Source organism: Corynebacterium sp. NPDC104732, assembly GCF_055583565.1.
In genome coordinates this window covers 1-56,209 of the sequence record NZ_JBVJNS010000003.1, presented here as the reverse complement: position 1 = coordinate 56,209, position 56,209 = coordinate 1, and the positions used below count along the sequence as shown (strand labels likewise).

51 protein-coding genes, 3 tRNA genes and 1 pseudogene (1 of these 55 cut by a window edge) are annotated in these 56,209 nt (G+C 57.7%); 31 read left to right on the top strand and 24 right to left on the bottom strand.

Going from position 1 to position 56,209, the window contains the following annotated elements; translation table 11 throughout:
• On the bottom strand, nucleotides 1-52 hold the 5' end (the start) of the coding sequence (locus ACZ6ZO_RS03315) for a hypothetical protein (protein ID WP_465290535.1). It extends 209 nt beyond the left edge of the window; 52 of the gene's 261 nt are visible here — the first part of the coding sequence; it begins with the start codon at nucleotides 50-52; its stop codon lies off the left edge, out of view.
• Nucleotides 53-407: 355 nt separating this feature from the next.
• Between ACZ6ZO_RS03315 and ACZ6ZO_RS03310 the strand changes: the two genes are divergently transcribed.
• Entirely contained in the window at nucleotides 408-632 is a 225-nt protein-coding gene (locus tag ACZ6ZO_RS03310) for a hypothetical protein (protein WP_417924986.1), read from the top strand.
• Between the two features lie 43 nt (nucleotides 633-675).
• Here ACZ6ZO_RS03310 and ACZ6ZO_RS03305 read toward each other — a convergent pair whose 3' ends face one another.
• Nucleotides 676-879 (bottom strand): CopG family transcriptional regulator, encoded by a 204-nt coding sequence (locus tag ACZ6ZO_RS03305; RefSeq protein WP_407926219.1) that lies wholly within the window; start codon nucleotides 877-879, stop codon nucleotides 676-678.
• Nucleotides 880-1,020: 141 nt separating this feature from the next.
• On the opposite strand from ACZ6ZO_RS03305, the gene gyrA reads away from it, so the two are divergent.
• The 5 genes from gyrA to ACZ6ZO_RS03280 all read left to right on the top strand — a co-directional run bounded on the left by gyrA (nucleotide 1,021) and on the right by ACZ6ZO_RS03280 (nucleotide 5,430).
• Entirely contained in the window at nucleotides 1,021-3,561 is a 2,541-nt protein-coding gene (gene gyrA, locus ACZ6ZO_RS03300; RefSeq protein ID WP_465290746.1) for a DNA gyrase subunit A, read from the top strand.
• Between the two features lie 3 nt (nucleotides 3,562-3,564).
• The gene (locus ACZ6ZO_RS03295) at nucleotides 3,565-3,903 is read left to right on the top strand and encodes a DUF3566 domain-containing protein (RefSeq protein WP_208768343.1); all 339 of its coding nucleotides are present in this window, start codon (nucleotides 3,565-3,567) and stop codon (nucleotides 3,901-3,903) included.
• 79 nt (nucleotides 3,904-3,982) lie between these two features.
• Nucleotides 3,983-4,056, top strand: a tRNA-Ile gene (locus tag ACZ6ZO_RS03290).
• A gap of 11 nt (nucleotides 4,057-4,067) precedes the next feature.
• Nucleotides 4,068-4,140 (top strand) — tRNA-Ala (locus tag ACZ6ZO_RS03285).
• 567 nt (nucleotides 4,141-4,707) lie between these two features.
• Nucleotides 4,708-5,430 (top strand): ankyrin repeat domain-containing protein, encoded by a 723-nt coding sequence (locus ACZ6ZO_RS03280; protein WP_465290532.1) that lies wholly within the window; start codon nucleotides 4,708-4,710, stop codon nucleotides 5,428-5,430.
• On the opposite strand, the gene ACZ6ZO_RS03275 is transcribed toward ACZ6ZO_RS03280, so the two are convergent.
• On the bottom strand, nucleotides 5,421-6,338 hold the full coding sequence (locus ACZ6ZO_RS03275; RefSeq protein ID WP_465290530.1) for a cation diffusion facilitator family transporter: 918 nt from the start codon (nucleotides 6,336-6,338) through the stop codon (nucleotides 5,421-5,423). The genes ACZ6ZO_RS03280 and ACZ6ZO_RS03275 overlap by 10 nt on opposite strands.
• A 380-nt stretch (nucleotides 6,339-6,718) precedes the next feature.
• Between ACZ6ZO_RS03275 and ACZ6ZO_RS03270 the strand changes: the two genes are divergently transcribed.
• Nucleotides 6,719-7,177 (top strand): CAP domain-containing protein, encoded by a 459-nt coding sequence (locus ACZ6ZO_RS03270; RefSeq protein WP_465290528.1) that lies wholly within the window; start codon nucleotides 6,719-6,721, stop codon nucleotides 7,175-7,177.
• A gap of 44 nt (nucleotides 7,178-7,221) precedes the next feature.
• Here the strand turns inward: ACZ6ZO_RS03270 and ACZ6ZO_RS03265 are convergent, their stop codons facing one another.
• Entirely contained in the window at nucleotides 7,222-8,235 is a 1,014-nt protein-coding gene (locus ACZ6ZO_RS03265) for an ABC transporter substrate-binding protein (protein WP_465290526.1), read from the bottom strand.
• Between the two features lie 47 nt (nucleotides 8,236-8,282).
• Between ACZ6ZO_RS03265 and ACZ6ZO_RS03260 the strand changes: the two genes are divergently transcribed.
• From ACZ6ZO_RS03260 to ACZ6ZO_RS03250, 3 genes are read left to right on the top strand one after another with little or no spacing between them, the layout of a single operon-like run.
• Nucleotides 8,283-9,287 carry an iron chelate uptake ABC transporter family permease subunit gene (locus ACZ6ZO_RS03260; RefSeq protein ID WP_465290524.1) on the top strand — a complete coding sequence of 335 codons (1,005 nt, stop codon included), beginning with the start codon at nucleotides 8,283-8,285 and terminating at the stop codon, nucleotides 9,285-9,287.
• Complete coding sequence (locus ACZ6ZO_RS03255; RefSeq protein ID WP_465290522.1) at nucleotides 9,287-10,258, top strand: FecCD family ABC transporter permease; 972 nt, start codon at nucleotides 9,287-9,289, stop codon at nucleotides 10,256-10,258. Before ACZ6ZO_RS03260 ends, ACZ6ZO_RS03255 begins: the two co-directional genes overlap by 1 nt.
• Complete coding sequence (locus ACZ6ZO_RS03250; protein ID WP_465290520.1) at nucleotides 10,255-11,061, top strand: ABC transporter ATP-binding protein; 807 nt, start codon at nucleotides 10,255-10,257, stop codon at nucleotides 11,059-11,061. The genes ACZ6ZO_RS03255 and ACZ6ZO_RS03250 overlap by 4 nt, the downstream gene beginning before the upstream one ends.
• On the opposite strand, the gene ACZ6ZO_RS03245 is transcribed toward ACZ6ZO_RS03250, so the two are convergent.
• Complete coding sequence (locus ACZ6ZO_RS03245; RefSeq protein ID WP_465290518.1) at nucleotides 11,058-11,750, bottom strand: hypothetical protein; 693 nt, start codon at nucleotides 11,748-11,750, stop codon at nucleotides 11,058-11,060. The genes ACZ6ZO_RS03250 and ACZ6ZO_RS03245 overlap by 4 nt on opposite strands.
• A gap of 95 nt (nucleotides 11,751-11,845) precedes the next feature.
• Between ACZ6ZO_RS03245 and ACZ6ZO_RS03240 the strand changes: the two genes are divergently transcribed.
• Entirely contained in the window at nucleotides 11,846-12,367 is a 522-nt protein-coding gene (locus tag ACZ6ZO_RS03240) for a peptidylprolyl isomerase (protein ID WP_465290516.1), read from the top strand.
• 77 nt (nucleotides 12,368-12,444) lie between these two features.
• A complete protein-coding gene (locus ACZ6ZO_RS03235; protein WP_465290514.1) occupies nucleotides 12,445-13,119 on the top strand; it encodes a rhomboid family intramembrane serine protease in 675 nt (224 codons plus the stop codon).
• Between the two features lie 413 nt (nucleotides 13,120-13,532).
• On the opposite strand, the gene crgA is transcribed toward ACZ6ZO_RS03235, so the two are convergent.
• From crgA to ACZ6ZO_RS03195, 8 genes are all read right to left on the bottom strand, one after another.
• A complete protein-coding gene (crgA, locus tag ACZ6ZO_RS03230; protein ID WP_465290512.1) occupies nucleotides 13,533-13,799 on the bottom strand; it encodes a cell division protein CrgA in 267 nt (88 codons plus the stop codon).
• A gap of 78 nt (nucleotides 13,800-13,877) precedes the next feature.
• The gene (pknB, locus tag ACZ6ZO_RS03225; RefSeq protein WP_465290510.1) at nucleotides 13,878-15,863 is read right to left on the bottom strand and encodes a Stk1 family PASTA domain-containing Ser/Thr kinase; all 1,986 of its coding nucleotides are present in this window, start codon (nucleotides 15,861-15,863) and stop codon (nucleotides 13,878-13,880) included.
• Between the two features lie 34 nt (nucleotides 15,864-15,897).
• Nucleotides 15,898-17,301, bottom strand: a complete 1,404-nt coding sequence (locus tag ACZ6ZO_RS03220) for a serine/threonine-protein kinase (RefSeq protein WP_417926249.1) — start codon at nucleotides 17,299-17,301, stop codon at nucleotides 15,898-15,900.
• Between the two features lie 15 nt (nucleotides 17,302-17,316).
• Nucleotides 17,317-18,747, bottom strand: a complete 1,431-nt coding sequence (locus ACZ6ZO_RS03215) for a penicillin-binding transpeptidase domain-containing protein (protein ID WP_208768334.1) — start codon at nucleotides 18,745-18,747, stop codon at nucleotides 17,317-17,319.
• A complete protein-coding gene (locus ACZ6ZO_RS03210; protein ID WP_182385127.1) occupies nucleotides 18,748-20,112 on the bottom strand; it encodes an FtsW/RodA/SpoVE family cell cycle protein in 1,365 nt (454 codons plus the stop codon).
• A complete protein-coding gene (locus tag ACZ6ZO_RS03205; protein ID WP_465290506.1) occupies nucleotides 20,113-21,462 on the bottom strand; it encodes a PP2C family protein-serine/threonine phosphatase in 1,350 nt (449 codons plus the stop codon). It lies immediately after the preceding gene.
• Nucleotides 21,463-21,918: an FHA domain-containing protein FhaB/FipA gene (locus tag ACZ6ZO_RS03200; protein WP_465290504.1), complete on the bottom strand. Its 456-nt coding sequence runs from the start codon at nucleotides 21,916-21,918 to the stop codon at nucleotides 21,463-21,465.
• Between the two features lie 2 nt (nucleotides 21,919-21,920).
• A complete protein-coding gene (locus ACZ6ZO_RS03195) occupies nucleotides 21,921-22,622 on the bottom strand; it encodes a DUF3662 and FHA domain-containing protein (protein WP_465290744.1) in 702 nt (233 codons plus the stop codon).
• Between the two features lie 164 nt (nucleotides 22,623-22,786).
• Between ACZ6ZO_RS03195 and ACZ6ZO_RS03190 the strand changes: the two genes are divergently transcribed.
• From ACZ6ZO_RS03190 to ACZ6ZO_RS03135, 12 genes are all read left to right on the top strand, one after another.
• Nucleotides 22,787-22,869, top strand: a tRNA-Leu gene (locus ACZ6ZO_RS03190).
• Nucleotides 22,870-23,712: 843 nt separating this feature from the next.
• A complete protein-coding gene (locus ACZ6ZO_RS03185; RefSeq protein WP_465290502.1) occupies nucleotides 23,713-24,312 on the top strand; it encodes an MptD family putative ECF transporter S component in 600 nt (199 codons plus the stop codon).
• Nucleotides 24,309-25,010, top strand: coding sequence for an energy-coupling factor transporter transmembrane component T family protein (locus tag ACZ6ZO_RS03180; RefSeq protein ID WP_417926215.1), 702 nt, complete (start codon nucleotides 24,309-24,311; stop codon nucleotides 25,008-25,010). The genes ACZ6ZO_RS03185 and ACZ6ZO_RS03180 overlap by 4 nt, the downstream gene beginning before the upstream one ends.
• Nucleotides 25,007-26,455 (top strand): ABC transporter ATP-binding protein, encoded by a 1,449-nt coding sequence (locus ACZ6ZO_RS03175; RefSeq protein WP_465290500.1) that lies wholly within the window; start codon nucleotides 25,007-25,009, stop codon nucleotides 26,453-26,455. The genes ACZ6ZO_RS03180 and ACZ6ZO_RS03175 overlap by 4 nt, the downstream gene beginning before the upstream one ends.
• Nucleotides 26,448-28,139, top strand: coding sequence for an ABC transporter ATP-binding protein (locus ACZ6ZO_RS03170; protein WP_465290498.1), 1,692 nt, complete (start codon nucleotides 26,448-26,450; stop codon nucleotides 28,137-28,139). The genes ACZ6ZO_RS03175 and ACZ6ZO_RS03170 overlap by 8 nt, the downstream gene beginning before the upstream one ends.
• On the top strand, nucleotides 28,132-29,880 hold the full coding sequence (locus ACZ6ZO_RS03165; RefSeq protein WP_465290496.1) for an ABC transporter ATP-binding protein: 1,749 nt from the start codon (nucleotides 28,132-28,134) through the stop codon (nucleotides 29,878-29,880). Before ACZ6ZO_RS03170 ends, ACZ6ZO_RS03165 begins: the two co-directional genes overlap by 8 nt.
• Nucleotides 29,843-30,505, top strand: coding sequence for a TetR/AcrR family transcriptional regulator (locus ACZ6ZO_RS03160; RefSeq protein WP_465290494.1), 663 nt, complete (start codon nucleotides 29,843-29,845; stop codon nucleotides 30,503-30,505). Before ACZ6ZO_RS03165 ends, ACZ6ZO_RS03160 begins: the two co-directional genes overlap by 38 nt.
• Nucleotides 30,506-30,729: 224 nt before the next feature.
• Complete coding sequence (locus tag ACZ6ZO_RS03155; protein ID WP_465290492.1) at nucleotides 30,730-31,518, top strand: YhfC family intramembrane metalloprotease; 789 nt, start codon at nucleotides 30,730-30,732, stop codon at nucleotides 31,516-31,518.
• A gap of 75 nt (nucleotides 31,519-31,593) precedes the next feature.
• Complete coding sequence (locus ACZ6ZO_RS03150; RefSeq protein ID WP_465290490.1) at nucleotides 31,594-33,066, top strand: DUF3375 domain-containing protein; 1,473 nt, start codon at nucleotides 31,594-31,596, stop codon at nucleotides 33,064-33,066.
• A complete protein-coding gene (locus ACZ6ZO_RS03145; RefSeq protein ID WP_465290488.1) occupies nucleotides 33,067-33,654 on the top strand; it encodes a DUF4194 domain-containing protein in 588 nt (195 codons plus the stop codon).
• Complete coding sequence (locus tag ACZ6ZO_RS03140; RefSeq protein WP_465290486.1) at nucleotides 33,651-36,995, top strand: ATP-binding protein; 3,345 nt, start codon at nucleotides 33,651-33,653, stop codon at nucleotides 36,993-36,995. Before ACZ6ZO_RS03145 ends, ACZ6ZO_RS03140 begins: the two co-directional genes overlap by 4 nt.
• Nucleotides 36,982-38,073 carry a Wadjet anti-phage system protein JetD domain-containing protein gene (locus tag ACZ6ZO_RS03135; RefSeq protein WP_465290484.1) on the top strand — a complete coding sequence of 364 codons (1,092 nt, stop codon included), beginning with the start codon at nucleotides 36,982-36,984 and terminating at the stop codon, nucleotides 38,071-38,073. The genes ACZ6ZO_RS03140 and ACZ6ZO_RS03135 overlap by 14 nt, the downstream gene beginning before the upstream one ends.
• A 4-nt stretch (nucleotides 38,074-38,077) precedes the next feature.
• On the opposite strand, the gene ACZ6ZO_RS03130 is transcribed toward ACZ6ZO_RS03135, so the two are convergent.
• From ACZ6ZO_RS03130 to ACZ6ZO_RS03115, 4 genes are all read right to left on the bottom strand, one after another.
• Nucleotides 38,078-38,476 (bottom strand): hypothetical protein, encoded by a 399-nt coding sequence (locus ACZ6ZO_RS03130; RefSeq protein WP_465290482.1) that lies wholly within the window; start codon nucleotides 38,474-38,476, stop codon nucleotides 38,078-38,080.
• A gap of 67 nt (nucleotides 38,477-38,543) precedes the next feature.
• Nucleotides 38,544-39,143 (bottom strand): anti-sigma factor, encoded by a 600-nt coding sequence (locus tag ACZ6ZO_RS03125; protein WP_182385142.1) that lies wholly within the window; start codon nucleotides 39,141-39,143, stop codon nucleotides 38,544-38,546.
• Nucleotides 39,140-39,697, bottom strand: coding sequence for a sigma-70 family RNA polymerase sigma factor (locus ACZ6ZO_RS03120; protein WP_465290480.1), 558 nt, complete (start codon nucleotides 39,695-39,697; stop codon nucleotides 39,140-39,142). The genes ACZ6ZO_RS03125 and ACZ6ZO_RS03120 overlap by 4 nt, the downstream gene beginning before the upstream one ends.
• Nucleotides 39,698-39,731: 34 nt before the next feature.
• Nucleotides 39,732-39,992: a hypothetical protein gene (locus ACZ6ZO_RS03115; protein ID WP_465290478.1), complete on the bottom strand. Its 261-nt coding sequence runs from the start codon at nucleotides 39,990-39,992 to the stop codon at nucleotides 39,732-39,734.
• Between the two features lie 176 nt (nucleotides 39,993-40,168).
• Between ACZ6ZO_RS03115 and ACZ6ZO_RS03110 the strand changes: the two genes are divergently transcribed.
• A complete protein-coding gene (locus ACZ6ZO_RS03110; RefSeq protein WP_465290476.1) occupies nucleotides 40,169-41,797 on the top strand; it encodes a cytochrome c biogenesis protein CcdA in 1,629 nt (542 codons plus the stop codon).
• A 2-nt stretch (nucleotides 41,798-41,799) separates the two neighbouring features.
• Here the strand turns inward: ACZ6ZO_RS03110 and ACZ6ZO_RS03105 are convergent, their stop codons facing one another.
• The gene (locus tag ACZ6ZO_RS03105; protein WP_465290474.1) at nucleotides 41,800-43,446 is read right to left on the bottom strand and encodes an FAD-binding dehydrogenase; all 1,647 of its coding nucleotides are present in this window, start codon (nucleotides 43,444-43,446) and stop codon (nucleotides 41,800-41,802) included.
• A gap of 70 nt (nucleotides 43,447-43,516) precedes the next feature.
• Between ACZ6ZO_RS03105 and ACZ6ZO_RS03100 the strand changes: the two genes are divergently transcribed.
• Nucleotides 43,517-43,813 (top strand): hypothetical protein, encoded by a 297-nt coding sequence (locus ACZ6ZO_RS03100; RefSeq protein WP_465290472.1) that lies wholly within the window; start codon nucleotides 43,517-43,519, stop codon nucleotides 43,811-43,813.
• Nucleotides 43,814-43,816: 3 nt separating this feature from the next.
• Here the strand turns inward: ACZ6ZO_RS03100 and ACZ6ZO_RS03095 are convergent, their stop codons facing one another.
• The 3 genes from ACZ6ZO_RS03095 to ACZ6ZO_RS03085 are packed head-to-tail and all read right to left on the bottom strand — an operon-like array spanning nucleotide 43,817 to nucleotide 47,004.
• Nucleotides 43,817-44,812, bottom strand: coding sequence for an App1 family protein (locus ACZ6ZO_RS03095; protein WP_465290470.1), 996 nt, complete (start codon nucleotides 44,810-44,812; stop codon nucleotides 43,817-43,819).
• A 17-nt stretch (nucleotides 44,813-44,829) separates the two neighbouring features.
• Complete coding sequence (locus tag ACZ6ZO_RS03090) at nucleotides 44,830-46,182, bottom strand: L-aspartate oxidase (RefSeq protein ID WP_465290468.1); 1,353 nt, start codon at nucleotides 46,180-46,182, stop codon at nucleotides 44,830-44,832.
• A gap of 42 nt (nucleotides 46,183-46,224) precedes the next feature.
• Entirely contained in the window at nucleotides 46,225-47,004 is a 780-nt protein-coding gene (locus ACZ6ZO_RS03085) for a CoA transferase (protein WP_465290466.1), read from the bottom strand.
• Nucleotides 47,005-47,051: 47 nt separating this feature from the next.
• Between ACZ6ZO_RS03085 and ACZ6ZO_RS03080 the strand changes: the two genes are divergently transcribed.
• The 3 genes from ACZ6ZO_RS03080 to ACZ6ZO_RS03070 all read left to right on the top strand — a co-directional run bounded on the left by ACZ6ZO_RS03080 (nucleotide 47,052) and on the right by ACZ6ZO_RS03070 (nucleotide 48,947).
• Nucleotides 47,052-47,651: a flavin reductase family protein gene (locus tag ACZ6ZO_RS03080; protein ID WP_182385151.1), complete on the top strand. Its 600-nt coding sequence runs from the start codon at nucleotides 47,052-47,054 to the stop codon at nucleotides 47,649-47,651.
• A gap of 59 nt (nucleotides 47,652-47,710) precedes the next feature.
• On the top strand, nucleotides 47,711-48,415 hold the full coding sequence (locus ACZ6ZO_RS03075) for a hypothetical protein (RefSeq protein WP_182385152.1): 705 nt from the start codon (nucleotides 47,711-47,713) through the stop codon (nucleotides 48,413-48,415).
• A gap of 82 nt (nucleotides 48,416-48,497) precedes the next feature.
• A complete protein-coding gene (locus ACZ6ZO_RS03070) occupies nucleotides 48,498-48,947 on the top strand; it encodes a MauE/DoxX family redox-associated membrane protein (RefSeq protein ID WP_182385153.1) in 450 nt (149 codons plus the stop codon).
• Nucleotides 48,948-49,042: 95 nt separating this feature from the next.
• On the opposite strand, the gene ACZ6ZO_RS03065 is transcribed toward ACZ6ZO_RS03070, so the two are convergent.
• The 3 genes from ACZ6ZO_RS03065 to ACZ6ZO_RS03055 all read right to left on the bottom strand — a co-directional run bounded on the left by ACZ6ZO_RS03065 (nucleotide 49,043) and on the right by ACZ6ZO_RS03055 (nucleotide 52,146).
• The gene (locus ACZ6ZO_RS03065; RefSeq protein ID WP_465290742.1) at nucleotides 49,043-49,321 is read right to left on the bottom strand and encodes a DUF559 domain-containing protein; all 279 of its coding nucleotides are present in this window, start codon (nucleotides 49,319-49,321) and stop codon (nucleotides 49,043-49,045) included.
• A gap of 785 nt (nucleotides 49,322-50,106) precedes the next feature.
• Nucleotides 50,107-50,985, bottom strand: coding sequence for a hypothetical protein (locus ACZ6ZO_RS03060; RefSeq protein ID WP_465290463.1), 879 nt, complete (start codon nucleotides 50,983-50,985; stop codon nucleotides 50,107-50,109).
• Between the two features lie 129 nt (nucleotides 50,986-51,114).
• Nucleotides 51,115-52,146 (bottom strand): alpha/beta hydrolase, encoded by a 1,032-nt coding sequence (locus tag ACZ6ZO_RS03055; RefSeq protein ID WP_465290461.1) that lies wholly within the window; start codon nucleotides 52,144-52,146, stop codon nucleotides 51,115-51,117.
• Between the two features lie 481 nt (nucleotides 52,147-52,627).
• Here ACZ6ZO_RS03055 and ACZ6ZO_RS03050 point away from each other — a divergent pair, with 481 nt between their 5' ends.
• Nucleotides 52,628-55,435 carry a DUF5979 domain-containing protein gene (locus tag ACZ6ZO_RS03050; RefSeq protein WP_465290459.1) on the top strand — a complete coding sequence of 936 codons (2,808 nt, stop codon included), beginning with the start codon at nucleotides 52,628-52,630 and terminating at the stop codon, nucleotides 55,433-55,435.
• Between the two features lie 112 nt (nucleotides 55,436-55,547).
• Nucleotides 55,548-56,209 (top strand): annotated as a pseudogene (locus ACZ6ZO_RS03045) (AMP nucleosidase); the annotation flags it as partial.

Genomic DNA, 56,209 nt, shown 5'->3' with positions numbered 1-56,209 from the left:
CGCACACGGCGTCGGCAAGTAGCAGCGTTTCCTCAGCGTCCACGGTTTCCATCAGCCTCTCTATTTAATCCGAATGAGATAAGTACCCTTGAGTGTTGGATGGGGCACGCAAGTCCCGACACCGCTGAATGATAATGCGAGACGGGCTGCCTCTTTCATGCAGGAGTAATAGCTGCCGATGAAGGATACAACGTGCTCTCCTACATTCTGTGTTTCTACGAAATCGGAAGTGATGACTGGACTGTGGGGCTCCGCTTGGACCGGGGTAGCAACAGCCGGTGTTGAACCTGTGATGATGGTGCAGGTCAATGCAGTTAACAACTTCTTCTTTGAAAGTGAAAAGATTCACATAACTGGTAAGTTAACTGATTAAAGTAAACATATATATACGTCTGGACGAATAACGAATGGCAAGACAGCAAAAATTATCAGACGAACTGAAAACACTTTCCATGCTCGTAGGGCACGAGGAATGTAGCGATACAGCGGCTTGGCTGGAGCTGTTTCATGTAAACGCACTCAACTCCGAAGACGAAAACGGTGAACTTTGCCAAGCTGACCTTGTTGCGACACTAGTTTCAATCATTGCTCAGTTAGAAAAACGGATCTTTGAATTAGAGAAACAACGGTGAACCAGTTTCGGCGCACAGGACGTCGGCAAGCAGCAGCGTTTCCTCAGCGTCCACGACGCACCCGCCCGTGCAAGGCCGCATACGACGCGACTTCGCGCCGGGCAAGTTCCTGCAGCTCAGCGGATCGAACCGTGCGCGCCGCCTTTTCCACGATCGCCCGAGCGGCGGCCTCTTGCTTAGACACCCCGAGGGAATTTGCCAGCAGAGTGAGCGCGGCGTCTTGTTCTGCTGTGAGTCTTAACGTCATTGCCATGGTATCGGAATGATACCAGAGGCAGCGGTGCAACGGCTTAAAACGTAAACTAGAGGGGTCCCAACGAAGAAAAGGTGAAAAGTGAGCGACGAGAATCTCTTTGATCGCGTGCAACCGATCGACATCAACGAGGAGATGCAGTCGAGCTACATCGACTACGCCATGTCCGTTATTGTCGGCCGTGCACTCCCGGAGGTCCGCGACGGTCTGAAGCCCGTCCACCGCCGTATCCTCTACGCAATGTTCGACAATGGCTTCCGCCATGACCGCTCCTACGTGAAGTCCGCGAAGCCAGTCGCCGAAACCATGGGTAACTACCACCCACACGGCGACGTCGCCATTTACGACACCCTGGTGCGCCTCGCCCAGCCGTGGAACATGCGCTACCCGCTTGTCGACGGCCAAGGTAACTTCGGCTCCCGCGGTAACGACGGCCCGGCAGCCATGCGCTACACCGAATCCCGCATGACGCCACTGGCCCTGGAAATGGTCCGTGACATCCGCGAAAACACCGTGGACTTCGTGCCAAACTACGACGGCAAAACCACCGAACCCACCATCCTGCCGTCGCGCGTGCCGAACCTCCTGATGAACGGCTCCGGCGGTATTGCCGTTGGTATGGCCACCAACATCCCGCCGCACAACCTGAACGAGGTTGCCGAGGCCATCTACTGGATGCTGGACAACCCAGAGGCCACCGAAGCGCAGCAGCTCGAGGCCTGCATGGAGCGCATCAAGGGACCTGACTTCCCGACCGCCGGCCTGATCGTCGGCACCGACGGCATCAAGGACGCCTACACCACCGGCCGCGGCTCCATCCGCATGCGCGGCGTGACCTCCATCGAGGAAGAAGGCTCCCGCCAGATCATCGTCATCACGGAACTGCCGTACCAGGTCAACCCGGATAACCTCATCTCCAACATTGCGGAGCAGGTATCGGCCGGAAAGTTGGCGGGCATTTCGCGTATCGACGACGAATCCTCCGATCGTGTCGGCATGCGCATCGTGGTCACCCTCAAGCGCGACGCCGTGCCACGCGTGGTGCTGAACAACCTGTACAAGCACTCCCAGCTGCAGACCAACTTCGGCGCCAACATGCTGTCCATCGTCGATGGCGTGCCACGCACCCTGCGTATCGACCAGATGGTGCGCCTGTACACCGATCACCAGATCGAAGTCATCATTAGGCGTACCCAGTTCCGTCTGGACAAGGCCGAAGAACGCGCCCACATCCTGCGCGGCCTGGTCAAAGCCCTGGACATGCTGGACGAGGTCATCGCCCTCATCCGCCGGTCCCCAACGGTGGACGAGGCCCGCACCGGCCTCATGGCCCTGCTGGACATCGACGAAGATCAGGCAGACGCCATCCTCGCGATGCAGCTGCGTCGCCTGGCAGCCCTGGAACGCCAGAAGATCGTCGATGAGCTGGCAGAGATCGAGCTGGAAATCGCCGATCTGAAGGATATCCTGGCTAAGCCAGAGCGCCAGCGCGCCATCGTCAAGGAAGAGTTGGAGGGGATCGTCGAAAAGTACGGCGATGAGCGCCGCACCCAAATCGTGGCCGCAACCGGCGACGTCACTGAGGAAGACCTCATCGCACGTGAAAACGTCGTGGTCACCATCACCTCCACCGGCTACGCCAAGCGCACCAAGGTCGACGCCTACAAGTCCCAGCGACGTGGCGGCAAGGGCGTGCGTGGCGCCGAGCTCAAGCAGGACGACGTCGTCCGCCACTTCTTCGTCTGCTCCACGCACGACTGGATCCTGTTCTTCACCAACTACGGCCGCGTCTACCGCCTCAAGGCCTACGAGCTGCCGGAAGCATCCCGCACCGCACGTGGCCAGCACGTGGCAAACCTCATGGAGTTCCAGCCGGGTGAAAAGATCGCCCAGGTCATTCAGCTCCAGACCTACGAAGACGCACCGTACCTGGTGCTGGCAACCCAGCAGGGACGCGTGAAGAAGTCCCGCCTGCTCGATTACGAAACTGCACGCTCGGGTGGCCTCATCGCCATCAACCTCAACGAAGGCGACAAGCTTATCGGCGCAGCTCTGTGCTCCGGCGACGACGAGCTGCTCCTGGTCTCCGAGGAAGGCCAATCGATCCGCTTCAAAGCCGACGACGAGACGCTGCGCCCAATGGGCCGCGCCACCGCCGGTGTGAAGGGCATGCGCTTCCGTGGCGACGACCAGCTGCTTTCCATGTGCGTCGTCCGCGATGGCGACTTCCTCATGGTTGCCACCTCCGGTGGCTACGGAAAGCGCACCGACATGAACGAATACTCCGTCCAGGGTCGCGGTGGCGTCGGCGTGGTCACGTTCAAGTACAACGCCAAGCGTGGCAAGCTCATCTCCGCACTGGCCGTTGACGATGACGACGAGATCTTCGCCATCACCTCCGGTGGCGGCGTGATCCGCACCGAAGTCAACCAGATCCGACCAACCTCCCGTGCCACCATGGGCGTTCGTCTCGTGGACCTGCCGGATGGGGTGGAGCTGCTGGCTATTGACAAGAATGTCGAAGCGGAAGGCGAGGAAGAAGCCGAAGCTGTAGCAACCGGAAAGGTGCCGGCACCAGCAGCACCGGAGACAGCACCACTGGAAACCCTCGAAACCGTAGTCGAGGCCAGTGACCAGCCACGTGACGCCTCCGGCGTGCCACAAGAAGAGGACTAACACATGGCAGAACGTAAGGTAACCGTCCAACGAATTAACCCGCTGGCAGCATTCCGTACCGCGATGGTGCTGTCGCTGTCAGCGCTCGTGGCATGGATGATCTGCGTCAGCCTGCTGTACGTCGGCATGGGTGCGGCAGGAGTATGGGACAACCTCAACTCCGTTATTGGTGGCGCCGGTGGCGAAGGCACCGTCACCTTCACGCTGGTGCTGTCGCTGGCCGGATTGATTGGGGCGATACTTGCAATCCTTACCTCGGTGCTCGCTCCACTCATCGCGCTGGTCTACAACGCAACCGTGGACCTGTTCGGTGGGCTTGAAGTAACGCTTAACGACGCCTAGTTGAACCTCGCAAAAATAGGGCTTTACCTGCCGATTTGGTTTCTTGTTAAACGGTGGGTAAAGTTCTATTTCGTTCCCAGGGCCTATAGCTCAGTCGGTTAGAGCGCATCGCTGATAACGATGAGGTCGCAAGTTCGATTCTTGCTAGGCCCACACGGAACAATGGGGCATTAGCTCAATTGGTAGAGCATCTGCTTTGCAAGCAGAAGGTCAGGAGTTCGATTCTCCTATGCTCCACAGGTTAAGACCTCCAACCTTCGGGTTGGAGGTCTTTTTGGTTTACGTAGCAGAAAGTGTGTTTGCTTTCCACGGTAAAAGCCGGGCCAGGGCACTTTATATTGTTCAAGGTCTTATAAACGCACAAACCTTGCTCAATACCGCGATAGATGTCGCACCTGGGGCCTGACAGGTTTTTTGTGCGTTGGCCCCGACATTACGGCCCCGAAGTTCGGGCTGGTGGAGGGATTTTTGGAGCAACCTCGGGGGAGTAATGTCGGGGCCGAGTTTCCCAGTAACCACACCACAAATAACTTGACACGCCCCGCACCTGTGCTAGCGGGTGGGGTTACTTATCTGTAGTGACTAAGAACCGACCCCGATGCAAGACATCATTCGCTAGACAGTAAATGACCGGCCAACAATACGTTTAAGCTTCATTGGCAGTTGATAGCGACTTGTCGCTGAATACGAATCCCCACGCCTATCCCATCCGTTGACCGGGGTGTTTAGCATTCAAGGCGTGCGACAAATCCCTATCAGAGCCCCGATAGCACGAACTATCTCAATGCTTCTATTGTGGCGGACATGAACCGCCAGCTTTATGTCAGTACAGTCCTGCCGATCGCGTTAGTGCTGGCTGGGTGCACACAGACGGGCGACCAAGCAGCTGCACCAGTAACTACACCAGCAACGGAGGTATCTCTCATGGCACCACGTCCACAGGCAGACCGGGAGGTCCTTGAGGCTGCGAAGGAGGGGGACGTCGTAAAGCTTGCTGCAGCTTTGAGCACCGGCGCCAATGTGGAGACCACTGATGATTTCGCGCGCACTCCCTTGTTGTGGGCGGTGACCAATGACCATGTGGAGGCTGCCCGGTTGTTGCTCGAGGCCGGTGCCAGCCCGGATGCGGTGGATAGACAGCAGGACACCCCTTGGCTAGTCACGGGTGTCACCGGGTCCGTTCCAATGGCGCAGCTGCTGCTGGAATACCATCCTGATCTGACGCTGAAGAATCGCTATGGCGGAATCGCGATCATTCCTGCGTCAGAGCGGGGGCATGTGGAGTATGTGCGCGCGATGGCACACAGTGGGATGGACCTCAATCACGTGAATGATCTGGGATGGACGGCCCTTCTTGAGGCTGTGTACTACGGCGACGGCAGCAAGCCGTACCAGGAGATCGTGCAGATCTTGCTAGACGCGGGCGCGGACCCGGGAATTAAGGATTCACAAGGCCTGGTGGCGTTGGATCATGCCCGAAGCAAGGGGCAAACGGATATCGTGCAGATCCTGCAGTCTCACTCGTAGCAAGCCCGGGATGCCTCGTGTTCGCGGTGGTAGGGCGGCTCGAATTGGAAAGTTGAGTGCTCGATAGCTACCGGAAAGTGGGATCCCACGCATCTTTGGAGCTTGTCCAGGATTATTGGGGCGTGGCCGTTGTGGAAGGACCTTTCGGTGAGCACCACGTGTGCCGTGAGTACGGGAAGTCCGGAGGAGATGCGGGTGGCGTGAAGGTCGTGGACGTCCAGGACTTCCGGTATTGAGAGGATGTGCGCACGAACATCCTCAAGGGAGAGCCCGGGCGGGACCGATTCCATGAGGATTGCGCCAGCTTCGCGGAGGATGTGGAGGGCGCGGGGCAGGATCAGGAGCGCGATGAGGAGGCTGACAATCGCGTCGGCACGCGTGAAGCCAGTGGTGGCGATAACGATGGCGCTGATGATGACGGCGACGGAGCCGAGGGCGTCATTCAGTACCTCCAGCGTGGCGGCTTTCATGTTGAGGTCGTGGCCGTGGCCACCGCTGAGGACAACGAAGCTAACAATATTGCCCACGAGGCCAACAACGCCGAACAAGAGCAGGCCTTCAGGATGGACAGCTACGGGGCTGACGAGGCGCCGGATCGCCTCCACCAGGGCGTAGCAACCGACCCCGGCGAGCAGCAGTGACTGCACCGCGGAGGAAATTACCTCGGCGCGTCGGAACCCCCAGGTGTAGGTGGCGGTTGCGGGGCGGAGCGCGACGGAGGCAGCGGTGAACGCGAGCAGCAGCCCGCTCGTATCGACGGCCATATGCCCGGCATCCACCACCAGGGCAAGGCTGTGGGTCCACCATGCGCCGATGAGCTCAGCGATGAGAATGCTGCCCGTTATGGTCAGGGCAATACCTATTCGGGTGTGGTTTGTTGCTGTGTGATGGTGATGATGTCCGGACATGTGACCTCCTGCGTTTTCAATAAACCACACTTTAATGAAAATAGGAAACTTAAAAGCTTTCAGGATTTCGGTTACTGAAAATTAGTTGTCAATCGTGGAGAGAGCTGTCAGAAGAATGTAAAAAGTCTGCTAGTGGACTGTCTGGGAGAAGGATGATTTCTGAACTGGACGATGGGACGGAACAAGATAAGGAAACAATTAAACAAGTGCAGCCACATTCACATCGAACTCTCGGGTAGTGCTTGGAATGCGCCTTTGCAATTTAGCAAATTAGATGTGTAGATCTTGGTAAACCCTGATCATATTCTGGCTGAAACCTTCTTTACCTGGTGTTTCATTAAAAGCGTTAGAGAAAATCTCTCCTAGAAAAAGAGCCCCGGATGATGAAGAAACTTATTAATGCCACCGCAGCAGCACTCGCTCTCACTGTCGGAGTTGCAACTGCTCCAGCCGCAGATGCCTTCATCCTCCCGGGTTTCGCTGCAGAAAACCTCATCGCAGCAGAAGCTGACATCGCAGACCAGATTAACGGCATCCGCGTTGCGCATGGTTTGGCGCCACTGGGGTGGAACCAGTACCTGTCCGATATTTCTCGTGGCTGGTCTCAGACCTGCGCCAACCGCGATGTGCTAGCTCATGACCCGGTTGCGTTGCAGGTATCTGATCTGGAGAACGTAGCTGTGATGTACCGCAACCCTCGGGATGCTGTTAATGGGTGGATGAACTCCCCAGGGCACCGGGCGAACATTTTGAGCCCCTATGCCAAGACGATGGGTATCGGCGTGGCTAAGAACAACCTCACTGGTGGTTACTTCATCACCATGCGTGGCTCATATTAGGAATTAGTAAAAGTGGCCTGGCGTGAAGCCGGGCCACTTGTTGCCTATTTCTTGGGCAGTAGTTCTTTCAGATCGGAGACAATCTGCATGGCGCCTGTCGGGCCGAGGCCGAGGTACCACACGTCGTCGTTAACGCGATGCGCTTTGCCTTCGGCTACCGCGGGGAGCGCTTTCCACGAGGAACTCTCGATCACGGCAGTTTCTCCGGTGGCTGCGGGAGTGCCATAGGAGGTGTAGAAGATGATCGAGCCATCTGCCTTGTCGATGGTTTCCGGAGAGATCTCTACAGCAAGCTCATCGATGTCTTGCTCTGCTGGTCGCACCAGCCCAGCATCCTGCAAGATCACGCCGATGAGAGACTTGCGGCCATAAAGACGAAGCTTGCCCGGCATGAAGCGAACGAGGGAAACCGTCGTTCCATCTGGCACAGAATTGCCAAGCCCTGAGACAGCCTCATGGTACTGCTGCAGCTTCGCTTCTGCTTCTTTTTCCATACCAAGGGTTTCACCAATGAGAAGGAAGTTTTCTTTCCACGGGAAACCGGGTCGGATGGAAAATACCGTAGGGGCAATCTGGGAAAGCTGTGGATAGAGCTTGTCTGCTCGCAATTGGTTACCCAGGATTAGATCCGGCTGCAGTGCTGCGATAGCTTCCACATTGACTTCGTTGATGGTGCCAACGGTGGTGACCCCTTCCAGTTTGTCCGCCAGATAAGACGGGATGGGGTTTTCGCCCTTGGAGGTGGTCATGCCGACGGGAGTGATGCCCAGCGTGAGCACTCCGTCGAGCTCACCGTTTTCCAACACGACGATGCGCTTCGGCTTTTCTTTGATTTCGGTGGTTCCTGCCGCGTGTTTGACAGTGCGGGGGAACTGGCCAGGCTCCGCATCGCTACCAAACTTGGCCGTCTCGATGTCGGCGGTACCGAACTTGGAGCCGCCGGTTGCCACGTCCTTATTTACGGCACTGGTGTTGGGTTCTGTTGCGGGTGTACTGCATGCAGTGAGTCCAAGCGCGGCGGTGATAAGCAGCGCTGGAAGAGCTTTGATAAAAGACATGAAAAATAGGTTAGCCTAACCTTTAGCATGTCGGGTAGTCTAGGCGGGTGTTTTTTTCTCACCGACGCTTGCCACTCACCCTGGTCATAGTTCTCGCGCTTGGGGCACTGTGCTTATCGACGCTTTTGTCCCTCATCACAGGTGCCCGAGCCATACCCATTCATGAGGTCTGGAACGCATTGAGCGATCGGTCACAGGATCCGGTGTCTGCCATTCTGTGGGATCGTCGCATCCCACGAACTCTCGTGGCCATGTTCGCGGGCATGGCGTTGGGTTTGGCGGGAGCCCTGATTCAGGCCCTTACCCGCAATCCGCTGGCGGATACCGGTGTGCTGGGGATCAACTCCGGGGCTGCCTTCGCAATCGTGTTAGGACTGGCACTCGGTGTCACAGATACCCCGCTGATGCTGTTCACCTTAGCGCTGTGCGGGGCGGTATTGGCTGGCGGTGGTACGTACGTGCTGAGTCGCGGCAAAGGGGCAAGCGCTGATCCGATGCGATTGGTACTGGCCGGGGTCGCATTGAGCGCGATCCTTGGTGGGGTTGGGGACGGTCTTGCGCTGACCAATCCACGAGCTTTCGATCGGCTGCACGCCTGGATGGTGGGAAGCGTTGATGTTGGTTCCTATCAACCGGTGTACCTCGTGGGCACGGGTCTGCTCGTGGGCGTGGTGCCGGGGCTCATGGCCATCCGTGGCCTGGGAGCCCTGCAACTGGGGCAGGAAACCGCGGTCGCGTTGGGCGCCCAGCTGGCCAAGACCCGTCTGATGGCGTTCATCGCCATTGTGATTCTGGCGGCCTCTGCCACTGCGGCAGCCGGCGTGATTGTGTTTTTGGGATTGCTGGTGCCACATGTGGCGCGGTGGCTGGTGGGGCCGTCGTTTGGCCGACTGTTGGTGGTCTCTGCACTGTTAGGTCCGCTGGTGCTGGTGCTTGCGGATGTCCTTGGGCGATTGTTGTTGCCGGGTGAATTAGCGGCTGGGGTTGTGGTGTCCTTCGTGGGAGCGCCGTTCCTCATTGCCTATGCTCAGCAGCGCCGAAAGGGGATCTGATGCGGGTACCTCTTGGATTGTCGTGTGCTGTGGTTCTGGTGGCCGTGGTAGCGCTCGTGCTGCCTGGTGCGGGGATGAACTGGGCTTCTGCGTGGGCGGCGTTGTTCGGTCCTGATACCGGACTAGCACACACCGTAATCTTCCAGTGGCGGGCCCCGCGTGTGGTGACCGCGGTGCTGGTTGGGGCCGGTTTGGCGCTCAGCGGTGCGTTTTTCCAGTCGCTTACTCGCAATCCCTTGGGGTCGCCGGACATCATTGGTTTTTCTGCGGGCGCGTACACCGGCGTTATCGTCGCTTTGTTGGCTGGCTACGGCGGATTCGTCTACCAGATGGCAGGAGCACTGGTTGGTGGTTTAGTTACGGCGGTGGCGGTGTTGCTGCTGTCAGTGCGCGCGCGTATCGACGGCCTGCGCATCATCCTGGTGGGCCTGGGAGTGTCGGCGATGCTGTCTGCGCTCAACCGGTGGCTCATTTCCCGTGGTGAGTTAGACACGGTGCTCTCCGCCGCTAGTTGGGGAGCCGGTTCCGTCAACGGAATGAGGTGGGCTATTGCCTTCCCGGCTTGTGTGTTCTTGGCGGTGGTGAGTGTCGGGGCACTGCTGCTGCGCCGACAGCTCGATGTGCTTGCACTGGGAGACGACACGGCTACCGGCCTTGGCCTGCGCACTAATGTGCTGAAGTTGGTGCTGCTACTTGTTGGCATTGTGTTGGTTGCAGCTACCACCGCGGTTGCTGGTCCCGTGTCGTTCGTGGCGCTCGCGGCGCCTCACCTGGCGCAGGGAATCACCCGTGCGCAACGAACTCCGCTTGTTACCACGGGCTTGGTGGGGGCCTTATTGCTGCTAGTTGCCGATATTTTGGCGCAGCGACTCTTTCACCCGGTGCAACTGCCCGTCGGCCTGGTGACGGTAGTCATTGGAGGTCTGTATTTGTTGTTCATTATCGCTCACTCTGCAAGGAAGTATTCATGACCGCACTGCGCACCGAAAACGCCACCTTGGCCTGGGACAACCATGTGATCTCTCAAGATTTGTCGGTGGCCATCCCCCGTGGGGCATTCACTGCGATCATTGGGCCGAATGGTTGCGGTAAGTCGACGTTGCTGAAGAGCTTTGCGCGGATTTTGAAGCCTACCGCGGGTGGGGTGTTTTTAGGCGATTGTGATGTGAACACGATGCCGAGCAAGGGCGTCGCAAAGCAGCTGGCGTTGCTGCCCCAATCGACGGTGACTCCGCCGGATATCACCGTTGCAGAGTTGGTGCGGCGCGGCCGGTACCCACACCAAAGCTTGCTCCGGCCATGGTCTGCGGAAGATTCCCGGGCGGTGGAGGCCGCGCTGGAAGCGACGAATGTTGCGGGGTTGGGGGAGCAGCGGGTCACGGAGCTCTCGGGTGGGCAGCGACAGCGGGTGTGGCTCGCGATGGTACTCGCTCAAAACACGCCGATGCTGCTTCTCGACGAGCCGACCACCTATCTCGATATCTCCCACCAGTACGCGCTGCTTGAACTCGCGAAAGCGCTCGTGACACAACTAAACCGCACAGTAGTTGCGGTGCTGCATGACCTACAACAAGCTGTGCGGTACGCAGACCACCTCATCGTCATGAGGGACGGTGCGGTGGTCGCTATGGGAAAACCAGCAGAGGTAGTCACCAGCGAATTAATCGAAGACGCCTTCGGCATCGCAGTGACCGTCCATCTGCTTCACGGGCACGTCGTCATTGTGCCGGCTACCTTACCGGCACCCGACGTGAGGATGCTACGCGGATCCTAACGTCCGTCGAAGTCCTTTTCCGCGTCTTCTGCTTGGTCCTCAAGGGAGTTCAGCTCGGAGACGTTTGCCTCTTCGGTGGCCTCCTCGGCTTCTTCGTCCTGGGCCTTGTGTTCAGCCAGCTGCTTGTCCAGGTCCTGCAGGAACTCCGCAGACACTTCTGATTCGTTAGGGGTGACAGTGGAGTAGACCAGGCGGGAACCTTCGGTAGCGTGTTCCTCCACGCGTGGTGGCACGGTACTTGCCTTTTCTGGGCGGAACACGAACCAGTACAGAGCGGCACCCAGGGCACCGAGCAGTGCTGTGACGAGGGCGATGACGCTGAACTTGCCGCACTTCTTCTTTGGAGCCTTCTTTAGACCTAGCTTGACGGCGCGTTTGTCGGCCTTCTTGGCGATCTCCTCGGATGCCTTGCGGGTGGAATCGCGCAGCTCAGAGATTCGTTCTGAAGCGTTGGCTTCAGCGCGGGCCTTCTCCAGGCGAACTCGGGTGTTTTCTGCAACCTTGGCTGCAGAGTCACGGCTTTCATCTAGCAGTGCTTTACCTTGGTCGGCAAGCTCGGAGAGGTTGTAATTCTCGGCGACCTCAGAGAGCGCATCGTATGCCTCGGCAGCCTTGCGGGTCCGGTAGTCATTGACCGCGTCGATAGCAGCTCGCGTGGTCTTGATGGCGAGGCGGACATTGTTATTCATTGTTCGTAACTCCTCTTTCCTCACGTAATTAGGTTCTGCTTCAAGCGTAGCGACAATGCAGGAATCGCGACGGAGAATGACGTAACATAGTGCCCATGACTCAAAAGACCACAACCGCGACTTTGCACACTAACCACGGTGACATTGTCATCGACTTGTTCGGCAACCACGCACCAGAAACCGTGGCTAACTTCGTTGGCCTGGCTCAGGGCACTAAGGAATACCAGGCTGCAAACGCGTCCGGTACGCACGAAGGCCCGTTCTACGATGGCGCTATCTTCCACCGCGTTATTGACGGCTTCATGATTCAGGGCGGTGACCCAACGGGCACTGGCCGTGGCGGCCCGGGCTACATGTTCGGCGATGAAATCCACCCTGAGCTGCGCTTTGACCGCTCCTACCTGCTGGCTATGGCCAATGCGGGCCCTGGCACCAACGGTTCCCAGTTCTTTATCACCGTGGCGGCTACCCCGTGGCTGAACGGCAACCACACCATCTTCGGTGAGGTGACCGATGAAGCGTCCCAGAAGGTCGTCGACAAGATTGCTACCACCGCAACCGGCGCGATGGACCGCCCTGTCGAGGACGTTGTGATTAACTCCATCACGATCTCCTAACTTTCTGTTTCAACCTGCTTGAGCTTGCTTGTCGACGCCGTCGGCCGGCAAGCTTTTGTCATTTTGTGGAGCGTTAAATGCTGAAAGCTTGGTGGCGGCAAGCCCCAGTTACTGTCTTTTTCTGCAGCCTCATGATTGTCGCCTATGTGGCAACGGCCCTGCAGTCGCTGTCCTTAATGGAAAACCTTTCCGGTTCATCCTTGGGGAATGCCTCACTTTTGTATCTTCCCTTGATGACCTCGCCGTTAGGGCCGCTCCGAGCGCTCCTTGCAGCTTTCATGCATTTAGGTCCAGCGCATTTGACGCTCAACCTGGTGCTGCTGTTTCTGTTAGGCAGGGAAGTGGAGATAAGTTACGGCTCCCGGTTGTATCTGCTGGTCTGGCTCTTTGCCGCGATAGGTGCCAGCACCGTAACCGTGTGGATGGATCCACTCGCCTCCACAGTGGGTGCCTCTGGGGTGGGATACGCGCTCATGGTGCTGTTCTTATTCGTGGTGCGTCGCCGCGGTGGTGACCTCCGTGGCCCACTGGTACTCATCCTCGCGAACATCATGTACACCCTGATAACGCCCACGGTATCGCTATGGGGGCATATGGGGGGATTGCTGGCGGGGCTAGTTTTGTCGTTTGGCCTGCAGTTTTCTTCCCCCGCGTATCGGTGGGTGGCCATATCGGGAATCGGGCTTGGGTTCATTGTCCTATTGCTGTGGAAAATCTCGTTGTTCGCCACCAGCGGTTTTTGGGCCCTTTAAACTCCATACACACGTTATCCCCACCCACCCGGTGGGGAATTTTTATGCCTAGTTATCCCCAGAGGTTATCCACAATGTGGATAACTACATTCTTGTAATTTCCGAAAAAGTCGTTCGCTCCCTTGCTAGTATCCAGGCAATTTGCGCGATTCTTCGCACAACAGTGCGGTAGTGGACAAGTAGTACACAGAGTTATCCACAGGCTGTGGAAAATGTGGAAACTCGTATCTCTGAGTGCTATTCACAGTTTTGTCCCCAGCCTGTGGATAACTTACTGAAGATTATCCACAGGGGTGGAATAGCATGTGTGTAATTTACCTCAGAGAAAGCAAAAGCCGGATTTGGTAAAGCAAATTGACCTCTAGCTCACTAAAACGTCAGTTTGCATTACCAAATCCGACACGCTGATGTCTCTAGCGCCACCCCATGGTCATCAGTAGCCCGATGATGAATAGTCCGAAGCCGATGCCGTAGTTCCATGGTCCCAGTTCGCGCATGAAGGAGATGTCTTGTCCGGCGAGGTAGTTCACTACGAGCCAGAGTAGTCCGGCGAGCATGAAGCCGAACATGATGATCTTGTACCACAGTGGGGTGCCGGAGGAGCTGATCTTTACCGGGGTTCGGCTGGTTGCGGAAGAGCTTACCGGGCTAGAGGTTTGAGAAGCTTTTGCTTTAGGCATTTTTCACCTTTGTGGGACTTTGTGCGTTTAATTGGATTTCATTCTGCCAGGAGCACCTGGTGGGGGCAATTAGGGTGCTCATGGCAGTAGTTGGAATTCGTACACGTCGACATAGACGAGTGCGTCTTTGCCGAGTGGTCCTCCTGCTGGAGGGTCTTGCTTGGCGATTTTTCCTTGATCGATCAGCGCAGTGGTGGCCACAGTGCGCTGCTGCAATGAGGTGTTTGGCGCAGTCCAGCCGGCTGCGCGTAGAGCGCGCAGCGCCTGGTTAGGCGTCATCCCCTGCAGTGATGGCATTTTCACGGCTGCTCCGTTGGATATGGTGACGGTCACCGCAGAGCCCTTTGGTAGTTTTTGCCCGGCTTCCGCTATGCCGATGACGGTTCCGTCTGGTTCGGAGGCGTCTACTACTCGGACCTGTGGGACAAACCCGAGTGCGGTGAGGTTTTCCTCGGCACTGTCCCATTTCATCCCGGTGATGTCGGGGACACGGATTTCTTCTACGCCTTTGGAGATGGTGATGGACACCCGAGAGCCCTTCGACACCTGTGATCCGGCGCCTGGTGATTGTTCGATCACCTGGCCGGCTTCGACGGTATCGGAGGATTCCTGTTTGACGGTGGTATCGAGTTGCAGGCCGAGTTCACCGAGGATGGTGGTCACTTCCTCCGTGGTTTTACCAGCAAGGTCTGGTACTTCCACGATCTCCTTGCCGGAAGAGACAATGAGCATGATGGTTGCCCCTTCACGGATCTGCGATCCTGCTGCCGGGTTGGTAGCGATCACGGTGCCCTTGGGCACGGTGGGGCTGGCCTCATCCTGCCGCTCCACTTGGAAACCTCGCTGCTGTAGCAGTGCGATTGCTTGGTCTTCCTGCTGCCCTGTGACGTTAGGGACCGCCACGGAGCGGGAGGTCTTGGTGTTTTCCAGGAAGAAGGTGTCATAGGCCCAGTAGCCACCACCGGCCAGGGCGCCGAGCACGGCGATGGTGGCGATGATCGTTCCCCATGGGCGCTTGGATTCGGGTTCTGCACGGTGGCGTTTCGGTGCTGACGACGAAGGTGCAGACGACGAAGGCACTGACGAAGCTGTCGTGGATGCCATCGTTGCCGCTGTTGCTGGCGCTGGTGGTGCCTGCACTGTCTCCACGATTTGGGTTGGAGGGTCGGTAGGAACCGGATCGGTATTGAGGTGGTTGCGCGCGGCCATTGCTACCGAATTGCGCTGGATGCGACGCAAGTCTTCCGCGAATTCGGCTGCCGATTGGTACCGGTCGCCGGGGTGCTTGGCCATGGCGGTCAGGCACACCGAGTCTACGTTCACAGCGACGGTGGGGGACAGGCCGTTGATTCGTTCGGAGGGCGGAATAGGATCCTCTTGAACATGCTGGTAGGCAACAGCAAGTGGCGAGTCTCCCGAGAATGGTGGCTGGCCAGTGAGCAGCTCGTAGAAGACGCAGCCGGTGGCGTAGATGTCGGAGCGGGCGTCTGCTGTTTTGCCGCGTGCTTGTTCCGGCGAGAGGTATTGGGCGGTGCCGATGACGGCGGCGGTGGCGGTCATGGCGCTGGTGGCGTCGCCAAGTGCCCGTGCGATACCGAAGTCCATCACCTTGATGTCGCCGGATGGGGTGACCATGATGTTGGCTGGTTTGATGTCGCGGTGGATGATGCCAGCGTCGTGGCTGACCTGCAGCGCTTCGCAGACTGGGGCGAGGATGCCGGCGGCGTCCTCGGGTGGGAGTGGGGCGTCGTCGCGGATGATGGTGCGCAGGGTTTTGCCCACCACCAACTCCATCACAATGTACGGGACGGTGACGCCGTGAAGTTCGGTGTCGCCGGTGTCGTACACCGACACGATGGCAGGGTGGTTGAGGCTGCCGCCATTTTGGGCTTCACGACGGAACCGTTCCCGGAATCCTTCATCCCGGGCGAGATCGGCACGCATGATTTTCACTGCGACGTCACGGCCGAGAAGGGTGTCCTTCGCGCGATAGACATCGGACATTCCGCCCGTGCCGATCATCTCCCCGAGCTCATAGCGGGCGCCTAGCGAACTAAGTGGCACTGTGCCGATCCTCCTTCCTTAACAAGTAGTTGACTTATCCATTATTAAACAACGACGGTAAATTTGGTATTTCTAAATCCACAGTCTCAGTCGGTAGTGGCTCTTCAGGTACGGACACCTGCGGTTCGGTGGTACGAGGCGCCTGCGTCCTGGTTGGCTTCGGCGCACTCGTCGGTGCCTGCTGCGTTGGGGTAGATTCCGGTGCCGGTTCGGAAGTTTCGTAAATGGTGGTTGGCTGCGCAGGAGACGTTGTCTTCTTCGGACGTGTCGACGGTGGCTGGGTGACAACCGGCGCAGACGAGGTTGCTGGTGTCGTCACATGAACCGTCACTGGGGCTGGAGTAGGCGTAGGGGCTGAGTCCTTGCCACCGGCCAAGAACGCATATGCGCCACCACCAGCAGCGATAAGTGCCACGAGTGCGGCCACCGCAATCCAGCCTCCCTTCGAAGACTTCTGTGGCTCCTCTGTGGTGGAGCTCTTCAGCACTTCCGCAGGGGTTCCCACCGGCATCACGGTGGTAGCAGTGTTAGTCGGCGCGTAGTGTGGCTCCGCCACCGGTGTTGGGCTGGGATCCTGTGGTCGCCGACCGAGTCGTACCTGAGAAACAGCTGCCGCGAAAGCGCCACCCTCGGCGAAGCGTCGCGCCGGATCCTTCCGCAACGCAATGGCGATGAGTTCGCGGGCCGGAGCAGAAACCGACACATCTAACGATGGTGCGGCGTCGCGAATATGGGATATCGCCACAGATACCGATGAATCGCCAGTGAAAGGCCGGTTGCCAGAAAGCAGCTCAAAACCAACCACACCCAGGGAATAGACATCCGAGGCGGCAGTAACTTGCTGGCCTTGCGCCTGTTCCGGAGACACATACTGGGCGGTACCTACCACCATGCCGGTGCGGGTCAGGGGGACTGCAGCGGCGGCTTTTGCGATACCAAAGTCAGTGATCTTCACCCGATCATCCGGGGTGATCATGATATTGCCTGGCTTGATATCGCGGTGGACCAGATTCATGGCATGGATCGTCGCTAAGCCATGTGCTGCTTGTTCGATAATCCCCAACGCCCGGTCTTCGGACAGCTTTCCCTCGCGCGCCAGGAGATCTGCGAGTGATTCGCCTCGGATGAACTCCATGACGATGTAGCAGAACTGGCGACCACGGTCATCCGTGAGCTCGGAATAGTCGTAAGTGGCCACTACGTTCGGATGCTGAATCTGCTCTGCCGTGTGAGCCTCATTGCGGAACCGGCTGAGGAACTCCTGGTTGTCAGAAAACTCCGGCTTGAGGACCTTGATGGCTACCTCGCGGTTGCGCCGGAGGTCGTCGGCTAGCCACACAGTGGACATGCCACCGTGGCCGACGATCCACTGCAGGCGGTAGTTCTCGCCGATCAGCTGCTGGAGGGCGTCGATGCCTTCGGTGTTGTAGGAGGTCATGAGAGCTTCCTTTCCTTAGCGTGCGCTCCGCAGCGCAGCATCGATAACAGCACGGCCAATCGGGGCCGCTACGGAACCGCCCGTAGCGGCCTGACCCCGGTCGCCGCCATTCTTCACGACAACCGCCACCGCAACGTTCGCATCTGCGGTAGGCCCAAAGGCTATATACCAAGCGTGCGGGTTCGAGTTACGCGAATCCTCGCCATGCTCAGCGGTACCCGTCTTGGAGGCAATGTCGGCGCCAGTAGCACCGGCAGTCATCCGCTCCGACCCCTTCATCAACTCCGTGAGGGTCGCCGCGGTCTCCGGGGAGATGGCCTCGTTGAGCTCCTTCGGCTTCGTCTTCTTGATCGAGCGCAGGTCAGAGCCGAGGATCTCGGACACCAGGTGCGGTTCCATCCGCTTGCCTTTATTCGCCACAGTCGCGGCGACCACCGCATTCTGCAGCACAGACATGGAGATGTCACGCTGGCCAATAGACGATTGGCCACGAGCAGCGGGATCAGAGAGGTCTCCGATCGCGCCGGGGCTCATCGGCAGTCCCAGATCATAGGTCTGGCCAAGCCCAAACTTTTCCGAGGCTTCGGTGAGCGCCTTGTCACCGATATTGATGCCCATCTCCACGAAGGCAGTGTTACAGGAGCGTTCAAACGCCTGGCGCAGCGTGGTCTGCGCACCGCCACAAGACTGGCCACCGTAGTTTTCCAAGGTGGCGTTTGTGTTAGGAAGAGTAATTTGGGATGCCCCGGTGACCGGTGAGTTCGGGTTGTAGCCATGCGCCAAACCGGCAGCCGTGGTGACCACCTTGAAGGTGGACCCTGGGGGCAGTGTCTCCTGAGTCGCGTGGTTCAGTAGCGGCGAGCCCGCCTGGGCATTGATCTGTGACCAGTCGTCCTCGATGCTTGCCGGATTGTAGGACGGAGTTGAAGCCATGGCCAGGATTTCACCGGTTTTGGGGTTGATGGCAACCACAGCGCCTTCATAGCCTCGGCTAGCCAGACCGTTGTAGGCCACTTCCTGCACCGCCGGGTTGAGGGTGAGTTTCAGCGACGCCCCAGTTTGTTCCTTGCCAGTAATGGTGTCCCACCAGCGAGAAGCGAAGAGGGAAGAGTCAGTGCCGTTGAGAACATCATTGTAGGAGGACTCCAACCCGGAGGCGCCATAGGTTTCGGAAAGGTAGCCGAGGGTGGCGCCATACGGGGTGACATCGTTCGGGTACTGGCGGGAGTAGAAGCCATCTTCGTTGGCCACTGACTGTGCGAGAACCTGTCCGCCGGCGGAAATCTGGCCGCGCGGGATGAGCTGCATCTTGTAGTAGCCACGCCGGTTGAGGGCGTTGTGGGCGTATTCGTCATCCTTGAACACCTGCACGATGGACAGATTCACCAACAGGATGAGGACGAGGACCACGCTGAAGACAGCGGAGTTGCGGATGGATCGGTTCATTTAGCGCACCGCCTCGTGGAGCTGGGTGCTGGTGTCATCGTGGTTGGCCACTACCTTTGCGCCTTGGCTGTAGGGGCGTTGTGCGGAATCGGAAATGCGCAGCACGAGGCCGAGCAGAATGTAGTTCGCCATCAGTGAGGAACCGCCAGCTGACATGAAGGGCGTGGTGAGACCCGTCATGGGCATCAGGGCCGAAATACCCGCGGTGACCACAAAAATCTGGATCACCAGCGTTAGGGACAGGCCCGCGGCGACGAGCTTGCCGTAGGAGTCCTTCACCTGCAGCGCGGTCCGCATGCCACGAGAGACGAAAACCATGAACAGCACGAGCACAGCCGAGAGGCCAACCAGGCCCAGTTCTTCGCCTACGGTAGACAAAATGAAGTCCGACCAGGACACAGGAACAATGTGGGGATAACCCTGTCCCAGGCCAGTTCCCATGATCCCACCCCAGGACATGCCGAACAGCGCCTGGGCGAGCTGACTGCTGGTCTCCCAGTTGCCCACCGGGTCCAGGAACAGGCTGAAACGCGCCTGGATTTTGTTGGAGATTTGGAAGATACCGAAACCGCCGATGGCCACCAGCAGCAGGCCGATGAGCAGCCAGGAGGCCCGGTTCGTGGCCAGGTAGATCATTCCGAGGACGGTGGCGAACAGCAGTAGGGCGGGGCCGAAGTCATTTTCGCCGGCCATGATCACCATCGCGATTGCCCACACCAGCATGATGGGTGCGAGGTCTCGCAGGCGTGGGAATTCCATGCCGAGGAAGCGGTAGCCCGCCACGGTGAACAGGGCTCGTTTGTTAACCAATAGTTGTGCGAAAAACAGCAAGAGCAAGATCTTGGAGAATTCGCCCGGCTGGATGGAAAAGGGGCCGAGTGTGATCCAGATTTTCGCGTCGGCGACAGTGTCAGGCTGAATAGGCCAAACCATTGGCAGGGCGAGGAGAACCAGCCCGATAACACCCAAGATGTATGAGTAGCGAGACAGCACTTTGTGGTCGCGGATAATGACCATGACCAGCACCATCATGATTATGCCGACGAGGGTCCACATCACTTGGCGGGTGGCAAGCGCTGTTTCTTTGGCAGCGTCAATCCGGTAGATCATGATCAGGCCAAGCCCGTTGAGCAGGGCAGCGACGGGGAGCATGATCTGGTCGGCAAGCGGAGCCAGGAAACACAGCGAGAGGTGCGCGACAGTGAACACGCCGATGTAACCGAAAATGATGTAAAGGACATCCTTGGTCAGCTCGTTGCCCACCGCAATTTCCAGGTTCACCATGGCCACGCCGATAATGATGGCGGCCAGAATGAGCAGGCCGAACTCGAGACGCCGGGACGTCAAACGCTGAAAAACAGACATCTATTTCGCCACCTCCCGGCAGTTTTGGCCAGGTTTGTTCAGGTCGGTGGCCGACTCGCCTCCCTCGGGCTTAATGCACACGGGGAGAAGTTCGTCGGCAAGCCGGCGTACCTGCTGGATGACGTCGTCGTAATGGCCGGCAGGCATGGCGCTTATCGACGCCCGCGCGTCCGGCTTCACGTCGTCCAGGACGAACGGGGTGCAACCGCCCTCGCCCTTATCGACGATCTTGAGCTTGCCATCCTGGTCTAAACACGCGACCTGGTACACCTCATGCAACGGCTTGCCGAAGACAGTCTTGTCAAAGCCCTGCTCGACCACGATGTGGCCTGCGTCCGTGGTGGCCACGAAGAACGTGTTTTTCTTTTGCTGCACTGCGAAGTAACCAAGGCCTGCTAGCAACCCGATCACGACGAGGGCTACGAGCAGGCCAATCCAGGGTTTCCGCTTGGCGGTGTTCGCCGCCTCCGGGACCTCGAATGGCTCGATGACCTGTGGCTGCCGCTCTTGTTTTGTGCGTTCCACCATGGTGGCAGCACGACCCGCGGCAGTGTCGGGGCGTGGTTCCTCCGGTTCCCCGGCGTTCAGCGCGCCCGCCGTCATGGGGGTGATAGGCAGCTCCGGGCCGGTGTAGTCATCGGATTCGATGACGTCGGCGATCACCACGGTGACGTTGTCGGGGCCACCGGAGCGCAGTGCGAGCTCGATCAGCCGGATGGCAGCTTCCCGAGGGGTGCCCTCGGCTAGTGCCTGCTCAATGGTGGTGTGGGTGACGGGATCAGACAGGCCATCGGAGCACAGCAGGATACGGTCGCCTACCTGAGCGTCGAGGATCTCCAGCGTGGGCTCTACCGGGTTGCCCGTGTATGCCTTCAAGATCAATGAGCGCTGCGGGTGGGTGGAGACGTCCTCTTCGTCCAATTCCCCTTCGTCCACCAGGGACTGGACGTACGTGTCGTCGCGGGTGATCCGCTCTAGTGTGCCGCCACGGAGCCGGTAGCCGCGGGAGTCTCCGACGTGGAGTTTTCCGAAGCGGGTGCCGTCGAAAAGCAGCGCGGTGCAAGTGGTGCCCATGCCTGCGGTCTCTGGTTTTGCGTCGACCTCGCTGGCGATCGCGATGTTCGCGTCGTCGGCGATGGAGCCGAGCATGGCGAGCATGTCGTTGTCGTCAGGGTCTGCGTCGAGAACCCGCAGGTGGTTGATCATGATTTGTGAGGCAACTTCGCCTGCGGCGTGGCCACCCATGCCGTCGGCAAGTGCGAGCAGGTGCGGGCCGGCGTAGGCGGAATCCTCGTTGTTTCCGCGCACCAGGCCACGGTCGGAGGCGACGGTGTAATTAAGCTTCAGCATTTACGGCTCCAACCTGACGGTAGTGCGGCCAATCTTGATGTCGCTGCCTAGGCGGACACGTTCTGGCTGCTCAATACGCATTCCGGACAGGAACGTGCCGTTGCGGGACGCGAGGTCCTCCACAAACCAGTCGTTGCCACGCTTGAAGAGGCGAGCGTGCCGGCCGGAGGCGTAGTCGTCGCCAACCACGAAGTCAGCATCCTTACTGCGGCCCAAGGTGACCTCTTGGAGAGTGGAGACATCCATATGGGAGCCTGCCAGCGGGCCTTCGACGATCTTCAGGAGATGGGGGGCACCGCGCTGGCTCTTCTTCGGGAGCATCGGCCGTGGCTGTGCGACCGCAGCGCCAGCCGAGATGTTCGCATCTTTGCGCAAGGTGTGGGCAATGCCGAGGATGAACAGCCACAACAGCACGAGCAGGCCAACCCGGAATATGAGCAAAATACCGATGTCCATGCTTAACCCTTTGTAAATCGTACTTCGATGCGCGAATGCCCCAGCGTAATCACGTCGCCATCCGCGAGCATCCAGTTGTCCACCGACATGTCATTGACCGTGGTGCCGTTCGTGCTCTGCAGGTCTGTGAGCACTGCATCCTCACCATTCCATGTGATTTCGGCATGCTCGCGGGACACGCCCGTATCCGGCAGCCGCAGGTCAGCGTCAGAGCTGCGACCAATAATGTTCGAACCCTCCCGGACGGCGTAGGTGCGACTGGAACCGTCCTGCAGCAAAAGGTTGACATGCTGCTTACCGACGCTCCGGGGCGCCGGCTCCGGTTTCACCTCCGGAATGTGGGTGGAGGACTCCACCTTCAACTGGCCAGTTTTCAGGGCCTCATCAGCGACAATAGTGATAGAGACCGGGCCAGCGGCCATCCACCCTTGGTTCCGGATATGCCGTTGCATCAGATCCGTAAAGCCCTCAGCAAGTTTTGGGTGCTGCTCGCTTAAATTTGTGGAATCCTGCGGGGACACGTGCACGACATAGCGGTTTGCGGTCTCGACATACCCTTCATACGTATGGACACGGTTATCATCCGCCTCCTGCTTCAGGGCCTCTTCAATCTCTGCCGGGACCAGCTGGCCACCAAAAACCCGAGCTAAGCCGTTATCCAGACCCCGCTGCATTGCCGAATCTAGCTTGGCAAAACGATCCATCAAACCCACGGGCGCACCTCCTTCCTCTATGCTTAACGTGTCCAGTATAGGGGTTTGTTCCCAATACTCCGGTTTCCTGTTGGGTTTTTTGCCTATCTACCTGCCGATTTGTAACTTTTCCGGTAGTGCATGCTAAGTTAGACGAGTCGCAATTGATGTTGCTCGGGCGAGTGGCGGAATGGCAGACGCGCTGGCTTCAGGTGCCAGTGTCCGTAAGGACGTGGGGGTTCAAGTCCCCCTTCGCCCACAATGAGCGGTTAGTTAGCCGCTAAGGCCGGGGGCCACACTTTTTGAGTGTGGCCCCCGGTTTCTTTTGTTTTTGGGGTGGTGTCGCTGGGGTCTTTGGGGTCCTGGTCTTGCTACTTAAGCCTGATTTTCTCGTTTGACCCTGGTCTTGCTACTTAAGCCTAATTTTCTCGTGAAACCCGGGAAGTATTTCTCGGGTCTCGGGCCAAAAATAGCGAAATAGCAGATGTGAAGCCCAAAAAGTTGCCGAAACCCGGGGAATGCTTCCCGAGTTTTACAGATCAAGAAAAGAACCGTGGTCCGTTCGGCGCTGCTTCTATCTGATGGCACCTTGACGTATTTCGATGTTGGTGTTGCTAGGCGGTAGGGAAATTGTTCTCGGTCTTCCACCTCAATGTGTGAGAGTTGAGCTTTGGCGGTGGAAGTGGGCGCGACATTGACTCTGGGCTGGTTGGTTGAGAATGGGCCTGACGGGCTGCTTATGCATTGGCCCCGACATTACCCTCCCGAAGTTCGGGGTCGTGGAGGCATTTTTGGAGCAACCTCGGGGGAGTAATGTCGGGGCCAAGCCTCCAGACAACCAACATCAGGGCCAAGTTTTCAGGCATCCGATCTTGGGATCGAAAGGTACCTGAGATTACCGCCTTTATCGTTTAACGGCACGGGCATCGCAGGTCACTGAATACACCACGCTCGCGGATGCATCCGATGCAAAGTGGCCGTTTGCTGGGCAATGGCGATCAATCACCCCCGTTAGCTACCCTAGGCCTTAACGCCGAACATAGTTCGGGGTTAGGGTAGGCTCACATAAAGAATTGGATTCGACCTGCACCTGAGGTAGCTCATGACTTCGAAATTAACTTCGCAAACGCTCACTACGAGGGACCTGATAAATGCGGGCATCTTCTCCGCGCTGTACTTTGTCCTCACATTTGTTACCGGCATGGTGGGGTTTGCCGGCCCGCAGTTCATGTTCGTGGGCTGGGCTATCGGAGTGATCGTCAACGGCATCGTGCTGGCACTGTATGTTGCACGCACACCGAAGCTTGGCGCTCTCACGATCCTCGGCGGCATCAACGGTGTGGCTTTCATGCTCACTGGACACTACGCCTGGTCCCTCTTCGGTTGCCTCGTTTTGGGGTTCTTCGCTGACCTTATCCTCACCAAGCTCAGGTTGAGCATCAATCAGACCTTTCCGCTGGCATACGCCGTGTTTTGTACGTGGATCACGATGCCATTCGTACCGTTGATCTTGGACACTGATTCCTACTACGTAAACATCGCGGACCAGATGGGCCAGCAATACGCTGATGCGATGGCGCAAATCTTCCAGCCGTGGACTATTGGGATCCTCGGGATTGGTGCCTTCATCTTCGGCATCATCGGCGGGATCATTGGGCTCCGGGTGAGTCGCAAGCATTTTGAAAGCGCTGGTCTGCTGTGAGTCGCGTCCAGCTGGACCCCAGAACGGTTTTACTGTCCGTTTTCCTCATCAACTTAACTGCACTCAGCTACGGCTCGACTCCGACACTGCTGGCTTGTATTGCAGCGAGCGCCCTCGCCTTAGCCACGATCAAGCCCCGCTATGGACTCCTCGCCCTGTTGGTCTTTGGCTTCTTTTACCTGGGCTACTGGGGCCTTTTGCAACTGCCACCTTCGAAACTGTTCGCGTTCAGCGCCACTCTTTTCGCGTGGTTTAGCCGTTTCACCATCAGCATGTCCATCGGTGCCTTTGCACTCTTGACGCTGACCCCTTCTACACTCACCTCAGCGCTTCGGCGGATGCGTCTGCCTGGTTGGGCAACCATACCTCCGGCTGTGTTTCTTCGTGTGCTCCCCATCATCGCTACTGAGGCTCGCGCAATCCGTGACGCGATGATTCTTCGCGGCCTGCAACCTGGTTTCAAAAGTTGGGTCACACAACCTACTCAGTCATCGGCCATGCTCGTTATTCCGTTGTTGGGCGCTGTCGTCCGCGCGGGTGATGAGCTGGCATCCTCCGCGCTGGTGAGAGGTTTGGGTGGCGCTGCCTATCCCTCCACTACGGTTGGCCTTTCCTTCAAGCTTGCCGACGCCGTTGCGCTGTGCGTGCTTGGGCTCATCGTTGCTTCCGTGTGGCTTCCAGTGCAGGTTTTGCCATGACGAGACTATCTGCCAGGAATCTAACTTTTACTTATTCGCAGGGGGCACGTCTTAGCGATGCCGGGGTGTCGGATGTGACCTTTGATGTGGAGCCTGGACAGTGTGTGCTGGTCACGGGCGATTCAGGTTCTGGGAAATCCACACTGCTGAAGCTACTGAACGGTCTTATTCCGCATTTTCACCCCGGCGAGCTTAACGGTGACCTAAGGGTTATCTGTAACGAGGTCGCGATTGTGCCGGCGGAGCAGCCGCTGTCCCGCGCGATTGAGTTTAGTGCGACTGTGTTCCAGAACCCGCGCACCCAATTCTTCACCGAAAGCGTCGATGCGGAGCTTGCTTTTGGACTGGAAAACCTTGGTATTGCGCCGGAAGAAATCGAGCGCAGAATCCAGACCGCGGTAAGGGCGCTCGGAATTGAACAGTTGCGTGGACGCAAACTCAAGCACCTATCAGGTGGGCAGTTGCAAACGGTGGCGTGTGCGTGCGCGTTAGTCTCACCGGGCGGGCTGGTGCTTCTCGACGAACCAACCTCAAATCTCGACACCGAGAGCATCGATACCTTAACCGACGCGCTGCGCCGTCTGAAACAGCTGGGAAAAACGATCGTTATTGCAGAACACCGGCTGTTTTATCTGAAAGGTATTGCTGACCACGTTCTTTACCTACACAGCGGGCAGATAATGCATCGGTATACCGCGGATGAATTCTTCCAATTAAGTGATGAAACGCGCCGACAACTGGGCCTGCGGAGTTTATGCCGACAGCCGAGGCCGGTACCCACAGGGTCGATGCGATCAAACGCACCTGGTTTAGAGCTTCATGACGTGCGTTTTTCCTACGGCAAACGCGAAGTTCTGAACATTGATCAGGTGGAGTTCCGTGCCGGTGAGGTCACAGCGCTCATCGGCCCCAATGGGTCTGGGAAAACCACGCTGGCCAGGATCATTTGTGGCTTAGCTACTCCGCAGCGCGGTGGCAGTATCCGCCTGGGCGGTGAGGAAATTGGGGCAGGGGCGCGTCGTAAAGCGTCGCAGTTGGTGATGCAGGACGTCGGACGGCAGCTTTTCGCAGCGACGGTGACCGAAGAGGTCACCTTGGGTTTGAGCAAAAAGAAGCGCGACCAGGTAGATGTTCCCCAAATCCTGCGCTCCCTGGAGCTAGAGCACGTTGCCAACCGCCATCCCCAGTCGCTTTCCGGGGGTCAACGGCAGCGTCTTGCTATCGGCGTCGCAGAGGCAGAGCAGGCCCAGGTGTACGTGTTTGACGAACCTACCTCCGGTGTGGGCTGGCGTCACCTGCAGTCCATATCCACGCTGCTGCGTTCCCTGGCGGACAGTGGCGCGGTGGTCATTGTCATTACGCATGACCACGAACTCATCAAAGAATCCGCTACCCACATTGTTGATTTGAATGAAGTGAATAGAAAAGGACAACGAAATGTCTGACACACCACAGGACGCCTCGCGGGCGAAGCTCAAGGCCGGTCAAGTCGCGCTGAAAAAACTCCTCGCACCAGTGCAGCCGACTATCTACTTTGGGCAGCTGCTCGCGCTGATCTCCTCGCTGCTCGCCGTAGCACCGTACGTCGCGCTGGTGGTATTGGGCAGCGCGCTTTTCGACGGCGAGACCGATCGCGCCAAGACCATAGCGAAATGGCTGATTATCGCCTTCCTGGGCCAGCTGGGGTGTTATTTTCTGGCGCTGCTGATCACCCACCTTGCGGACGTAAAGCTAGTGGGCATTATCCGCCACCGGATTACCAGCACTATCTCACGGGCACCGCTGTCTTGGTTTAGCCAGACCAACTCGGGCAAGGTACGCAAGGCCATCGAAGATGACACGCTTACTTTGCACACTCTTGTCGCGCATGCCCCGGTGGAGCGCGTCGCGGCGATCGTCACCCCGCTGTCTCTGCTGGTGTACGCGTTCATTTTGGACTGGCGTTTGGGTTTGCTTTCCATCGCTACGGTCCCCATTTATCTGGCCATTCAGGCGTATTCCATGAAGGACATGGGGGCCAAGACTGCTGAGATGGACGGCTACCTCGCTAAGGTTTCGGCCACCGCGGTGGAGTTTGCTGAGGGGATTTCCGTTGTGAAGGCATTTGGTACCGTGGGCAAGGCACATGCCCGGTATCTCGATGCGGCGGCGCGGTTCGCAGACTTCTACTACGAGTGGGTTAAGCCGTTGCTCCGGGTGAGTGCAATTTCTGAATCGGTGATTGCGGTTCCTGTGCTGCTCCTCATCAATGTCGGTGGGGGATCGCTGCTGGTCGCCACGGGTGAAGTCACGGTGGCTGAAGTCATTGCAACGACGCTGATTGCGCTTGTTATTCCCGGCACTATTCAGACGGTGGGCATGATGATGTGGTCGTACCAGCTCGCTGGAAATGCTGCACTGCGCCTGGAGGAAGTAATGAACATTTCACCAGTGGCAGAAGGGACAGTGGAGCTAGATCCGAGCAAGCGAGACAAGACTGTGGAGTTTCATGCGGTGAGCTTTGGTTACGATCCCACAACCCCGGTATTGCAAGACTTCACCGCGACGCTGCAGCCTGGCACGGTAACAGCACTGATCGGCCCCTCTGGTTCGGGTAAGTCCACCGCGGCCACAATGTTGGCACGATTCCAGGATCCTGACTCCGGGAAAGTCACCATCGATGGCGTTGATATCCGCGAGCTCACCTTTGACAGCCTGTACCGCACAGTGGCGTTCGTACTGCAAGATCCGCAGCTGTTGCGCATGAGCATCCGCGACAATATTCGCCTCGCCCGGCCAGAGGTCACCGATGAGCACATCTGGGAGGCAGCACAGGCTGCACACATTGCTGAGGATATCCGCGCGCTGCCAGCCGGGCTCGACACGATCGTGGGAGAAGATACCTCGCTATCGGGAGGCCAACAGCAGCGAATTTCCATCGCCCGGGCGATCGTGGCAGATACCCCGATCTTGATCCTGGACGAGTCTACCGCCTCAACTGACCCAGATTGCGAAGCGGAAATTCAAGCGGCCCTCACTGAGCTGGTAGCTGGCAAAACCGTGCTGGTTATCGCTCACAAACCAGAGTCCATCAGAGGAGTGGACCAGATCATTCAGCTCGACCCTGTGAAGGAGACCACCAATGTCTAGCTCGCGTCTTCGTGATCCTTTCCTCGTTCGCAGCATGGCGAAGCTGCAAAGCCCCGAGGGCCATCGCCTGGGCAAAAGGTTTAGGCTGTTGACCTTGCTTGTTGGGCTTCTCGACGGCCTGGCCGTCCTCACCTTGCTCCCCCTGACCAGTGCACTTGTTGCTGGCTCAGCGCTTGCCTCATGGCTTTGGGCGTTGCTGGGCATTGCAATCGTGGCTTTTGCGTTGCGGTTCTTCGCCACGATGGCGTCCTACCACAACGCGCTGGATTTCATACGCACTGCGCATAGGACCGTGGGGGACAAACTCGCCACACTGCCACTCGGTTGGTTTGGCCCCGCGCAAACTGGCGGACTGTCGCGCCTGGTATCTGACCGTTTCATGCAGGCCGCTGAAGTAGTAGCTCATATTCAGGGCACCATATACCGTGACGGCGCAGCCCTGATAACGCTGCTCGTTGGCACATGGGTTTGGAATCCCCGGCTGGGGCTGACTTTCTTGATCATTGCCCCGTTTGCGCTCGGCATCATGCAGCTTGCTGCGTGGATTCGGCAGCAGGCCTCGGAGCGTGCGCTGCCCGCTAACAAGGAGCTATCCAATCGAATCGTGGAGTTTGCGAGCTACCAAGCTGCGCTTCGTGCCGCGGGACGCTCCCAGGAATTTCCGCCACTGCAGCAGGCACTGGAATCCGATCATAAGGCGCGGGTTCGGGAGCTGTGGCTCTCCACCTTAGCCTTGTTGCTCAATGGAATAGTTGTCCAGGCTTTTGTTGTCGCGTTGATTACCGTCGCTGCTGGCCTGGCTACCGAAGGCGCGCTGTCACCGCTGCAGACCATCGCAATCATTGGCATCAGCTTACGTTTCACCCGCTCCCTGGAGCAGATTGGTTCTTCCTATGTGGGGTTGGATGTGGCCCGCGTCGCCATCGCTGAGACTGCTGTGATAACTGATTCTCCTTCACTGCCGGAGCCCGCCGAGCCAACACTGGGTGATGGCTCGGGCAGCGTCGAGCTGCGCAACGTCACCTTCGGTTACGGCGCTAGGAAAGTGCTGAATGACGTGAGTTTCAAGGCAGAACCGGGAACCGTGACAGCCATCGTGGGTCCGTCCGGTTCCGGAAAGACCACTATTGCTCGATTGATTTCGCGATTCTGGGACGTCGATTCAGGAGCGGTGCTTGTCGACGGCGTCGATATCCGCCAACTCGGCACCGAACAGCTCATGTCCCGACTATCCATGGTTTTCCAGGACGTTTATCTTTTCGATGACTCCCTGATATCCAACATTCGGGTCGGCCGCCCCGACGCCAGCGACGAGGATGTGTACCGTGCTGCAGAACTTGCCGGCGTCACCTCCATTGCCGAACGACTCGGTTGGGAAACTCCGGTTGGCGAGGGCGGGCGGCTCCTCTCCGGAGGCGAGCGCCAGCGCGTCTCTGTAGCCCGAGCCTTGCTGAAACAAGCGCCCATTGTGCTGTTCGACGAAGCTACCTCGGCACTCGACGCCGAGAATGAGGCGAACATCCTCGCCGCTATGGACCAATTGCGAAGCGAATCAACCTTCATCGTGATCGCACACAAACTGGACACCATCCGATCTGCCGGACAGATCATTGTCCTGGACCACAATGGTTGCGTGAGCCAGGTAGGAACTCACGATGAGCTTTATGACGCCCCTGGTGTGTACCAGCACTTTTGGAAGCGTCGTGAAGCAGCGCGTGGCTGGGCGCTATCCAGCAGTTAATATGCTCATCATGGTATCTGTGGGAAAACGCACTGGTCCTAAACCTCGCTTCAGCGAAGCAGACGCCGTTGCTGCTGCGCTGGAGCTAGGGTTGGACACATTTACGTTGGCCGGTGTAGCCAAGCGCCTGGGGATAGGCACCTCCTCGCTCTACCGGGTCATTTCCTCCCGGGATGATCTGGTCACGATGTGTCTGCGCCGAATCTTGGGGCAGCTGAAACATAGCTCTAAGGTCGCAGCGTGGGATAAGCAGCTGGTAGAAGCCGCGGAAAGCCTGTGGGATCTCATGGAACAGTATCCAGGGCTCGATCACACATTCATTACTTCACCAGGTCTTGTCGTGCAGCTGCAAGATTTCTTCCAAGCACAAGCATCGCGCCTGGTGGAAGGCGGTTTCCCCGGGGATATCTCTCGGATTGAGTTTGCGCTGGACTTCATTTTTGATACCACAATTTCAACCCACTACCAGCTGATGGCAGTCCGGCGAGACTTTCAAAAAATGAGTGAGGAGGCTACAGACACCACCACGTTCTTCGCACCAGAGGATTCCTGGCTGGACCGTGGCTGGCTGGACCGCAAAATCGCATTCATCATCGCAGGGCTCAAGGAGGGGCTGGATGTGTAAGGGCCCTTCGGGGGCTAGGTGAAGATCTGCTTTACTGGCTAAAACCCGGGAAGCATTCCCCGGATCTTGGGCCAAAAACAGCGATATAGCAAGTGTGAAGTCCAAAAAGTTACCGAGACCCGGGAAATGCTTCCCGGGTTTTGCGCTAGCGAGGCACCGGGAGATAACAAAGTGCGCACACCCCCAGGGCAACATAAACTGCGTAGAAAACGAAAGGAATGGAAATGGTCTCCACTACTGCTATAGCGTGCATGGTGGCAACGCTGCTGCTGTGCATTGCGATTCCTGTCGGCGGCATTGTCGCGGTTGCTCGGCGTAATAAGCAGGTCATGCTCCCATTCGCGGTGGGCATGTTGGCGTTTTTTGTGTCGCAGGTGGTGCTGCGGATGCCGCTGATGTCGCTGCTAGCTGGGTTGGCGCCGGACCCTGTGGGAAAGTTCGTCAGTTCCATTCCGGTAGCTAGTTTTTCCGCTGGGTTATTTGAGGAAACAGCGCGCCTGGTGTTTATGTTGCTGCTGCTCAAGGGGCTGCATCGTCTGGTGGACGGTGTGGCTTTTGGCCTGGGCCACGGTGGGATTGAAGCCCTGCTGCTGGTGGGCATGACGATGTTCTTTAACCTCGCCATGTCTTTCATGATCAATATGGACAAGTGGGACGTGGTGGCCAAATCGCTGCCGCCGGAGGCAGCTGAGCAGATGCGTACGGCACTTACGCAAACCCCGGCCACGGAGTTTTTAGCAGGTGGCGTAGAGCGTATTTGGGCGATTGGCCTGCATATTATGTGCTCCTTGATCATCATGATGGGCGTCGAGAAGCAGAAGCGTGCGCTGGCGTGGGTGGTGGCCGTCCTGGTCCACGGGTTCACAAACCTCACTGTGCTTGGAGCGATGCAGCAGGGTGCCAACGTGTGGCTTGTTGAAGCTGCCGGTCTGGTCGTCATTGCTGCGCTGCTCACCGCGGTGGTTCGGTACGCGCGGAAGGTGTTGCCAGCAGGCTTGCCGACGCCCCGCTAGCTTCTCGCTGGTACGGCTAGCGGATCGCCTTATGGCTGCATAAGGGAGCCCGCATCCCTTGCTAGATTTAAGTGCATGAATCGCATGACTCCGATTGCGGACGCTGTCACTATGCTGCGCCTAGCCGACGACTCCCCGGCATGGGCGATGCTGCGAGCCACAACTGCGCCCGCCATCGTTGCTATTCTCAGTGCGATATTTAAGGGTGATAATAGGCAGGTTACTGGCACTGAACTGATCCTGGCCGTGGAGCCAATGCTCATTGATATCCGAGAGCAAACAAGCTTGGAGCTGCCGAAATCGGCCACCGCCTACGTCAATGACTGGGTGAAAGCGGGATATTTGGTTCGTCGCAGTCCACAAGGCACCCGCGATGAGTTTTACGAATTATCTACCGATGCGCACGTAGCTATCGAATACGTGCAACAACTCCTCAATCCACAACGCAGCGTGACCCGTTCCCGCCTAGGAACGCTCCAATCGAACCTGCTTGAGTTGGCTGCCGATACGGACCCAGACGAAGCGACAGCTATCCGACGGCTGGAGCAGCAGCGCGATAAGCTGCAAGAACGGATAGATCAAATCAGAATGACCGGGGCAGAGGTCATCACTGATGAGGAAGCCGTAGAGCGCGCCCGTGAGATACTAACCTTGGTCAGTGATTTGCCCACCGATTTTTCTCGCGTTAGAAGTGACATTGAGGCGGTCGATCGAAAACTACGCGAATCGATCGTGGAGGAGAAACTGGGCGCAGGTGAGGTACTGGATAACGTATTCCGGGGCGTGGACCTCATCACCGATTCTGAGGCAGGTAAAGCCTTCAACGGGTTTTACGAGGTATTCCTTGACCAGGAACAATCGGCACAGTTTGATGCCACTTTGGAAACCGTGATGTCCCGTGGTTTTGTTGAAAAGCTCAGCGTGACCGAACGTGCCGAGCTGCGTGGGCTCATGGACACCCTCGATACGTCTTCCGGTCAGGTACACGATTCCATGACAGGGCTATCGCGCTCCTTGCGTCGTTTTGTCCAGTCTCGGGAAGCTGAATCGCAACAGGCACTGACAAAGGCCATTAACCAGGCGCAACAGCTAGCCTTGAAACTCGCCCAACAGGGAGTGGAGGCACGGCGCCCCACGGGCATCGAACTGGAACTGACTACCAGGCAACCCCGCTCCCTATCCACCTGGGTGCTACACAACCCAATGGACTACCGTATTGACAGCGAAATACACCTTAACGAGCCTGGTGAGATTGACCTGGCGGCCATGCGACAGCGGATCCGAGAATCAGAAATAGACTGGGCGGAACTCACCGAAGCGATCGACCATGCGATTGAGAAAGACGGAAGGGCGTCGATAAGCGACGTGCTCACATTACACCCCGCCACCCAGGGCCTCGCCAGCATCGTGGGGCTGATAAAACTCGCCCACCAACACGGCAAACGTGCAGACGGAACCGAGCTGCTCACCTGGGAGAGCCCTACCGGAAAGAAGCTCCAGGCACGATACGCAACATATGAATTTACGGCCCCGATAGGACGCGGATAGATGGACAACAAACTTCACGAGACAGACACCGGCACACTCACCGGAGCTCAACGACGCGCCCTCGCTGAACTCATCCGCGGCCCTTACATCTCCCACCTGAACAAACCCGAAGTTTTCCAAACAGTGTCCGCCTCCCGTGAGGTGCTCGGCGAACAACTCGACAACCTCTTCCTCACGCTCATCGTTGATGACAACGCCGGAGTCGCCTACGTCAAAGCGTGGGATGAAAACGTCGCCGAACAACGAGCACTGCTGCGCACCATGTCCCTGACCTTCATGGATACCGTCCTCATCCTGCACCTACGCCGTGAACTGGTGACCACCAACCCGAACGAACGCACCATCGTTGATGAAACAGAAGTCTTCGAAGCGACCCTGCCGTACCAAGCTGCCGGAGGCACCGACCACAGCTCACGACGAAAAAAATTCGATGCCGCATGGAACAAAATGAAAAATAACTCCATCGTGATCAAAACCCCTACCGAAGGACGATTCGAAGTATCCCCAGTACTGCGCATCATCTTCTCCGCAGAAGAGACCGCCACCGTCACAAAATCCTTCGAAAAGCTCCTGGAGGAACACACATGATCACTGGCCAGTACCGCCTCGACACTATTCAAGTACACAACTGGGGCACCTTCGACGGATTGCACAATGTAAAGGTCGCGCGCGCCGGGTATCTCATCACCGGCCCTTCCGGCTCCGGAAAATCCACGCTCATCGACGCAGTATCCACCATCCTCGTACCGCCGGCCAAGCTCAAATTTAACGCCGCTGCAGACTCCGGAGGCAGTTCCGGACGAGACCTAGTCACCTATTGCCGGGGAGCTTGGCGCCGGGAGCACTCGGAAGAAGCAGACGAACTCACCCGCTCCTACCTGCGGCCCGGGGCCACCTGGTCTGGAGTGATGCTGCGCTACACTGACGGTGCCGGAAACACCGTCAGTGCCTGTCGGCTCATGTACCTTTCCACGAAGGTGCACGCTAACCAAGACATCGTCAATCTGTTTCTGTTGCTGCCACGGGAAGCCGAGATCCCGGAATTTGAGCAACTCGCAGTAGATGGGCTCAATATCACCACGGCGAAGAAAGAGTTTCCGGAAGCCCTAGCAGTACAACGCACCCACCCTCAGTTCGTCAGTGCGCTGCGCCGTCAGTTAGGCATTGCTGATGAAGGAGCCCTTGAACTATTACACCGCACCCAATCAGCAAAAACCCTCGGTGACCTGAACTATTTGATGCGCAACTTCATGCTGCCTGAGCCAGAAACTTTCAGCATTGCGCATCAGGCGGTAGAAAACTTCACTGAACTCCAAACGGCCTACGCCACCGTCGTTACCGCCCGCGAGCAGATCGATCAGTTAACCCCCATCCGAACCGCCGCCCAAGAACGAGAACAGCTCACCGCCCAGACTGCGGAAAGAGAAGCCGAAAAAGCAGGGCTGCCGGCCTTCGTGTACCAGCAGAAACAATCATTTGCCCAGGCAGAATTGGAACAATGCCAATCTGAACTCACCGCGACAGAGGCACTGCACTCATCCCTGGACAACAACATCGCTGCGCTGCAGACGGAACGTGATCGACTTTCTGCGTTGATCCATGGAGAAGAAAGCTCCGGGCTTGTCGCAGCAACTGCAGAACGTGACAAAGCTGCCGATCAACTGCGCATCATCAATCAGGCAGAAAACGACTTTGCAACACGCTTGGCAGACATTTCCGCTACAATGCCGGGCACAGTTGAGGAATTCACCAACCTTAGACTCCAGCTAGAAAATGACCTCCAGGACGTTGCCACCCAGAGTGAAAACAACCGCAGCAAGCTGCAAACCGTGTACGGTGACCTGCGAGAACTGCACAACGAGTGCGATAGTCGAATAACAGAACTGGAGGCAATCCGTAAGTTCCAGTCCACCATGGACTCGAAACTGCTCGACGTCAGAGCGATGATCGCTCGGATCACCGGCATCCGAGAAAAAGAGCTTCCCTTCGTGGCCGATCTGATCAAGATTAGCCCAGATCACCTGCGCTGGCAGGCAGTAGCAGAGCGGGTCATGGGCGGTTTTGCCCGCAAGCTGCTCGTCCCCGAAGAACACTATGAACAAGTGTCAGCTGCGGTTGAAGGGACGCATCTGGGAGCGAAGCTCCAGTACATCCGCTTCAACAACCAGCTGGAACACAGCAAGCCGTCCCCTTTTACCGCTCAATCGCTGGCGACAAAAATCGACGTGCAACCCGGGAAGTACCACGATTGGATTCAAGCGCAACTGTCGAAACAGTTTGACTACGTATGTTGCGAAACTCTCGACCAAATGCGTGAGGCACGTCGCGCAGTGACCGTCCATGGCCAGGTGAAGCATTCCCCCACGGAACATGTGAAAGATGATCGTTTCCGGATTGATGATCGCTCGCGGTGGGTGCTTTCTGGAAATGTGGACGATAAGATCGAGGAACTTCAGCGCATCATTTCGGTTGTGAAGCGAAGCATCTCCGTTAAAGAGCAAGAAGCAACCCGCATCCGTACCGCCTTGGATAAAGCCAGCAACCGAACTGCCACGGTGAAGCGACTGCTGGAAACTACAGATTTCGCGGGCATCGATGTAACTGCAGCACAGGCTGCGTTGGATAACGCCCAGCGGGTTGTTGATGAACTCACCGATGGCAACCAAACGCTCACTGCACTGAAAAAGCAACAAGCGAAAAACGAATCAGCTATTTCGGAAGCGCAACAGCAGTTGAGAAAGCACGACCAAACAATGGGGCAGCTGCTGTCGAAAATCGAGCAAGCCGAAAAGCAGCTCGCCAATGCTAGCGCCTGGCTCGCTGAAGCCCCTGAGCTCAATCAAGAAGTAGCAGAGCGCCTGAAGCAGCGTTGCGAAGCAATCGACCGGTCAATCCGAGCAGATAACATTGATCGGCTGCATGACACTGTGCTCAATAAGCTCAGCAATGAACTAGCCGCGTTGCATCAGCGCGCAACGCGCCAAGAGGGTGTCATGGTCACTGCCATGCAGCGTTACCTGGATAAATGGCCCCAGCGCGGTGGTGATCTTACCGCTGAGATCGCCTGGCAAGCAGACTTCCTCGCTGAATTGGAGCGTCTGGAATCTGACGATCTGCCCCGCTTTGAAGAACGGTTCCGGGAGATGCTTCAGGAACAAACCAACAAGCACTTGGGTAGATTGCGTCGTCTGATTAGGGAAGCCGCTTCTAAGACGCGGACCTCCATTCAGCTGATCAATGATTCTTTGGCAGCGGTGGATTTCTATCCGGGGACTCACTTGCAGATTGAGGTGCGTGATGCTCAACCGGCAATCGCTCGAGAATTCGTGACACTGCTTGACGAGGCCTTGGCCGGCAGCCTCACCGACCCGGATCGGGAAGAAAGCGAACGTCGGTTCCATAAGCTCAAAGCCGTCATTGAAGCCGTGCAACCATCTGATCGCACCACTGCCCGGGAGCGCCGACTGCGGCTGGATACCCGCGAGCACGTCAAGTTCCTGGGTGTTGAGTATGCCTCAGATGGTAGCCGGGGTGCAGTCTATGACTCTGCGGAGGGGCTCTCCGGCGGTCAGGCCCAGAAATTGTCCTCGTTCTGCCTGGCAGCAGCTCTGCGGTATCGGCTTACCGGAATGGGGCTCACCGCAACTCAAGCGAAGAAATCTACCGTGGTTGCTGGGGATGCGGTGTATCCGAAGTATGGCACGATCATCCTCGATGAAGCCTTCGACCGTGCAGATGCTGAATTTACCCGCGCCGCGATGGAAGCCTTCGGGCGCTTCGGCTTCCATATGATCCTGGCTACGCCCGAGAAACTTCTGCAGACCGTGCAGGACTACATTGGCGGTGTCCTCATGGTCGAATGTCCGGATCGTAAGCGTTCTCGCACCAGCGCGTTAGCAATTGAGGAGGCAGCTGATGAAGGCTCCTAGGGACGTCGTCACGCGTGCTGCCACATTTTATGAGCGCAACCATCGCGCCTGGTTGGGTGGCGAATTTGCGCCTCTGACGATCAGCCTGCAACCGCCGAGCGGTCGGGCAGCCGAGCTTGACGACGGCCAATCCACCAAAACCTGGTTGAAACAATGGTCCACAAGCACGATTCCGGTGCACCGGGAGCAGCGCAAACTGGGCTACTTAGGAACCTATGACCTGCCAATGCGTGTTGTTCTCGACAGTCCGGAAACAGCTGCTGCGGTCGCCGGGAAGTCGCAGCATTGGCAACGGATTAACGAACTGATGGACAGATTCACGGCCGAGCTTGGCGTGAGCGTACGCGCACCGCTGGTCGAAAAACTCAGCGCTTGGCAAGGGTGGAAAGATGCCACCGTGGAGCAATTCATCGACGTTATCCGGTGGTTCCGTAGTCACGACTCCCGCGAATACTACATTCGGGAACTGCCAATCCTCGGGGTGGATTCCAAATGGATTGATAGGAATCGCACGGTAGTGACTGCCGTCGTAGGAGAGTTACTTTTTCGGGAAAAACCCGTAATGATTCAGCTGCGCAGCCTCGATGACAGCCTTACAATTCATGGCCTGTCCCACCTCAGCTGCGAACCGCAAAACCTTGGTGTCCTGTCAGGCCAGCGCGTAGTTTTTGTAGAGAACTACATGACTTTTCTGGCGCTTCCTCCGATTGCCGGGGCCGTAGCCATTTATGGAGGTGGCTTGCAAGCGCACTCCATCGCAGCGCAACTACCTGGGCTAGCCGACAAGGAGATACTCTACTGGGGCGACATCGACACCCACGGTTTCTACATCTTGGACCTTGTGCGTCGTAAGCTACCGCACACCCGATCCGTACTGATGGATTTACACACAGCGCGGATACATGAACTGATGGCTGTGGAGGAACCAACACCGAAGCGCTTCCAACCACAACACCTTACCCCGGCGGAGGTCGAGACGCTGGAGTTTTTGCGGGAACGCTCCGCTACTAGTGCGCTCCGGATCGAACAGGAACGCATCTCCTTTGACCATGTCAACCGGGTGCTAGGGGCACTTTGACCCCCTAGCAAACCGCCAGCGGTTCCCGGTTGCCGTCGAGCAAGGTGATAGCCAGCTGGCGGCCGTGTACCGTGCAGGGTAGTGCCACCTCCCAGTGCTTTCCGCGGCGCTGCACAGTGGGCTGCTCGCCGAAGCTGATGTGCTCCCAGATATCGGCGGGCTTATCAAAAGGCACCGCTGTCGCACTCAGTACCGCGTCCTGGGTGCGCAGCTGAAATTCGGGACGGCTTAAGGCCTGGAAGTTAATAATCGCCGACATGAGACGTGGCAAGTCCTCGTCGGCGGCGGAGGTGCACACCGCAAACGGGAGGGCTTTATTCAGCATGGGAATATGCAGCGGATCCGTCAGCAGAAAAGGATCGACAAAGGTAAGGGTACTAATTTCAGGAATATTGGTAATCACGATTGCATAGATTAGTCAATCTTACGCGGGTTGTCGCATATTTAGGACGCTGGGGGTGGAAGCCCAACTACAGCGACACTTCGGCGAGTACCGCTCCGGACGGCTGCGCGCTACCGGCCATCGGCTCTTCCGTAACCATTACCTTCATGGTATCGCCGGGGAGTGGCATCCACACATCGTCGTGGGGTTCGGGGCCGATCACACCGGCCGATTCCATACTGCCGTCAGCCATGACGGCCCACACCTGGGCACCCATCCCGTCGCCTACGGCGGGGATACCGTCAACCATCGCGCCGCCTTTGCCCATCGACTGCGACACCACAATGTCAAGCTGTGCACCCATTGCATTCGCTTGGGATTGCCGCGCATCGCTGGCGGCCATGATGCTATCCATCTGCTGGTGTGACGACGTTTCAGTAGACAGCCACGTAAGCGACCCCACCAGCAGCGCGGAAACAGCAGCCAAGGTCAGTAGTGGCGCAGCCAGGCGCCTTCGCAGTGGCTTGACGACGCCCACTGCTTCCGACTCTTGTGGCTCCTGCGGGATCTGCGGAGTCTGCTGAATCTGCGCGAATATGTCCGCCTTGAGCGATTCGCTTGGTTTAAGTGGCGGCGCGGCCCGATTGAGGAGGTCTTCGATATCCTCCGGAAACTCAGGTCGGGTCATCGCACACCTCCTAGGGCTTTGTTGCTGCTCAGGGCATTTCTTAGTTTAGTGAGGCCATCACGAACGCGTGTTTTCGCGGTGCCGAGCGGCACACCAGTGGCTTGCGCTATTTCGGAGTGAGTCATTCCGCTGAAATATGCGAGCAGCACTGCGCTGCGGTGTGGCTCTCCAATAGAATCGACCAAGCTCCGAATCTGGTGTGCTTCCAGCTCCGCTACGGCTTCTTCGTCAGCGGGGGACCAGACGGTAACTTGCTTGACGTAATCGGCGGTATCGCGTCGTTTAGCTGCAATGTCGGAGCGGAGCCGGTCGATGGCCCGGGACCGCGCCAGCCTGAGCGCCCAGGAGCGGGCGCTGGACTTGGCCGGATCAAATGAAGCGGCGGTCCGCCACACCTCAATGAACACTTCCTGAGTGACCTCTTCAGCCTGTGGGCGATCCTGAATCACCTGGTACACCACACCCAAAATCTGGGGCGCAAGCTCGTCATAAAACTGGCTGAAAGCGTGCTCATCACCCTGGGCGACTTGAAGGAGCACACTTTCCAGATCCATAGCCAGAGAGTTTACAACGTGCGCGCGCAAAAGGTTACTTCATCATCGCAGTTTCGGACGGCATCATCCTCTCGGAGGACATCAGGGCGTCCTCGGATGGCTTCATCATTTCAGAAGTCATCATCTCGGAGGTCATCATCGAGTCCATTGGTTGCATCTTCTCGGAGGTCATCATGCCGGTAGGCTCCGGGCTCATCTTGGCGTCATCGGTGTTGTTGCAGGCTGCTGCACCGAGTGCCAGGGTGGCGCAAGCTGCGACCAAACCGAGCTTGGTGGCGGTAGTACGTGCAAACATAACTTTCTCCTTACGCGGTACGTGGCACAAGCGTGTTCTTGTGCGTCATGTAGTAGTTCGGAGGGGTGGTGTTGATCAGATTGGATCGGATGGAAAATTTTTTCTCCAATCCGATTGACCGGAGGTGTCGAACTACTGGGTGAGAAGAACATCAGGTGATTTGGAAAGGACTGGCCGTGTTTGAGTTAGCAGTAATTGGTGTGGTTGGCGGCCTGGTCACGGGCATTTCGCCGTGCATTTTGCCGGTGTTGCCGATTATTCTGACGGCGTCAGTGGGCAGGAAGCCAACGCATGTGGTTGGGGGACTGACGTTAAGTTTCGCGGTAATCACGCTGCTGGGCACCGCGGTGTTGGACGCGCTGGGGCTACCAAAGGATGTGCTGCGCTGGGTGGGGATCACCATGCTGGCGTTGGTCGGCGTGGGGATGATCGTGCCGCGGGTGGGGCAGTGGCTGGAGGCGCCGTTTTCGTTGATTCCGCGCCCCTCCGGTGTGCATAGCGGAGCGAAGGAAAAGGGTGGTTTTGTCCTCGGCCTGGCGTTGGGCGCGGTGTATGTGCCATGCGCAGGGCCAATCCTGGCGGCGATTAGCGTTGCTGGTGCCACGGGCGACATTGGGCCTTCCACCGTTGTGCTCACATTAGCGTTTGCCGTTGGCACCGCGCTGCCGTTGCTGGTGTTTGCCCTGGCTGGGGGCAAGATCGGTGAAAAGGTCGATGCGGTGCGTCGCCACTACCGTGCCATTGGTGTGTTGTTGGTGGCGTTTGCTGTGGCTCTGGCGTTGAACGCGCCGGAGAAGTTGCAGCGTGCGGTGCCGGACTGGACCGCAGGGGTGCAGCAGCAGCTGGGCAGCAATGACGTGGTTAAGGGCGCGTTGTCTCACGGCGGTGGGTCTCTCGCCGCCTGCCGAGGAGCTGACCCCGGCACATTGCACGACTGTGGCGCTGCCCCAGAACTGGCAGGCATCACGAACTGGCTCAATACCCCGGAACCGGTGACGCTCACGCAGGGGCAGGTGACGTTGGTGGACTTCTGGGCGTACGCCTGCATCAACTGCCAGCGCGCCGGGGAACACATCACAAAGCTTTACGACGCCTACGCCCCTGCCGGATTACAAGTAGTGGGGGTGCACGCGCCGGAGTACGGGTTCGAGCACGAGACCGCGAACGTGCAAGCTGCCGCCGAGCGAGAAGGGATCCATTACCCAATCGCGCAGGATAACGACTTTGTGACCTGGAAGAACTTTGACAACCGCTACTGGCCAGCACGCTATCTGGTGGATGCCCAAGGCAATGTACGACATATCCACGAAGGGGAGGGCGCGTACGCGGAGACCGAGCAGCTGATCCGCGAGCTGCTGCGCCAGGCTAACCCGAACGTGCAACTGCCGGAACCGGTAGAACACGGCGTCACTGAGTTAACGCAGCACCGTAACCCGGAAACATACTTCGGGCATCAGCGGGCGCGTTACTACACCAATCCCAACTACTCCCAAGGCACGCAGGAGTTTCAGGCAGTCACCCCGGACGTGGGCTTTTATACCCTCAATGGGCAGTGGACCATCAACGACGACCACATCGTTCCCGGTCCTGGGGCCTGGGTGGAAGTAGCTGTGCACGCGGCCCATGTGCAGGCTGTGGTGTCAGGGACGGGGAAGATCACCGCACAGCTGCCGGATGGTTCGCAGCGCAGCTTCCCCGTCCAAGACGGCACCATTGATGTGCTGCGCCAGCAAGCACCCATCGACGGGATCATCAAACTGATCCCTGATGAAGGTACCAGGCTGTATTCCCTCACCTTCGGATAGCGCTAACTGCGTGCCAGCGCCTCACCAACTCGCTTGCCGGAGTGAATACAACCGCCGAGGAACGTCCCTTCCAGTGCGTTCTTGCCGTGCATGCCGCCTCCGCCGAATCCGGATGCTTCGCCACAGGCGTAAAGCCCAGGGAGCACATCACCGGAGGCGGTGAAGCACCTGCCGGAGAGGTCAGTTTCAATACCACCGAGCGTCTTGCGGGTAAGTACTTGCAGGCGCACCGCGATGAGCGGGCCATGGGACGGATCCAGGATTCGCCCTGGTGGGGCGCAGCGCACGATCTTATCGCCCAAGAACCCGCGGGCGGTGCGAATGTAGTTCACTTGGATGTCCTTGGAGAAGGGGTTGGCGAGCTGGGAGTCCCGATCTTCCAGCGTTTTACGTAAATCCGACAGCGAGACCGGCACAGGGGCAAGCTCATTCATCCCCGCCACCAACTCTTCCAAGGAATCAGCGACCACCCAGTCCACGCCGTTATCCATGAAGGCTTTGACCGCCACGTGCGTCCCTGGCGTGACTTTCCCGGCCAGCTTTCGGAAGGACTTATCCGTCAGATCCGGATTCTGCTCCGAACCGGAGAAGATAAATTCCTTATCGGCAATCGCCTGGTTGAGGATGAACCAAGAATAGCCATGACCAGTGCGGCCGATATGAGAAAGCGCCGCGAGGTTATCGGAGCCGGGGAATAGGTGCGTCGGCAAGCGCTTGCCTTCGGCGTCGAGCCACACCGACGACGGCCCCGGAATAATCCTAATGCCGTGACCAGGCCAGATCGGGTCCCAGTTGATCATGCCTTCCGGGTAGTGCCACATGCGGTCCGTGTTGATCAGTCGCGCGCCAGCAGCGGCCGCAACATCAATGCCCCGGCCATCCACGTGCGCCGGCACCCCGGTAACCACGTCCTCAGGGCAGGGGCCCCAGCGATCAGACGGCCACATCTGGCGAACCTTTTCCAGGTTTCCACCAATGCCACCGGTGGCAATGACGACGGCGTCGCCACGGAGTTCAAACTTTTTCACCACGTCCGAGGGGGAAGCTGCGCCGCGGTTCAGGTCATCACAGGGAACCAGGACGTCGCCACGTACGCCCACCACTGCGCCTTCTTCCACGATCAGCGAGGTAACGCGGTGGCGGAAATGGAACTCCACCCGGCCTTGCTGCTCCATTTTCTCCAGCGGTTCTCGGAACACCCGCACCACCTCCGGGCCGGTACCCCAGGTGAGGTGGAAGCGGGGAACGGAGTTGCCGTGGCCGGAGGCATCGCCGGAGCCACGCTCTGCCCAGCCGATGGTCGGCAGCACGTTTAGGCCCAGTTCCCGCAGGTAGGAGCGTTTCTCTGTGGCTGCGAAATGCACGTACTCGCGGCCCCATTGGCGCGGCCAATGGTCATGGGGTGCATTGTCGTACTGGGCGGAGTTCTCCCAGTCGCGCCAGGCGAGCTCCTCGGAGTCATGCACCCGCATGAGCTTTTGTTCGGGGGAGCTCACATAAAACAGTCCGCCCAGTGACCAAAATGCTTGTCCGCCCAGGTTGGCGCGGTTTTCCTGATCCAGGAAAACAACATGTTTCCCGCCCTTGGCAGCCTCAAAACCAGCGACCAGCCCGGCCAAGCCGGTGCCTACGATAATGACTGTTTCCATGGCACAAGTGTAGTGACCTCACCCTGATTCTCGCGCTCCGCGAGGGGAAAAATCTTTTAAGCTATCAACCATGTGGCAACCATCTGACAAGTGGCAACGACGACACACCCAAGACCATGCCTATCGCATCGTGGTGCACGTACCCGCGCTTACCGACGCCGCCTGGGAGCGACTCCGGACTGAAAACGAAGCCTCGGACGACCGCATCGATTTCGGCGGGGTGTATCTGGAACGCCTCACGGGAACCGAAGTAGCGGCGGTCAGTGGCGGTGAGGACGCCTTTGACTCCCTCGATTACGCATTAAATGACATGTTGCGTGGGGCAGCAGGCGACTTCACCGTGGTGACCGAAGAAGTACTGGACTAAGCTCTAGGATTCGCCTAGCTGCTGGATCAGTTCGCGTCCGTTGGCCCCTTGGATCCACGGCACGGGGGAGCTAGCGGTGGAGCTTTCGATGGGCGTCGCGGAACCGTGGGCGAGGACATGTTCGCCTGGGGTGAGCTGACGGATCGCGACGAGCGTAATCCGATCGGGGTGCTCTGCCACAAGGTTGCCGTAGGTGAGCGGGTCATGCTGCCCGTCATCGCCGACGAGGATCCAGTGGATGTCAGGAAAATCAATGATGAGGTTCCGCAGCTGCACTTTCTTGTGCTCTTGCCCGCTTCTGAACAGGCCGGTGGGGGTGGGACCCCAGTCAGTGAGCAGCAGTGGGCCACGTGGGAAACCGTGGTCGGCGAAGAATTTCACCAGGGCAGGGAAGGTGTTCCAGGCGCCGGTGGAGAGGTAAAACACGGGGAGGTCCGGCCCGAACTTTTCCCGGAGCGCCTCGTAGAAGGAGGCCATCCCGTCGACTGGTTTGCGGGCATTGGTGCGCAAGAACCAGGAATTGTACGCGGCGATGAGGGCGCGGGGCAGCATGGTCACCATGACGGTGTCATCAATGTCGGATACCAGCCCGTACTTCACCCCGGGTTGGAGGACGAGGACGTCGCAGGCGACTGATTGGCCACCTTCGACGTCGATATGCACCTGCTGCCAGCCCGGGGCGAGCCCGTGGTCGCGAATGGGCACGTCAATATAACCGTTGGTGCTGGTACGGGCCTTCACTACCTGGCGGCCGGCGCGGATCGTGACGGGGTGATCGGGTACCTGCAAGGTGAAAAACTGCCGAAAGCCTCGCTCCGCCGCAACCTTGATCGGGCGCGGGTTGCGCATCAGCACCCGCGCGAGCACGCGGATGCGATCGGCGTCACCGTAGCCAAAGTAGCTCTCTAACTCCGGTGTCCAACCGGCTTTTGCTGCTTGTTTGCCACCCACGCTGTTGATCGTGTTTTCAATCGCGCGCGCAATGTCAGCAATACCCATGCGCCCCAGGGTAGCGCTTAGCTGCGAGTGTGGCAGCCAAGGGTCGCTTCTCGACGCAGCGCCGCCGTCGCTATTTCCTTCGCAATGGTCACCGCCGCCGCATCCGGCAGCTGGCTTAGGGAGTCCAGAGCGCTAAGTAGGCCCTCGCGGGTGCGGATAATCCCCACGCCTGCGGTCATGGTGCTGCGCAGTTGGCGCCATTGGGCGTCGGTAAGCTGCGCTCGGGCGGTGGTGTTCTGACGGGGTGTGCCGCTGAACCCACCGCGGTGAACGTCCTCGGCAACTCGCTTGCCTACTACAAGCCCCTCAAGCAGGGAATTCGATGCTAGCCGGTTTGCCCCGTGCAACCCGGTGCAGGCGCATTCGCCAGCTGCATACAGTCCTTGGACTGTGGTGCGCCCGTGCGAATCCGTCGCGATCCCACCACAGGTGTAGTGCGCCGCTGGCCGAACAGGTAGTAGATCCCGTGCTGGATCCAGACCGATCGTGGCCGCACCTCGGGTGACATTGGGGAACCGTTCCTTCACATTGCGGATATCGCGGGCATCCAGGAAGGCCTCCCGGCCGTAGATCGCGCGAGCAACCACATCGCGCGACGCCAAGTCATTGTCCGTCAGCCGGTTTCCTTGCGCATCCACCAGGTGGGCTCCCTCTCCCCGCAGCGCTTCCGTGAGCAGGGGCTTTTGCCCGGATCCGGGGATGTCAAGCACAGTTGGATGGAACTGGATAAACTCCATGTCTTTCAGTTCAGCACCGGCGTCCTTAGCCAGAGCCATGCCTTCGCCGTGCGCGCCGGGCGGTGCGGTGGTGGCCTCAAACAATTGCCCGCACCCACCGGTGGCAACCAGCACGTTCCTCGCCTCAATGGGGCCTTGGTCCGTGAGCACTCCGGTGGGAGTGATGGCGCGGGCCTGTGCTGTGATGACCTGCGCGGTTGTCGCGGTGATGAGGGCACGTTCGATTTCTGCGCCCGTGGCATCGCCGTTGGCGTGAATGATGCGTCGTCGAGAATGCCCGCCTTCCAACGTTCGATTAAACACTCCATCGACCTGGTCAAACTGGGCACCGTGCCGGATGAGCCACTCCACGGCATCCGCACCACCAGCGATGATGTCCTGGGTGTGCATGACATCGTTATGGTGTGCCCCGGCTGTGATGGTGTCCTCGGCGTGGAGCGAGGCGGAATCGTCGGTGGTAGTGTCGGGCAACCCCACGACCGCCAGGCCACCTTGGGCGAAGTGGGTAGCCGCGCCGGGGAAGCGCGGCCCGGACTTGTCGATGATCACTGGGGTCAGTCCGAGTTCCACAGCACGCAGAGCTGCGGAAAGGCCGGCAATGCCACCGCCGATGATCGCAAGGTCGAATTCCATAGGGAAAGGGTACGCCTCGGGGTGGCGGTGACCAGCATCGGGTTAGGTCACCTCGGAGATTGGTACGTCCTCCTTTCGGGCCCAGTCGAGAATTTCGGTGACGGTGGCGCTCGATAGCCAGCCCAGGCGGCCTTCCATCCGGCTGGCGAAGTGCGGTTCGAGGGCAGCGACGGCCACCCACCCATCTTTCGCCTGGTAGAGGCCGTAGTTGTCCACGCCACCGTTGAGGAGGCCTCCGGGGGCAGTGACGCCGTAGCGCAGCGGGGTGGCGGCGTCGAGGGCGGCTTGTTTTAGTCCGATGCGGGTGTGCGAGCCGCGACCGGTGCGGGCCTTTTCGAGCAGCATGGCGAGCGCAGCGGAGACGGCCTGTTCGGCGCCCATGAGGTCTCCGAGCAGTACTTTTGGCATGTGCGGTGGGGTGAGGGTGCCGGCTTCGGCTTGGTAGGTGAGGTCATGGCCGGGGTGTTCCGGGTCGTCCACGTCGCCGACGATGTCCACGTGGCACAGGTGGGAGAGGTCGATGGTGTCCAGCCCCATGCGGGTGAGGGCAGAGGGGCGGTGGGAGGTGATGAGGACGTCCGCGCTTGCTAAGAGTTCGCCCAGCTTAGCGACGCCGTCGGCTGTTTTCAGGTCCAGGGTGAGCAGATCGTAGTGGCTGGAGAGCTCGGCGAACCATTCTGGGGCGATTTGCCGAAACGGGTCGCCTCCTGGTGGTTCGATACTGGTGACGTGGGCACCGAGCTGGGAGAGTCGGGCTGCAGCCCAGGGGCCGGGGAGGTTGACGGCGAGGTTGATGACGGTGGTGTGAATAAGTGGTTGCATAGGGCGAGCTTACCCACTTTAGTGTGGTGCATGGCACACTATGAGTTATGTATTTTTACGAGCCAACGAAAGATATTGGGCTGCCCTATTCTCCGGTGAATGCGATCATTGCGCCCCGGCCGATCGGGTGGATCGGGTCCCAGGACGGTGATGGCGTAGCGAACCTGGCGCCGTATTCCTTTTTCAATGTGTTTAACCGGCGCCCGCCGATCATTGGGTTTTCCACGATTGGTTACAAGGACTCCATCCGCAATATTGAGGCCACCGGCGAGTTTACGTGGAACTTGGTGGATGAATCGTTGGTGGATGCGATGAACCAGTCGTCGGCACGCGTGCCGGCGGAGGTGGATGAATTTGAGCTGGCAGGTTTGGATAAGCGTCGGGGCAGGATCGTGGCGGCTCCGCTGGTGGATAGGGCGCGGGCTGCGTTCGAGTGTCGGTTGTCGCAGGTGCTGCGTTTGACGACCGCGGATCAGGCGGAGCTGGATACCTGGTTGGTGCTCGGTGAGGTCGTCGGCGTACACATTGATGATGAGCTGCTGGAGGAGGGGTTGTTTAACACGGAAAATGCCCGGCCGGTTGCCCGTGGTGGTGGCCCGGCGACCTATTTCGAGCTGGGGGAGAGCTTCGAACTTTTCGGCCCTTAGGTTGACACACCCCTCCTTAGGAAATTAGGTTAGCCTTACCTGATTGTTTGAGGAGTGTCATGAACAAAGCCATTCGGAGCCAGGCCTGCCGCATACTCGCCGGAGCGGGCGTCATGTCCATGACGCCCTACCACGTTGACCCCGGACTGAAAATAGACATCACGGCACATGGCCTCGACGTGCGCGGAAACCTCGTGGTCAGCTGCCTTGCCAACGAAGTCCTTTACTTCGAGGACATGGATGTGCGCATCGACGCCATCCTCAAGGCCCCCGAGTACGCCGTCGATGTAATTTCCGCCAGCATGCACGGCATCGGCGAGATCGAATGGATGGAGTTCGTCGGCCCGTTCCGCATGGGCCATGTTCACCTGGACCGCGTGTACATGCACCAATGCGCGCGCCCCACCGCCTTCGACGTGGTCGACCTCGTCCCGCAGGCGCTTGACCTGCCGGAAGTATGCATAGATACGCTGGGGGCGCGCGAAGTAGTCGGGGAATTCACGGAGCAGCAACTGCGCGGACTTATCGACGCCGCCTGCTCCGAAACCCTGCACCGCAGCAGCGCTCTTATCAGTGAACTAAACGGCAGAGTCAGTCGCTGGGATGCCACCCACGTGGTGGATGTCTCCGAATTTGGCATCACCTTGTTCCACACCTCACGATGCGGGCTCATCTCGGCATTCATCGCCTTCGAACAGCCGGCGAATACCCTGGATGAGCTGAGGGAACGGTTGAGCCGGGTAGTGGCTATTTCCGTGTCTTGAGTCCTGGTAGTTTGCCCCGGATACGCTGGGGATTTACCGCGCAGCGCGAAGTTGTAGACATGACTGCAATATACTTTCCGCTATGCATAAACTCTTGGACGTCATCTCCGCCATCGCGCGATTCTATATGGCGTATGTGTGGATTCATGCCGGGACCGCGAAGCTCGGCAAACACATGGAGATGACACAGGCCATCACTGCCTACCAAATCTTCACCCCGGAATGGTCAGGGTACCTCGCCCAATTGATCGGACCACTCGAGATTGCCGGTGGCGTCTTCCTGCTGCTGGGCTTGTTCCTGCGCAGCGCCGCCAAAGTCTCCTCCGTGGTGCTCGTGCTCTTCATGATCGGCATTGCCCAAGCATGGGCCCGGGGCCTCGCCATCGACTGTGGCTGCTTCAACGTAGACGGCATTAGCGACGCACAAACCATGGATTACGTCAAAACTCTCGCCCGCGACGCCGGCTACCTCTTCCTCACCGGATGGACCATCTGGCGACCCTTCCGCAGGTTTGCGTTGTACGCGGGGTAGCTTCAGGGTTTGTGGCGAATTTGCCCCATGTTAGGAAAACCGGGCAGAGCGCGACCTGGCGTTTTACTGTAGCAGGTTGTCTAACGTGGGGCAGATTATGAGCGGTGGGCAAGAATCCGTTCCAAACGAGCGGTCAACGCGTTCGGATCTCTGAGTTGTTCCTTAGTTATTCGGAATGACAGCCAACCCTGGAGCGCTAGAAGCTGGTCAACCCGTTTATCGTGTGCGATTTGTTTTGGAGTGTTGTGATGCTCGCCGTCATAGAACACTGCAACTTTGTGCCGTTCACTAGCAAAATCTGCTTTGGTGAATCGCCAACCCTTTTCGTCCAGGAACTCGTTTTGCGGGGTCCAATTGGCAAGACCCCGAATCATTAGTCGGGACACGGTTTCCGCGGGAGAATCAGATCTATCGCAGCTCAATGACCACAGTTGTTGTAGGAGCGAGCGGGGGAACCTACCAAATGAGATGGCCAGCATTTCACTCAGACTCACCTGAGTCACCTTACGAAAAGCATTTATTACCTGCACAGACATCACTTCTTGAGGCGTCATAGCTGGGACGTGTGGGGTCCACCATTGGTGGCGCCCTTGTCGAATATCGATGAGGCAATCTAGTAACGCACGATCCGCTTGAAGAAAGCGCGCTCGTGGACGATGTTGGCGCCAGACTTTGATTCCTAATTCCAAGTGGCATGCCCGTTGCTTTAGAGCAGGATCACATGTGAGTGATTTCGACCTCACATGCAGGTGAACAGGGGCATTGTGCTGGAAGTAATTGATTCCAAGTAATGTGGCGGCTGCCCAACCACCTAAAACTGAGCTGGGGAAACGAATCTGTGAGGCGTATGCCCTCGTCAAAAGGGGCAGTTCTGAGGGGCCACCAGGTGGAAAGTCGGTTTCCGGTAGATATACCCCACGGGTCACTCGGACGTAATTCCAGCGAAACTCGGTGGGAGTGACGCCTTGGTGCAGGATTTGGGCTTTGGTTTTAGGTAAAGGGTTCATACTTAGTTAGACTGCTGAACCCTCTCGAATGGTTGCATCCAGTAGAGATTATCCAGAATTTGCCCCATGTTAGGAAAATCTGCGCAACGTGAACTGGGGTTTTGTGGTCACCCCCTACCTAACATGGGGCAAATTATGGCACCGTCCCTGGGTTATCTTGCCGCCAAAGTTTCCCGCACCTGTGGTACCACTTCCGTAGCGAGGAGCCGGAGGCATTCCATGGCGGATTCGTGATTGTATGAACCACAGTTGTAGCGCAAAATAATGCGGCTGAGCCCAAGGTGCTCAACTACCGTGGCGATCTTTTCGGCAACAGATGCTGAAGATCCGAAGAAACCAGCGTCATGGTCGATCGGTCCAAACGGCTGTGAGTCAAGCTCCTGTTCTGTGTTAGCGACAAACCCCGGGACAAGTAAACCGAGGGGCAAACTTTCCTGCCCAAAACGGGAGATCGCTGCGTGATACATGTCCACAAAGGGTTTCCAATCGAGGGGACTACCACTGTTTACCCGGAGAAGTAGTGGGCAATTGTACTGGGCTGCCTGGAGGATAGCGTCAGAGCGACCCGCAACCTCGATCCACGTGGCGTGGTGTGGACTGCTACCAGTGAAGTCGTTCCAGGCCGCCAGGTGGTGATTGAACTTGGTCTTTGTAGATTCTACGGTGGCGCGTTCCTGGTCACGGTTGATCACCACCTCGATGCGGTTACCGGTGATCTGCTGTAGGTCGTTTCGTTGCGCGTTACGAGTGTTCAAGTCAGTGCGTTCGATGTCGCTAATGGAAGCAGCAAGTGTGATGTCGCTAGTGGCCCCGGCAAGCTGATGTAGCAAATCGGCGAGGTCCATCCCCAACATGTCCACAGCGAAGTCCTCGCTGAAACCAAAAACATCAAGGCCAAGCTGATCGGCAAGGACCGCTTGTTCGATGAGATTATCGCGTAGGGCGCCGACGGGCGGTGCGGAGAAACTGGGCGAACGGAAGAACGATACGCCAAACTCTAAAGAGGTAGAAGAAGCTTGCGAGAAAGGCATATGAACCTACTTAATTACAACAAACGGTAAGTATTATTATATATCGAAATGGAGAGTGAGAAAGCAAAAGATCTAAGTAACGAACAAAGCATAAAACCCCCGAAAGTCGGGGGTTGCAAATAGTCGGAATTAGCCTACTGCCCAGAGCACGTCGCCCTTGTGGTCATTCATGTAGCGACCCCACGGCTGCCAGGTGTGCAAGCCAGCACCGAAGTGGCGGTTTACATGAAGGCCCTGGTTACGGACTTTGTTTGTGAAGGATTCGGTGGACATATTGATCAACGTCTCGCCGTGAATAGCGATGGCATTTGCTCCCAGAGGGCCAGGGTAGGTCTCGCCGGCGCCAGGCAAGGAATTGCCGGACCACACGTGAACGTCGACACCGCCGTCGCGAAGCCGTGCAGCGTTGGCCACTGGGTCAGCGTGCAAGGCGCGTGCGCTCGCCTCCACCGGGTTCCAGCTCCACCAATCCCAAATGAACGCGCCCGAGTTGATGAGCATGGCCACACTAAAGCCTGCGATCATGCCCACGTGGGTCGCCATCGCTGGGTCGATGAAGCCGGAAATCGCATGCGCTTGACGGAACTGATCGGGGTGATGCGCCGCCAACGTCAGCGCCGGGATCGCGCCCATGGATACACCTGCGATTGCGTTACGCTGCGGAGATACGCCGAAGTGCTGCTGTAGGTAGCCGGGAAGTTCGTAGGCGAGGAACGTCTCCCACATCGGGCGCTGCGGCTCGGAGCTGAGGCTGCTCGTGGCCGGCGCAGCCCAGTCGGAATAGAACTGACCAGCACCACCGGCAGGCATGACCAGAGTGACATTCTCATTCACATAGTCCGCTGGGGTAGTGGAGTGGGAGGCCCAGTTGGAATCGCGCTCGCCAACCTGTGCGCCGTCGAGCAGGTAGAGGCCACCGTTGCCACCAGCGCTCGCCGCCTGAATGAACACCAGCATGTTGCGACCGTTGGACGCAGACCACACTTCGCAGGCCTGGATGAAGTTACCTTGCGGAGCCCACGAACAGCCCGGTCGGAGCCACCCACGGTTATCGGCCTGCGCGGTAGGGGCCAACGCGAGCGCAAGCGCGAGAGTGGTAATGGCCGCGACAATAATGCGCGCCCACATGTTACGTGAGTGGCTGATGTTACTGGTGTGCATGCTAGTAAGAATATCCTACGGTCCGGGAATTGCAAGAAGATCCTTGCAATAGTTTTAATGGCGAAAATGAATCAGTATTTACAGTAGCTTTCCGGACTCGATTTGGGAACAATTGGCACCCTCGAGTGAATCATGTCCCATTTTTGCTAATGCTTGCTGCCGTAGTGCTAGGGGCATTGCTGGAGCTAGATTTCCACTTCGGTTTTGTCAGGCGTGATGAATGCCACGTTTAAGGTGATGCAACATATTATGGAATGTGAATTAGATCACTTTAGGGGTGTCTGTCGTATAATTTAGGGGGTATCTAAGTGGCGACATGGTTGTTACCTACTAGTCCGTAAGCTATAAAAGATAATAACTGTACCTTAATGATCTATTGGCAACGCTCAGCTTTTGTTGGTGGATCTGGAACAATGGGGCGGTTTGACTTTTGCACTCGCTCGCTTTGGGCGACGAAGATAACTGAAAGATTGGAAATGTAATGACCCTTGCGCGTTTAAGGTCGCAAAAATTGAGGGGGGGGGGCGTCTTTGCGATTCTTGCAACGATCGGTCTTATCTTCTCATTGCTGGTGTGGTTCCCTAGTGTGGCACATGGGCAAACCTGTGGTGGAGAATACAGCAATTTAACCTGGAGGACTGGTAGTCCAGGGGTGACAAACGGAGTTTATAACGACTCAGGTGCGAGAGCTGAGGCTCAGTTTGATTGGTCTGTTTCTAGTGCATCAAAAGAGGGCGATACCTTCTCCATCACGTTGCCTAATGAGCTTGTGACAGTAGGCACTGGTGAGCTTCGTCTCCTAGATGAAGGTGGTAATCATGTTGCTACCGCCAACATTGAAGCAGGCAAAAAAGAGGTGGTTTTCACTCTAACGGATTATGTGGATACTCACTTCTCAGTGAAGGGACAGGCGTATTTTACTGTCGAATGGGATCGCAATGCTCCAGGTTTGAGTAAAGACGGATTTGGTAGCAACGAACAGCCAGGATCACTCAACTTCAGTGGGTGCGGTAGTGGCGCCCTACTGGGTGTGTATCCGCCGGATGGCCCCGGAGGAGTCACCCATATCAACTCTAAGAATGGAAACTACTACGGAGAATCCATTCAAGTAGACGGCAAAACCGCACACCTTGTTACGTGGAACATCGCGGTTGCGAGTGACAGTGGAACAAATGATTTCACCGTCACGGATACGGCACCTGAAGGATATAAGTTTGCGTGCTCCGGTAAGTACAGCAATGGGTATGCGCCGGTAGTAGTTGATGCCGTCCGCACCGAAGGTGTTATTCCTGATCGCCACTATGTGGTAGACGGCGCGGGCCGTACTGCCAGCGGGTCTAGCAATCTTACGGATGTTACGAGCGAGGAAGTTCCTTTCGGTTACGGCTACGATATTAACTGCACTGAAAAAGAACTTAGCGTTCGGTTCCCATATGGTGTCGACCCATCAACAGGACCTCGAATCACCATCACTACCTTTACCGATACGCTGCCACAACCTGGAAGCAAGGTGGTTAACACTGCCAATGTGAACGGAAAAACCGTCTCCGGTGAAGTGGTCATTCCGTCCGCTGGTGGCTGGGGAGAAGGCAAGCTTGGAGGCTTTGCTCTCCGTAAGATTGCCACTGGCTTAGAATCTAACCCTGATAAGCAGTACAACTTTGAGTGGAAATGCACACACGCTACTAAACCTGAGAAAAAGGGCACAAAAAACCTGAAGACAGGGGAGGATTTCCACATTGCGGACGTGGAAAAGGGTTACACCTGTGAAATTTCAGAACAAGATGCTTCTGTAACCGGACAAAACCTCAGCACTACTTGGCTCGTCGACGGTAAAGAAGCCGAAGCTCCGGTTAAGTTCGATGTGCGCGAACAGGGCACTGAGGCTGTCATTATCGATGTGAAGAATGCGTACACCTCTAAACCAGAGGTGGGTGGGTTCAAGATCGTGAAGACCGTCAAGGGGCTGCCCGCGGATGCACCAGCTAAGGACTACTCCTTTAGCTACGAATGCGCCAAAAATGGGGCTGAAGTGAAAACGGGCACTGCTACGATTTCTGGTGCCGGAGCAACTGAGATCAAGGATATTCCTGCAGGCGCACAGTGTACGGTTACTGAAGATTCCAAGAGCGCAGCTGTACCCGGATACTCACTGGTCATCGATTCGTTGAAGCCGGTTACTATCAGTGCTGACGCAACCCAGGTTGTTGAGGTGAACAACATCTACACCAAGCAAACGGGATCTTTCAGCATTGAGAAACAACTCATCGACAAAGACGGTGTTGCCGCAGGAAAGAAATTCACCTTCGACTACACCTGTACAAATGACGCTTTGAATGAAACCAAGACTGGGACTGTGGGACCGATTGGTGCAGGGGAAACGGGCACAGTTACTGATATCGCTGCGGGATCGGTGTGTACGTTCACTGAGCAAAATGCAAACATCGACGGTGCAGACCTCAAGACTTCTGGACTTGATTCGGTAACTATCGTGGACAACGGCACGTCTAAGGTCACTGTCACCAATGAGTACTCTGCGTGGCTTGCATCATTGAAGGTGAACAAGGAAATCACCGGAAGCAACGTGAAAACGCTGCAGGATAAGCTTTTCGAAGTTAACTACACGTGCAATCTCGATAATTACTCCAAGAAAGGCACTGTGCAGGTATCTGCCAACCAGCCAGCTCTAATCGAAGGTATCCGCTCTGGGGCTACCTGTGTCCTTGAAGAAAACACAGATAAGGCAAAGGTTGATGGTTACAACTTTGAAGTAGATGAATCCACGGTGACGGTAAACACCAAGATTGGTGGTAAAGATACAGTCGCAAGCGCCACGCTGAAGAACCACTACAGTGTTCCCCCAACTCCGACGGAGACGGTCACCCCAACCCCGACGGAGACGGTCACCCCAACCCCGACGGAGACGGTCACCCCAACCCCGACGGAGACGGTCACCCCAACCCCGACGGAGACGACTACTAGTTCCGTTCCACCTGTGACTGTAACGACAACGACCACGCGACCTGGAGGAATTCCGATTATTGTTCCAATCGTCCCAGGATCTAGCTCCTCTGGATCGAGCGACCGTGGTCTTAGTAGTGGTGGTAACTCGAGCACGGTGGTAAAACCAACTACAAGCATGTCGCAGCCTCCAACGGGCCGCAAGGAAGCGCCGCGTAGTGGCAAGCAACTTGCTCAAACCGGTGCCCAGGTAGGCGGAGTCATTGCTTTTGGTGCGGTAATCCTACTTGTTGGTTTGGCACTAGTTAAGCGAGGCCGCCAGCAGTAATAGTTCCGGCAACGAACTCGTAAGTGGTAAGGAGACCGGGTGGTGTAAGCTGCCCGGTCTTTTTGCATGTTTCCATCCGACGCCCCTACGTAACCCGCGCTAGGCTGGCGCCATGGAACAGATGCGCACCCCGAACGAGGCTGTCGACCGGCTCATTTCTCTCTATGACCAGGCCACCGCGCGTGGTATCGAACTTCTCCAGCACGATACTGCTGAGGGGTACGAGCAGGTGGTGTACCCCAAACTGGTTATTGAGGTAACCGAGTGGCGTCCTATTGATAGGACTGAGCCGTTCGGGTACGTCGATAAGCCTGGGCGTTATGCGGCGACCCTGTCCCGCCCGCGACTCATGCGCGCCTACCTGCTGGAACAGCTCGAGCGCCTTGCCAGCAACTACCCATGTCGCATCTACGTCGGCCCATCCGACGAACAAATCCCACCCGAATACATTGACGACGCGCCCGAGGTGGAGCGCTCCCCGTCCTCGTGCCTGCCTCGTCCCTCGCTCGATGCTGTCGACGATGCCATTATCGACGGCGAATGGTCTGCATTCCATGGCCCGGAGCTGCCGCTGTTCCACTTCACCGCGCAACGTTTTGACATCGCCTGCAAACGTATCGAGCACTACACGGGGCTGCCCATCGATACGGTGCAGAAATTCATCCTGTTCACTAACTACGAGATGCACACTACGGAATTCATCCGTTTCGGTAAGGCAGCGGGTGGCAGGTACACCTCGTTGAAAGTGCCGCGCGACGGCGTCCAAATGCCCCG

What these genes read in the sequence shown, in the direction of transcription:
- ACZ6ZO_RS03195 (WP_465290744.1), bottom strand. Translation starts at nt 22,622, where the DNA reads ATGGATCGTTTTGCCAAGCTAGATTCGGCAATGCAGCGGGGTCTGGAT.
- ACZ6ZO_RS03155 (WP_465290492.1), top strand. Translation starts at nt 30,730, where the DNA reads ATGGTCTCCACTACTGCTATAGCGTGCATGGTGGCAACGCTGCTGCTG.
- ACZ6ZO_RS03205 (WP_465290506.1), bottom strand. Translation starts at nt 21,462, where the DNA reads ATGCTGAAGCTTAATTACACCGTCGCCTCCGACCGTGGCCTGGTGCGC.
- ACZ6ZO_RS03150 (WP_465290490.1), top strand. Translation starts at nt 31,594, where the DNA reads ATGAATCGCATGACTCCGATTGCGGACGCTGTCACTATGCTGCGCCTA.
- ACZ6ZO_RS03305 (WP_407926219.1), bottom strand. Translation starts at nt 879, where the DNA reads ATGACGTTAAGACTCACAGCAGAACAAGACGCCGCGCTCACTCTGCTG.
- ACZ6ZO_RS03145 (WP_465290488.1), top strand. Translation starts at nt 33,067, where the DNA reads ATGGACAACAAACTTCACGAGACAGACACCGGCACACTCACCGGAGCT.
- ACZ6ZO_RS03310 (WP_417924986.1), top strand. Translation starts at nt 408, where the DNA reads ATGGCAAGACAGCAAAAATTATCAGACGAACTGAAAACACTTTCCATG.
- ACZ6ZO_RS03075 (WP_182385152.1), top strand. Translation starts at nt 47,711, where the DNA reads ATGAACAAAGCCATTCGGAGCCAGGCCTGCCGCATACTCGCCGGAGCG.
- ACZ6ZO_RS03240 (WP_465290516.1), top strand. Translation starts at nt 11,846, where the DNA reads ATGACTCAAAAGACCACAACCGCGACTTTGCACACTAACCACGGTGAC.
- ACZ6ZO_RS03265 (WP_465290526.1), bottom strand. Translation starts at nt 8,235, where the DNA reads ATGTCTTTTATCAAAGCTCTTCCAGCGCTGCTTATCACCGCCGCGCTT.
- ACZ6ZO_RS03165 (WP_465290496.1), top strand. Translation starts at nt 28,132, where the DNA reads ATGTCTAGCTCGCGTCTTCGTGATCCTTTCCTCGTTCGCAGCATGGCG.
- ACZ6ZO_RS03085 (WP_465290466.1), bottom strand. Translation starts at nt 47,004, where the DNA reads ATGCAACCACTTATTCACACCACCGTCATCAACCTCGCCGTCAACCTC.
- ACZ6ZO_RS03170 (WP_465290498.1), top strand. Translation starts at nt 26,448, where the DNA reads ATGTCTGACACACCACAGGACGCCTCGCGGGCGAAGCTCAAGGCCGGT.
- ACZ6ZO_RS03115 (WP_465290478.1), bottom strand. Translation starts at nt 39,992, where the DNA reads ATGTTTGCACGTACTACCGCCACCAAGCTCGGTTTGGTCGCAGCTTGC.
- ACZ6ZO_RS03295 (WP_208768343.1), top strand. Translation starts at nt 3,565, where the DNA reads ATGGCAGAACGTAAGGTAACCGTCCAACGAATTAACCCGCTGGCAGCA.
- ACZ6ZO_RS03270 (WP_465290528.1), top strand. Translation starts at nt 6,719, where the DNA reads ATGATGAAGAAACTTATTAATGCCACCGCAGCAGCACTCGCTCTCACT.
- crgA (WP_465290512.1), bottom strand. Translation starts at nt 13,799, where the DNA reads ATGCCTAAAGCAAAAGCTTCTCAAACCTCTAGCCCGGTAAGCTCTTCC.
- ACZ6ZO_RS03105 (WP_465290474.1), bottom strand. Translation starts at nt 43,446, where the DNA reads ATGGAAACAGTCATTATCGTAGGCACCGGCTTGGCCGGGCTGGTCGCT.
- ACZ6ZO_RS03220 (WP_417926249.1), bottom strand. Translation starts at nt 17,301, where the DNA reads ATGACCTCCTACAACACCGAAGGCATCGACGCCCTCCAGCAGCTGATC.
- ACZ6ZO_RS03135 (WP_465290484.1), top strand. Translation starts at nt 36,982, where the DNA reads ATGAAGGCTCCTAGGGACGTCGTCACGCGTGCTGCCACATTTTATGAG.
- ACZ6ZO_RS03090 (WP_465290468.1), bottom strand. Translation starts at nt 46,182, where the DNA reads ATGGAATTCGACCTTGCGATCATCGGCGGTGGCATTGCCGGCCTTTCC.
- ACZ6ZO_RS03050 (WP_465290459.1), top strand. Translation starts at nt 52,628, where the DNA reads ATGACCCTTGCGCGTTTAAGGTCGCAAAAATTGAGGGGGGGGGGCGTC.
- ACZ6ZO_RS03060 (WP_465290463.1), bottom strand. Translation starts at nt 50,985, where the DNA reads ATGCCTTTCTCGCAAGCTTCTTCTACCTCTTTAGAGTTTGGCGTATCG.
- ACZ6ZO_RS03280 (WP_465290532.1), top strand. Translation starts at nt 4,708, where the DNA reads ATGAACCGCCAGCTTTATGTCAGTACAGTCCTGCCGATCGCGTTAGTG.
- ACZ6ZO_RS03080 (WP_182385151.1), top strand. Translation starts at nt 47,052, where the DNA reads ATGTATTTTTACGAGCCAACGAAAGATATTGGGCTGCCCTATTCTCCG.
- ACZ6ZO_RS03125 (WP_182385142.1), bottom strand. Translation starts at nt 39,143, where the DNA reads ATGACCCGACCTGAGTTTCCGGAGGATATCGAAGACCTCCTCAATCGG.
- ACZ6ZO_RS03185 (WP_465290502.1), top strand. Translation starts at nt 23,713, where the DNA reads ATGACTTCGAAATTAACTTCGCAAACGCTCACTACGAGGGACCTGATA.
- gyrA (WP_465290746.1), top strand. Translation starts at nt 1,021, where the DNA reads ATGCAGTCGAGCTACATCGACTACGCCATGTCCGTTATTGTCGGCCGT.
- ACZ6ZO_RS03055 (WP_465290461.1), bottom strand. Translation starts at nt 52,146, where the DNA reads ATGCACACCAGTAACATCAGCCACTCACGTAACATGTGGGCGCGCATT.
- ACZ6ZO_RS03095 (WP_465290470.1), bottom strand. Translation starts at nt 44,812, where the DNA reads ATGGGTATTGCTGACATTGCGCGCGCGATTGAAAACACGATCAACAGC.
- ACZ6ZO_RS03215 (WP_208768334.1), bottom strand. Translation starts at nt 18,747, where the DNA reads ATGAACCGATCCATCCGCAACTCCGCTGTCTTCAGCGTGGTCCTCGTC.
- ACZ6ZO_RS03200 (WP_465290504.1), bottom strand. Translation starts at nt 21,918, where the DNA reads ATGGACATCGGTATTTTGCTCATATTCCGGGTTGGCCTGCTCGTGCTG.
- ACZ6ZO_RS03250 (WP_465290520.1), top strand. Translation starts at nt 10,255, where the DNA reads ATGACCGCACTGCGCACCGAAAACGCCACCTTGGCCTGGGACAACCAT.
- ACZ6ZO_RS03100 (WP_465290472.1), top strand. Translation starts at nt 43,517, where the DNA reads ATGTGGCAACCATCTGACAAGTGGCAACGACGACACACCCAAGACCAT.
- ACZ6ZO_RS03255 (WP_465290522.1), top strand. Translation starts at nt 9,287, where the DNA reads ATGCGGGTACCTCTTGGATTGTCGTGTGCTGTGGTTCTGGTGGCCGTG.
- ACZ6ZO_RS03235 (WP_465290514.1), top strand. Translation starts at nt 12,445, where the DNA reads ATGCTGAAAGCTTGGTGGCGGCAAGCCCCAGTTACTGTCTTTTTCTGC.
- ACZ6ZO_RS03065 (WP_465290742.1), bottom strand. Translation starts at nt 49,321, where the DNA reads ATGATTCGGGGTCTTGCCAATTGGACCCCGCAAAACGAGTTCCTGGAC.
- ACZ6ZO_RS03210 (WP_182385127.1), bottom strand. Translation starts at nt 20,112, where the DNA reads ATGTCTGTTTTTCAGCGTTTGACGTCCCGGCGTCTCGAGTTCGGCCTG.
- ACZ6ZO_RS03245 (WP_465290518.1), bottom strand. Translation starts at nt 11,750, where the DNA reads ATGAATAACAATGTCCGCCTCGCCATCAAGACCACGCGAGCTGCTATC.
- ACZ6ZO_RS03120 (WP_465290480.1), bottom strand. Translation starts at nt 39,697, where the DNA reads ATGGATCTGGAAAGTGTGCTCCTTCAAGTCGCCCAGGGTGATGAGCAC.
- ACZ6ZO_RS03275 (WP_465290530.1), bottom strand. Translation starts at nt 6,338, where the DNA reads ATGTCCGGACATCATCACCATCACACAGCAACAAACCACACCCGAATA.
- ACZ6ZO_RS03175 (WP_465290500.1), top strand. Translation starts at nt 25,007, where the DNA reads ATGACGAGACTATCTGCCAGGAATCTAACTTTTACTTATTCGCAGGGG.
- ACZ6ZO_RS03140 (WP_465290486.1), top strand. Translation starts at nt 33,651, where the DNA reads ATGATCACTGGCCAGTACCGCCTCGACACTATTCAAGTACACAACTGG.
- ACZ6ZO_RS03070 (WP_182385153.1), top strand. Translation starts at nt 48,498, where the DNA reads ATGCATAAACTCTTGGACGTCATCTCCGCCATCGCGCGATTCTATATG.